At 39.9% G+C, this 43008-nt stretch carries 40 protein-coding genes, 1 tRNA gene and 4 pseudogenes; 36 read left to right on the plus strand and 9 right to left on the minus strand.

Going from position 1 to position 43008, the window contains the following annotated elements:
* The first annotated feature begins 276 nt into the window (after positions 1-276).
* The 3 genes from GJU40_RS15055 to GJU40_RS15065 all read left to right on the plus strand — a co-directional run bounded on the left by GJU40_RS15055 (position 277) and on the right by GJU40_RS15065 (position 2412).
* Entirely contained in the window at positions 277-663 is a 387-nt protein-coding gene (locus GJU40_RS15055; protein WP_154308896.1) for a hypothetical protein, read from the plus strand.
* 161 nt (positions 664-824) lie between these two features.
* Positions 825-1106: a hypothetical protein gene (locus tag GJU40_RS15060; RefSeq protein ID WP_154308897.1), complete on the plus strand. Its 282-nt coding sequence runs from the start codon at positions 825-827 to the stop codon at positions 1104-1106.
* Positions 1107-1476: 370 nt separating this feature from the next.
* Positions 1477-2412, plus strand: a complete 936-nt coding sequence (locus tag GJU40_RS15065) for a hypothetical protein (protein ID WP_154308898.1) — start codon at positions 1477-1479, stop codon at positions 2410-2412.
* Between the two features lie 144 nt (positions 2413-2556).
* Here the strand turns inward: GJU40_RS15065 and GJU40_RS15070 are convergent, their stop codons facing one another.
* A complete protein-coding gene (locus GJU40_RS15070; RefSeq protein ID WP_154308899.1) occupies positions 2557-3657 on the minus strand; it encodes a hypothetical protein in 1101 nt (366 codons plus the stop codon).
* A 341-nt stretch (positions 3658-3998) separates the two neighbouring features.
* Between GJU40_RS15070 and GJU40_RS15075 the strand changes: the two genes are divergently transcribed.
* The 11 genes from GJU40_RS15075 to GJU40_RS15115 all read left to right on the plus strand — a co-directional run bounded on the left by GJU40_RS15075 (position 3999) and on the right by GJU40_RS15115 (position 16552).
* A complete protein-coding gene (locus tag GJU40_RS15075; protein ID WP_246188384.1) occupies positions 3999-4496 on the plus strand; it encodes a response regulator transcription factor in 498 nt (165 codons plus the stop codon).
* Complete coding sequence (locus GJU40_RS21060; RefSeq protein ID WP_246188385.1) at positions 4484-4687, plus strand: winged helix-turn-helix domain-containing protein; 204 nt, start codon at positions 4484-4486, stop codon at positions 4685-4687. The genes GJU40_RS15075 and GJU40_RS21060 overlap by 13 nt, the downstream gene beginning before the upstream one ends.
* Complete coding sequence (locus tag GJU40_RS15080; RefSeq protein ID WP_154308900.1) at positions 4688-5953, plus strand: HAMP domain-containing sensor histidine kinase; 1266 nt, start codon at positions 4688-4690, stop codon at positions 5951-5953. It begins immediately after the preceding gene.
* A gap of 121 nt (positions 5954-6074) precedes the next feature.
* On the plus strand, positions 6075-6836 hold the full coding sequence (locus GJU40_RS15085) for an ABC transporter ATP-binding protein (RefSeq protein WP_154308901.1): 762 nt from the start codon (positions 6075-6077) through the stop codon (positions 6834-6836).
* A gap of 7 nt (positions 6837-6843) precedes the next feature.
* On the plus strand, positions 6844-9183 hold the full coding sequence (locus GJU40_RS15090; RefSeq protein ID WP_246188386.1) for an ABC transporter permease: 2340 nt from the start codon (positions 6844-6846) through the stop codon (positions 9181-9183).
* Between the two features lie 652 nt (positions 9184-9835).
* On the plus strand, positions 9836-11158 hold the full coding sequence (locus GJU40_RS15095) for a cytochrome ubiquinol oxidase subunit I (protein ID WP_154308903.1): 1323 nt from the start codon (positions 9836-9838) through the stop codon (positions 11156-11158).
* 4 nt (positions 11159-11162) lie between these two features.
* Positions 11163-12182: a cytochrome d ubiquinol oxidase subunit II gene (locus GJU40_RS15100; protein WP_154308933.1), complete on the plus strand. Its 1020-nt coding sequence runs from the start codon at positions 11163-11165 to the stop codon at positions 12180-12182.
* Positions 12183-12203: 21 nt separating this feature from the next.
* On the plus strand, positions 12204-12311 hold the full coding sequence (cydS, locus tag GJU40_RS21570; protein WP_425481230.1) for a cytochrome bd oxidase small subunit CydS family protein: 108 nt from the start codon (positions 12204-12206) through the stop codon (positions 12309-12311).
* Between the two features lie 16 nt (positions 12312-12327).
* Positions 12328-14058 (plus strand): thiol reductant ABC exporter subunit CydD, encoded by a 1731-nt coding sequence (gene cydD / locus GJU40_RS15105; protein ID WP_154308904.1) that lies wholly within the window; start codon positions 12328-12330, stop codon positions 14056-14058.
* Complete coding sequence (cydC, locus tag GJU40_RS15110) at positions 14055-15773, plus strand: thiol reductant ABC exporter subunit CydC (RefSeq protein WP_154308905.1); 1719 nt, start codon at positions 14055-14057, stop codon at positions 15771-15773. The genes cydD and cydC overlap by 4 nt, the downstream gene beginning before the upstream one ends.
* Before the next feature lie 83 nt (positions 15774-15856).
* Positions 15857-16552, plus strand: a complete 696-nt coding sequence (locus GJU40_RS15115; protein WP_154308906.1) for a class I SAM-dependent methyltransferase — start codon at positions 15857-15859, stop codon at positions 16550-16552.
* 188 nt (positions 16553-16740) lie between these two features.
* Here the strand turns inward: GJU40_RS15115 and GJU40_RS15120 are convergent, their stop codons facing one another.
* On the minus strand, positions 16741-17217 hold the full coding sequence (locus GJU40_RS15120; RefSeq protein ID WP_154308907.1) for a hypothetical protein: 477 nt from the start codon (positions 17215-17217) through the stop codon (positions 16741-16743).
* Between the two features lie 981 nt (positions 17218-18198).
* The gene (locus tag GJU40_RS15130) at positions 18199-18486 is read right to left on the minus strand and encodes an LSm family protein (protein ID WP_154308909.1); all 288 of its coding nucleotides are present in this window, start codon (positions 18484-18486) and stop codon (positions 18199-18201) included.
* 266 nt (positions 18487-18752) lie between these two features.
* Here GJU40_RS15130 and GJU40_RS15135 point away from each other — a divergent pair.
* The 11 genes and pseudogenes from GJU40_RS15135 (at position 18753) to GJU40_RS15185 (ending at position 27328) form a co-directional block, all read left to right on the plus strand.
* A tRNA-Val gene (locus GJU40_RS15135) sits at positions 18753-18825 on the plus strand.
* A 324-nt stretch (positions 18826-19149) separates the two neighbouring features.
* Positions 19150-19404: pseudogene (locus GJU40_RS21575) on the plus strand (phage integrase SAM-like domain-containing protein); the annotation flags it as partial.
* 15 nt (positions 19405-19419) lie between these two features.
* Complete coding sequence (locus tag GJU40_RS21580; protein ID WP_425481231.1) at positions 19420-19671, plus strand: tyrosine-type recombinase/integrase; 252 nt, start codon at positions 19420-19422, stop codon at positions 19669-19671.
* A 304-nt stretch (positions 19672-19975) separates the two neighbouring features.
* Positions 19976-20185: a hypothetical protein gene (locus GJU40_RS15145; protein WP_154308911.1), complete on the plus strand. Its 210-nt coding sequence runs from the start codon at positions 19976-19978 to the stop codon at positions 20183-20185.
* 553 nt (positions 20186-20738) lie between these two features.
* Entirely contained in the window at positions 20739-22379 is a 1641-nt protein-coding gene (locus tag GJU40_RS15155) for a DUF6119 family protein (protein ID WP_154308913.1), read from the plus strand.
* A gap of 180 nt (positions 22380-22559) precedes the next feature.
* The gene (locus GJU40_RS15160; protein ID WP_154308914.1) at positions 22560-22742 is read left to right on the plus strand and encodes a hypothetical protein; all 183 of its coding nucleotides are present in this window, start codon (positions 22560-22562) and stop codon (positions 22740-22742) included.
* Positions 22743-22788: 46 nt separating this feature from the next.
* A complete protein-coding gene (locus tag GJU40_RS15165; RefSeq protein WP_170289428.1) occupies positions 22789-23244 on the plus strand; it encodes a hypothetical protein in 456 nt (151 codons plus the stop codon).
* A 73-nt stretch (positions 23245-23317) separates the two neighbouring features.
* Positions 23318-23908: a hypothetical protein gene (locus GJU40_RS15170; RefSeq protein ID WP_154308916.1), complete on the plus strand. Its 591-nt coding sequence runs from the start codon at positions 23318-23320 to the stop codon at positions 23906-23908.
* Positions 23909-25056: 1148 nt separating this feature from the next.
* Positions 25057-25806 carry a methionine ABC transporter ATP-binding protein gene (locus GJU40_RS15175; protein ID WP_154308917.1) on the plus strand — a complete coding sequence of 250 codons (750 nt, stop codon included), beginning with the start codon at positions 25057-25059 and terminating at the stop codon, positions 25804-25806.
* The gene (locus GJU40_RS15180) at positions 25799-26461 is read left to right on the plus strand and encodes a methionine ABC transporter permease (RefSeq protein WP_154308918.1); all 663 of its coding nucleotides are present in this window, start codon (positions 25799-25801) and stop codon (positions 26459-26461) included. The genes GJU40_RS15175 and GJU40_RS15180 overlap by 8 nt, the downstream gene beginning before the upstream one ends.
* 18 nt (positions 26462-26479) lie before the next feature.
* The gene (locus GJU40_RS15185; RefSeq protein ID WP_154308934.1) at positions 26480-27328 is read left to right on the plus strand and encodes a MetQ/NlpA family ABC transporter substrate-binding protein; all 849 of its coding nucleotides are present in this window, start codon (positions 26480-26482) and stop codon (positions 27326-27328) included.
* A 310-nt stretch (positions 27329-27638) separates the two neighbouring features.
* Here the strand turns inward: GJU40_RS15185 and GJU40_RS15190 are convergent, their stop codons facing one another.
* Positions 27639-28343, minus strand: a complete 705-nt coding sequence (locus tag GJU40_RS15190; protein ID WP_154308935.1) for an alpha/beta fold hydrolase — start codon at positions 28341-28343, stop codon at positions 27639-27641.
* A gap of 1069 nt (positions 28344-29412) precedes the next feature.
* Between GJU40_RS15190 and GJU40_RS15195 the strand changes: the two genes are divergently transcribed.
* The 4 genes from GJU40_RS15195 to GJU40_RS15210 all read left to right on the plus strand — a co-directional run bounded on the left by GJU40_RS15195 (position 29413) and on the right by GJU40_RS15210 (position 32092).
* Positions 29413-29889 (plus strand): hypothetical protein, encoded by a 477-nt coding sequence (locus tag GJU40_RS15195; RefSeq protein WP_154308919.1) that lies wholly within the window; start codon positions 29413-29415, stop codon positions 29887-29889.
* The gene (locus GJU40_RS15200; RefSeq protein WP_154308920.1) at positions 29883-30377 is read left to right on the plus strand and encodes a hypothetical protein; all 495 of its coding nucleotides are present in this window, start codon (positions 29883-29885) and stop codon (positions 30375-30377) included. Before GJU40_RS15195 ends, GJU40_RS15200 begins: the two co-directional genes overlap by 7 nt.
* A gap of 141 nt (positions 30378-30518) precedes the next feature.
* Positions 30519-31535 (plus strand): S66 family peptidase, encoded by a 1017-nt coding sequence (locus GJU40_RS15205; RefSeq protein ID WP_154308921.1) that lies wholly within the window; start codon positions 30519-30521, stop codon positions 31533-31535.
* A gap of 110 nt (positions 31536-31645) precedes the next feature.
* Positions 31646-32092, plus strand: a complete 447-nt coding sequence (locus GJU40_RS15210) for an ASCH domain-containing protein (RefSeq protein ID WP_154308922.1) — start codon at positions 31646-31648, stop codon at positions 32090-32092.
* Between the two features lie 194 nt (positions 32093-32286).
* Here GJU40_RS15210 and GJU40_RS15215 read toward each other — a convergent pair whose 3' ends face one another.
* Complete coding sequence (locus GJU40_RS15215; RefSeq protein ID WP_154308923.1) at positions 32287-33336, minus strand: NAD(P)/FAD-dependent oxidoreductase; 1050 nt, start codon at positions 33334-33336, stop codon at positions 32287-32289.
* A 133-nt stretch (positions 33337-33469) separates the two neighbouring features.
* Between GJU40_RS15215 and GJU40_RS15220 the strand changes: the two genes are divergently transcribed.
* The 4 genes from GJU40_RS15220 (at position 33470) to GJU40_RS15235 (ending at position 37361) form a co-directional block, all read left to right on the plus strand.
* Positions 33470-34312 (plus strand): ABC transporter ATP-binding protein, encoded by an 843-nt coding sequence (locus tag GJU40_RS15220; RefSeq protein ID WP_154308924.1) that lies wholly within the window; start codon positions 33470-33472, stop codon positions 34310-34312.
* Positions 34266-35195, plus strand: a complete 930-nt coding sequence (locus GJU40_RS15225) for an iron-hydroxamate ABC transporter substrate-binding protein (protein WP_154308925.1) — start codon at positions 34266-34268, stop codon at positions 35193-35195. The genes GJU40_RS15220 and GJU40_RS15225 overlap by 47 nt, the downstream gene beginning before the upstream one ends.
* A gap of 148 nt (positions 35196-35343) precedes the next feature.
* Positions 35344-36354 carry a FecCD family ABC transporter permease gene (locus GJU40_RS15230; protein WP_154308926.1) on the plus strand — a complete coding sequence of 337 codons (1011 nt, stop codon included), beginning with the start codon at positions 35344-35346 and terminating at the stop codon, positions 36352-36354.
* Positions 36351-37361, plus strand: a complete 1011-nt coding sequence (locus tag GJU40_RS15235; RefSeq protein WP_154308927.1) for a FecCD family ABC transporter permease — start codon at positions 36351-36353, stop codon at positions 37359-37361. Before GJU40_RS15230 ends, GJU40_RS15235 begins: the two co-directional genes overlap by 4 nt.
* 668 nt (positions 37362-38029) lie before the next feature.
* Here GJU40_RS15235 and GJU40_RS15240 read toward each other — a convergent pair.
* Positions 38030-38329, minus strand: coding sequence for a hypothetical protein (locus tag GJU40_RS15240; RefSeq protein ID WP_154308928.1), 300 nt, complete (start codon positions 38327-38329; stop codon positions 38030-38032).
* 425 nt (positions 38330-38754) lie between these two features.
* On the opposite strand from GJU40_RS15240, the gene GJU40_RS15245 reads away from it, so the two are divergent.
* Positions 38755-39657: a glycerophosphodiester phosphodiesterase gene (locus GJU40_RS15245; protein WP_425481232.1), complete on the plus strand. Its 903-nt coding sequence runs from the start codon at positions 38755-38757 to the stop codon at positions 39655-39657.
* Between the two features lie 161 nt (positions 39658-39818).
* Here GJU40_RS15245 and GJU40_RS15250 read toward each other — a convergent pair.
* Positions 39819-40160: pseudogene (locus GJU40_RS15250) on the minus strand (transposase); the annotation flags it as partial.
* Positions 40161-40680: 520 nt separating this feature from the next.
* On the opposite strand from GJU40_RS15250, the gene GJU40_RS15255 reads away from it, so the two are divergent.
* Positions 40681-41679 carry a hypothetical protein gene (locus GJU40_RS15255; RefSeq protein WP_154308930.1) on the plus strand — a complete coding sequence of 333 codons (999 nt, stop codon included), beginning with the start codon at positions 40681-40683 and terminating at the stop codon, positions 41677-41679.
* A 102-nt stretch (positions 41680-41781) separates the two neighbouring features.
* Positions 41782-41997: pseudogene (locus GJU40_RS15260) on the plus strand (DUF2187 family protein); the annotation flags it as partial.
* 8 nt (positions 41998-42005) lie between these two features.
* Here GJU40_RS15260 and GJU40_RS15265 read toward each other — a convergent pair.
* Together GJU40_RS15265 and GJU40_RS15270 are read right to left on the minus strand one after the other, a co-directional pair.
* Positions 42006-42224: pseudogene (locus GJU40_RS15265) on the minus strand (Rok-like winged helix domain-containing protein); the annotation flags it as partial.
* 19 nt (positions 42225-42243) lie between these two features.
* Positions 42244-42429: a hypothetical protein gene (locus GJU40_RS15270; protein ID WP_154308932.1), complete on the minus strand. Its 186-nt coding sequence runs from the start codon at positions 42427-42429 to the stop codon at positions 42244-42246.
* Positions 42430-43008 lie beyond the last annotated feature (579 nt).

Genomic DNA, 43008 nt, shown 5'->3' on the forward strand with positions numbered 1-43008 from the left:
GTGGAGGAAGAGGCAGAAATAAATAAGGCTTTTGTACAAAAATCTCCAGAATTACTCTTGAAAATTCCAGAAAACCAGGAATTATTTACGAAGTCTGAACTGGATGAACTGTTGCCTATAGCTAAGCAAGCGCTCATGGAATTAGAAGATTAACTTCTTGATATATTGTAGTTTAATAGATGGGGAAAGGTTTAAGTATAAATGGAAATTCATTAGAACGTATAAGCCTTATAAACCATATGCCCTTTTCATAACTATTAATGATAAGGAGGTTCTATGAAAAACAACAAATTTGCAGTATATAATGGAAATGAATATTCAGCAGAAATGAAGAAAGATGGGCGTATTATTTTGCTTTCAGAAAATTCAAAAGAAGAATTAAATGGTTTTGAAAAAAAATCAATAAACAATCAAACCATATACGTTAAATATGTAACACTAAGTGAAATTGGGCAAATTTATCATAAAAGGAAGAAAGCACACTATCGAGGGTATGAATTTGAAGTAGTTGAACAGAAAGATAAAATGATATCCATTGTGACCATGATTGGTGATCATAAAGTATGGGAAAGTATTGGTATGAATTGTATAGACAAAGGTATTTACCAAAAATGGGTTAATAAAGATGATGTCATCCTAGAGGTTATAAAAGAAAAGATATAGGGACGAAGGGGCAGTCACATTGTACTGAGAACAATGATAAACATAAACCAAATGAAGCAGTTGTTGTCTTAATGATAAATCATGCAGCTGTTTTTTTTGCTCTTTTCTTAAACAATACTGCTCTATGATATGATATCTGCATAGTTATTAAGGAGGTTGTTATGAGCAAGCCACTTGAATTAGATGGTGCAAAGGTTTTAGTGTTCACTAAGAATGACACTACCAAACTATTAATGGTGTTTGAAGAAGAAGAAGGTTCACCTAGGGAAGTACCGATTACTGCGTTAGCTATTGCGGAATACGATAATGACGATAGATTTTATCTATTTTTATGCGACAAGGATTGGGAAGTGCAAGCTGATTATCTTTTCGACTCAGTTGAAGAATCTATGCATTTTGCAGCAAAAGAATTTGGCATTTTCGAAAAAGAGTGGTCAGTTTAAACTTATGTGAATTTGATAGCGAATGGGACTTAATCAATATCCCATGAGAAGGGAAGCTGCTTTGACGATATCTTAAATTGAATAAAACCTGTTTTAATGTAACATTAACGATTAAGAAATGCTACATAGATTTCCAAAACTACTGATCTTCTATAAAAAAATGTTAACCTCTTTTGATATATTTTTTCAAAAATTTCCTCCGTTTATTTTCCTGGAAAATTAAGTAAGTATGTAATGTCCTGATCTCCACTCCCCAACGACGAACCCGCCGTCTATTATAAATGTAGGTATTTATATACTTACAATACTTGAGACATTAAAGACATTGTTGAGTGCACAAAGTAAGATGTCACTTTTTAGGAGGAGTTATATGTTTGGAATGAGAGAGATAAGAAAACTTCAACCTTCTTTTCAAGTAAAATTATCAAGAAAGCATCGATTGTTATGCCATACAATGGCTAGCAAAACTATTGTATATGATACAAACTCATGGGAAAAAACATTTGAACTTTCTAAAAAAAATCCTGGATATATTAAATTCTCTAGAAATAACGGTTACTTTTATATAAAAAACACTACTGGCACTATATATATGTATAACACGGAAGAGTTTGATTTAATTAAAACAGTCAAATCAAATAAAGCATATAAAATGATTGAAGGGGATTTTGGTCTAACTAAAGATGAGTTTATTATCTTGGACACTGTACAAACCAAAAATGGAAAACAATTAGCTCTTATTAATGCCAAGGATAATAAATATCAAATTCTTACTTCCTTTGAGGATTTAAATACAATCCTTTATTACCACCATTATGTTTTGGATGAAAACTCTCACTATTTTACTATTAGTCAGGTTGATAAGGATTCTGATATGCGTGTAAACAAGCTGTTAAAGGTTAAAGAGGAAACTAATGGATCAGTCATAACAGTTTCTACCCATCCAGAACTTTCATATTGGAATTCATTAATTTACAATTCTATACATCAAGTATATATTGTAATAAAAGAAAGAAATCTTGTTATAGTAGATTCAAACTTTAAAATGATATTAAACAAAAAATCTATAGTTGAAAATGAGCAACAAATTGTTGGATATTTCCTTCATGTTCATCAATCAGCTAATGGTAAGTTCATAATTGTAACTTATAGTGAGCAGATCTTTATTATCCGCTTCCAAGGGTTACAGGTTATTGTTACAGAAAGGGTTCCATATCCTTGTTTTGCGGAATTTAGTGAAGATGATGATTATTTGCTTATAGGTACCTGGGAAAATGGATATGTTTTAGAAAATAATTTAGAGTAGTTACAAATAGCTTTTTAGGATACCAAAAAGTAAATTTGAAAAAAAATACACGCCTTTATTAGAAATAAAGGTGTGTATCGGGTAGAAAATAGTGTCTTCGATGTCAGCCGAATACAATCACAAATGTAATTCATTCGCTGGTGCTTACTTCATTACAACATCACGGCTGGTAAAGTCCTGTATATATAGGAGAAGTTCAGCATCAATGCGAACAGTGTCCTTAGGAAACGGTTCTTCAATCATTGCAGCCTTTAACTTACTTCCTGATTTGCCTGCAGGAAGATCAGGGTGAATTGAAATGTTCACAGAGTTGCTGCCATCATCTTCAGGCACGGCATCTAAATAGGCTTTCGTGAAAAATTGGAGAGTGAGATACTCCTCACATTCGTATTCAATGACTGGGTAGCACATTCCTTTTGGACATGTTTTTAAAAGGCTCTTTTCAAGAGCTGCTTTCATTGAAGTCAGCCGCTTTGGATTCAACGGAACATGAGACTCCTGTTTAGCGAGGTCTTTTTCCATCTCTGCCCAAACATCCATTAAGTAGACCCGGTTTATGTGTGCCCAATGCTCTTGACCGGTTACTCCATTTTGAAACTTTATTTTGTTGAGACTGTGATTACCTACTATCAATGTAATAGGTTGTTCTACTGGAAAAGATTTGTTTTCGGGTCCTATTATAAACTGAAGTGTTGGATTTTCGCCGAACAATGGAATGGCGGAATATTCACCATCTAACTCCATACTTACTAAAAAAAGACTTTCTATACTCTGTAAATCAATACCGTCTGGCTGCCAGCCCCTATGCAGAAACTCGTAAATTAACAGTATTGACTTCCATTCGTGACTACTAAGCTGGTGACTGCTCCAAGAATTCACTTCAAATTCACTTTCCCCAAGGGATATCTTCCTTACTCCCTGAAAAGGATTTGCCGCTTCAATTGAGTTTGAACACAGCAATCTCATCCTGTTAGTCTCGGATACTTCAGGAAGGCAGGACAAGCAATCCTCACCGTTCTCGTCCATATATTGCAGAAAATCCTGTTGATCTGCCGCAGCTTCTGCCTCCTGAAGCCTTCTACAAAAGTCTTCATCATATTGCAATACTAAAAGCCGCATGGTTGTCCCCTCACGCACAATGCCCATCACATGACAAATTACTCCGTCCATTTCAGCAGTTTTTCCAATCACCATCATTTCCTCGGTCTCATCTAAGAGTTCCTTTAAGTATCTTATGTTCATCATTTTCTCTACCCCATTTTAATTTAACTTTCTATTTTTCTATTATATGAAAAATGGTGTTATAACTCTATTCATTTACAGACTAAATGCTTATACCCCTATTCATCTCGGCAAATTATGATAAATGATCCTTTCATTACAGTACTCGAACAAGATGATTTCCATAAATGGTTCTGCGTGCCGAGATTAATATACTGTTCCATATAAACAAAAAACAATAATGTCGTTATAGTTGAATAAATAGCACTTATTTCCAAAAAAACATTCCTGCTAGTTTTGAATATCATGTATACTTTAAATAGTTGAAACGAAAGTAAGTAAGTCTTTTTACTAGGAGAAACATTATGAAGGTAGAATGTTTAATTGTTGATGATGAGATTGCTTTAGCTGAGACAACATGTGAATATTTCAATATGTTTGAAGTTACAACGGCATTTGTGACAACTGCAGATGAGTGCGAACGTTTTGTTGATGCTCATGAACCTTCATTGATTCTTCTTGATATTAACTTGGGAAATGCCTCTGGCTTTGATTTATGTAAAAAATTGCGCTTATCAACGCAGATTCCCATTCTATTCATCAGTGCACGTTCCAGTGATGATGATGTGCTGATTGCTCTAAACATAGGTGGAGACGATTACATTCAAAAACCTTACACTTTAAGTATCTTACTGGCAAAAGTAAAAGCTGTCCTTAAAAGAGTTGGCAGTAGTTCCGGCAAACAGGAGGAAGTGTTAGAATTTGGACAAATTCAAATCGACACGCAGCTGCATCGAGTACGAGTAAATGGTGCTGATATTCAGCTTACAACAATGGAATATAAACTCTTTTGTCATATTTAACGAAGAATAAAAACCGGATCATCACAAAAGCTGAATTGTTTCAAAATGTATGGGGAGATTCTTTTGTTGGAGATGGAACCCTGAATGTACATATTCGGCATCTGCGGGAAAAAGTTGAGAGCAATGCGAAGGACCCGCAATTCATCAAAACCGTTTGGGGAACAGGTTATGTTCTTGAGGATGTTACTTAAATGAAAGTGAAATTCATAATTTTTACTATTACAGTAGTTTTTATTACTGGTATTCTTCTGTCTGTTATAGTGATAAGGAATAATAGTATGGAAGAAGTAGATCTTGCAGCTATAAATGATGTAATAAAAACTGCCGAAAATAATTGGGGACAAATTAGTGAAGAAACCTTCCGTACCATAGACCTGAAACAACCCTTCACGATTATAGATGTCATGGAAAACGAAATATATCAAACACCAGAAAATCCTTATATTGATAATCACGAATCCATTAAAAATAGAGATATATTTATTGATTTAAAGAATCATAATGAGGTTGCAGGGAAATTAATTATCCGCAATCAAGAACAGGAAAACGTGGAGAAATTGAAAAGTGAATTGATTCTATCCATCAGTTTCATCTTGGGTTTGTTATTGATTATGAGTGTGTTCTATATGATTTATCTTCACAGGACGTTATTAAAACCCTTTGAGCAACTTCAAGGTATCGCCGCAAATGTGGCCAGGGGCAATTTTAATATACCTTTGAACATGAAAAAAAACAATTATTTTGGTGCGTTTACGGAAAGTTTCGATTTATTGCGTGAAGAGCTTGATGCTGCACGCAAAAGGGAGTATGAATCTAACCGGAGTAAAAAAGAGCTTGTAGCGGCAATTAGTCATGATATCAAGACGCCTGTCGCTTCAATTAAAGCGGTTAGTGAATTAATGCTTTTACAGACAAAAGATGATAAGGTGATTAGGCAAGTGAACACGATATACTCGAAAGCAGAGCAGATTGACTTACTTATCACAGATATGTTTCACGCCACGTTGAAAGAACTGGAGCAGTTAAAGATCACGGTCACCGAAGAATCGAGCGAGGTCCTTGTTAACATGATCGAACATGTCAATTATGATCAGCAAATCCTCTGCGCCCCCATTCCACAATGCATGATTGAAATGGATACCCTGCGGATGCAGCAGGTCATCGACAATATTATCAGTAATTCATATAAATATGCAGGAACAAAAGTTACCATTCAGTCTGAGATTCATCAGGGGTTTCTTGAACTCCACATAATCGACTACGGACCTGGAATGAGCGAAGAAGAATTACCTTTGGTGTTCAACAAATATTATCGTGGTAAAAATGTCAGCGGAAAGAATGGTTCAGGCCTTGGTTTATATATATCAAAGTATTTAATTGAAAAAATGTGTGGGCAGATTCACTGTTACGACCGAAAAGATGGGTTTACAGTAGTGTTAAAAATTAAACTTGCTTGATAATTAAGAATCCCTTAAGAATTGCACAAAGATTCTATAAGAATTCATTTAGTATGATAAGACTGTAAACTTCTTACAGTCTTTTTTCTATACAGTGAAGTAACAAAAGGGAGATGGGTACATGACAAAAACAATTATTAAAACGGAAAAGCTCTGCAAAACCTTTTCAAGTGGCGGAATACAGCAGCATGTATTAAAAAATTTAGATATGAACCTAATTCAAGGGGATTTTACCATCATAATGGGCAGTTCAGGATCCGGAAAATCCACACTGCTCTATGCAATAAGCGGCATGGATAAACCAACGTTGGGTATCGTTGATTTTGCAGGGGAAAATATTGCAGCATTAAACAATGATCAACTCGCAATATTTAGAAGGAAAAATTGCGGTTTCGTGTTTCAGCAAATTTATTTATTAGACAATATGAGCGTACTTGATAATATTCTTACAAGTGGTCTGTTAGTAAACAATAATAAGCGGGAACTGGTCAAGCTGGCAAAGGATTTATTAATACAAATAGGGATCGATGAGAATGCTTGGTCTAAATTTCCCACTCAGCTTTCAGGCGGTGAGGCTCAGCGGGTTGGAATTGTGAGAGCAATCATTAACAATCCAAAAGTAATATTTGCAGATGAACCAACAGGTGCCTTAAACTCCTTAGCTAGTGATAATGTTTTAGATGTATTCACACATGTTAACCGCGATGGACAGAGTATTGTCTTGGTTACTCATGATATGAAAACTGCATTGCGAGGAAATAGAATTATCTATCTGAAAGATGGCGTCATTTGCGGTGACTTGCAGCTGGGTGCTTACACTGAGAATGATCCAATCGAGCGCCATGAAAAGCTTAGAATTTTCCTTGCAGAAATGGGGTGGTAAAGTGATTATGAAGTTGGTTATGGCGAACATTAGAAAAAATAAATCAGCTGCTGTTTCTTTATTTTTATTCATAATGGTTGCTGCGTTACTTCTCAATACCGGTTTGATGGTCATAAATGGAATGAATACTTTCTTTGATCACAAAGTTGAAGAATTGAGAGATCCCCATGTCGCCATTATGATGAATCAAGCTAGTTATCAATCCGAATTTGATGAATTTCTCATAAACTACTCTGGGGTTAAAGAGACAGAATCAGAAGAAATGATCACAATGAACATTGCTAAATTTCATTTTGGCGACAGTGAATTGACGACTAGCGTTAACATTTTTAATGCAGAGAAGGCTCGTAGTATAGGACCGCTACACTTGATTGAAACGCTGGGTACAACAAGTCCGGATGATATTATTTATGTGCCTTACAGTTTTCATGCAAATGGGGGATACGAATTAGGTGATAATTTTACGATTACGTATCTTGAAAAAGATTATAGTTATATAATTGCCGGGTTCTTGGAAACGACGATCATGGGTACAACATCTAATGGAGTTATGAAGTTTATGCTGCCGGAGTCTTCCTACAAGAAATTAGCTGATACTGTAGACAATCGATCATATGGGCTGATTTTATCTGCCATAATGGAGGACAGCACTCAATCTTCGGAGCTGTTGAATGATTTTACAAAGGAATTTCCACAGTCTATGGAAGGTGAAACAGCTTCAGAGATGTGGGGATTGGATATTGAAACGGTAAAAAGTGTGAATATTTTAACGGTGAATCTTGTGGCAACTATATTAGTAGCTTTTTCTGCCATCATCGTCCTCGTATCACTCATTGTTATTAGATACCGTATTTCAAATAGCATTGAAGATGGTATGGAAAACATTGGGACTTTAAAAGCGATCGGCTATACAAGCAAGCAAATTCTTTCATCAATTCTACTGCAGTTTCTCTTAATTGGCCTGATTGCAGGTATCCTTGGGATTGCTTTGTCATATGGTCTGATGCCTTACATCGGAGGTATCATATCTTCTTTATCTGGGTTGATTTGGAATACAAATCTAGATATAAGTACAAATCTGGTTAGTGTTTTCCTTGTTGTTATATGTATTGTAATTGTTACATTTCTATCTGCTTTTCGTGTACAGAGAATCCTTCCTGTTTGGGCTCTTCGCGGAGGAATTCAAACTCACAGTTTTAAAAAAAATTACTTCCCGCTAGAAAATACAAAAGGGAGTGTTCACTTTCTGCTTGCTATAAAATCGATGGTGGCAAATGCAAGACAAAATGTAATGATTCTTTTCATCATCCTTTCGTTAACGTTTGCTTCTGTCTTTTCCATGGTGCTTTATTACAACATCGCCTCGGATAAAACCGCATTTGTTAACTTGTTTGGCGCAGAGCCCGCCAATGTGATGCTCGCCATTAAGTCTGATAGCAATACACAAGAATTTATGAGCGAGATTAAACAAATGGACCATGTTAGGGAAGTGAATATATTTGATTTAATTACAGCAAAATTAGATGGTCAGACTGTTTATACTCATGTGACTGAAAATTATAACGAATTGAAAAATAATATAGTTTATGAAGGTCGCCAGCCCAAGCATGAAAATGAAATATCCATTTCCTGGGTAGTGTCCAGCCGAATTCATAAAGGAATTGGAGATATGGTGGAAGTAGAATATGGGAGTGAAACAAAAAAATATTTGGTAACGGGACTCAGTCAATCATTGGGTAACCTAGGCCAGGTCGCATCATTAACAATGGAAGGAGTTCAGCAATTACATTCAGGATATAAAGGAACGTCACTTTATATTTATCTGGATGGTATTTCAAACAAGGACTTTATCAAGAATCTTCAAAGTAAGTACGGAAATCATTTAGTTGATACATTAGATTTAGATGAAACGATAGTGAGTCAAACAGGTATGTACACAGCAGCAGTGTTTGCCGTTATGTTGATGATATTGTTCATTACTGTTCTGGTCGTTGTAATGACATTGTATCTCGTTATCAAAACGATGATTATTAAGCGTAAGAAAGAGTTAGGCGTCATGAAAGCAATAGGCTATTCAACGTTTCAACTCATGAATCAAATCTCTATCAGTTTCCTGCCTGTCATTTTGACTGGAGTGGCCATTGGGGGTGTGCTCGGCTATTATTTCACCAATCCTATGCTCTCCATCTTACTATCAAGTGCCGGAGTAAAGCGTTTGAACTTTATCATTCATTTGCCAGGTATTATGTTGCTCAGTGGAGGCCTCATATTGTTATCATACGTCGTCTCAATGGTCGTTTCTAGAAGAATTAAGGATATCTCTGTATATGGCTTAATTACGGAATAGACGTTCAGCGTACAGCATGAATTTGCAGCTGATTACCAATGTAATCTGTTAAATCATCAGCATCGCGCCTGCAGCAAGTTGAGAGCCTTTCTAACCGAAAGGCTTCTTTGTTGTGAAGAAACAAAGGAGTTGAAGTGGAAATTTTAAAGATAAATATGCAAAAGAAACAACTGATGGAAAAACAGAGGGAAGGGTGAGACTAATAGCAATGATGATGCAGTCACCAACAAATCAGTATCACATGCGAGATAGTGCTCTGGAGAGAGAAGGCAAGCAGTGCCCCATTCACATGGCGTTTTCACTTCCAATCCTATGTAAATTGTTCCGATAACGTTATAAATGCCCCTTATCACTCACTTCATATGCAGCTTCACGTGTAAAACCAGTTTCTCGCAAATCATACAAATCCTGGATTGATCTGCCAAATTTATTTCAAATTTGTGATAAATATTTGGACAAATTGTCACAGCTTTTTGTCTTCTTTTTGAAGTTCATATGAACTCGAAATAAGAAAACCGCTAAAACCATTGGTATATAAGGGTTTGTTGGCGTTTATGAGAGTAAATGATCTTCTTTGACATTGAATATGAAGATTTCATACACTCACTATAGATACATTTTCTACAGTGTTTTTATGATTGGAGGAAGTTTCATGGTGGAATATGATCCCGTCTTGTACAGCCGGTTGTTAACAGGCCTGACCTTGGGGTTTCATGTGATTTTCGCAACGCTTGGGGTCGGCATTCCCTTGATGATAGCCCTTGCACACTGGCTTGGCATCAGGCGCAATGATGATCACTATATCCTGATGGCAAGAAGGTGGGCGAAAGGCTTTATTGTGATTGTGGCAGTTGGTGTCGTGACAGGGACGGCGATTGCGCTTCAGTTGAGTCTGCTGTGGCCGAACTTTATGAGAGTCGCCGGGCATACAATCGGCCTGCCTATGTTTATGGAAGTATTTGCGTTTTTCTTTGAAGCGATTTTTCTAGGTTTGTACTTGTATACCTGGGACCGTTTTAAAAGCAGGTACACACATTTTCTGCTTCTGATTCCAGTTGTTATTGGGAGTACAGCAAGTGCTTTCTTCATCTCTACCGTTAATGCGTTTATGAATGCCCCTTACGGATTTTCAATGGTGGAAGGTGTATTGACAGATGTGAACCCTCTTGCAGCCATGTTCAATCCTGCTACGGCAACCAAGATTTCACATGTCATCATTTCAAGCTACCTCACATCCGCATTTGTGCTTGCTGCCATTGCAGCTTTTCATCTGCTGAAGGGCAGAACATCTGTATACCATAAAAAGGCTCTTCACCTTACCATGACGGCTGGTGTTATTTTTGCAATTGGCACTATTTTGATCGGTGACTTTTCCGGAAAGTACCTGCACTACTATCAGCCCGAAAAGCTTGCTGCTGCTGAGTGGCATTTTGAAACAGAATCTGAAGCACCACTGATTGTAGGCGGTATATTGAACAGTGACGGAGAAGTGAAATATGCGATTGAAATTCCTTATGCTTTAAGCATTTTGGCTGGAGGAACCATTGATACGGAAGTAAAGGGCCTCAATGAGTTTCCAACTGAAAATCTCCCTCCGCTCTGGATCCATTACTTGTTTGATGGCATGGTATTCATTGGAATGTTTCTGGCAGCAGTGTCACTTCTTTATTTGCTGGCTCAGAGAATGAAATGGACAGCGTTTAAGAAGCCTCTGCTGATGGCAATTTTAGCTGGCGGACCTCTGGCACTTCTCGCAGTTGAATCCGGTTGGATCTTTTCCGAAGTGGGAAGACAGCCATGGATCATTTATGGCGTGATGACGACGGAGGAAGCAGCAACCGTTTCTCAGCATGTTGACTTGATGCTGGTGCTGTTCCTGATTTTATACATTGTGCTTGGTTTTACGTGTATAAGGGTACTCCGGGGCATGTTTCAACATGATGATATTGAGCAGATTTTAAAGCAAAGGAAGTGAGATGTTGAGCTTTGAACAGACCGGAATCACCTTTCTGTGGGTGTTCCTCTACGTATATATCATTGCAGCTTCCATAGATTTTGGAGCAGGTTTTTTCAGCTATTACACGAAAAGATATCAGTCAGATCATACCATTCACAAAATCATTCAGCGGTATCTCTCACCGGTATGGGAAATCACCAATGTGTTTTTGGTCTTTTTCATTGTCGGTCTTGTTTCCTTCTTTCCTGAAGCGGCATTTTATTACGGAACTGCGCTGCTTGTTCCAGGGAGCATCGCCATTATCCTGCTGGCAATCCGCGGATCTTATTATGCTTTTGCAGCTTATGGAGGAAGAGAGAGCAAATTTTACACATTTCTATACGGTGCAACGGGTCTGCTGATTCCAGCGTCCTTAAGTACGGTGCTGACAATCGCACTGGGAGGGTTTATTACTGTTGAAGGGGAATTAGTTGTGCTTAACTATGTGAAGTTATTCACGAGCCCTCTCGCATGGAGCATTGTTCTTCTGGCAATTTTCAGTGTGCTGTTTATTTCCGGAAGCTTTCTTGCCTATTATGCTGTAAGGGCGGAAGATAGTGATTCTGCAAGCATTTTAAGAAGATACGCCTTAAGATCGGCTTTGCCGACAATTGCAATGGGTGTGATAGTCTTTTTGCTGCTGAGAGATCATAACCCCGAACATTACAGCAAGCTCGTTGACATTTGGTGGGTATTTGCACTTTCAGTTTTGCTGTTTATCGCAGCACTAGCACTCATGATGACCGGCAGAAATGATGGTACAGCCTTTTTATTGATTTCTCTTCAGTTCGCAACAGCGTTCTTTGGATATGGAGCGGCACATCTGCCATATTTGCTGTATCCTTACCTGTCTATTTATGACGGCTTTACAAATGAAACGATGGCTTTTGCCTTGATCAGTGTATTTGCAGCCGGGCTGGCTATGTTGATTCCATCTCTGTATCTTGTGCTGAAGCTGTTTTTATTCGATGCAGACTATATTAGGGCTTTAAAAAACAGATGAAGAGGGAAAGAGGGTAATGCGATGAATTGGTTTCTGATTATGATTGCGCCGGCGGTTGTGCTGGCTGGCTCAGTACTGCTGCTGTTTTTATGGACGGGCTTTGGCAATTTTGATATAGAAAATGACTGATGAGGGAGAGTGAAAGATGGAACTGTTGAAGAATGCAGTGAAACAGCAGAAAAATGAATATTATGCAATGTGGGGATATTCTGTCCTGATTGCAGGGTCAATCATTGCACAGGCTTTTCTGATTGTTTCCATTGTTGAAGCTGTGTTTTTGAACAGTGCCTCTTTTTCCTCCGTTCTGCAGCCTTTGGGCTGGCTTTTGGCTGTGATGCTTGTTCGGGTACTGACGAATGATCTGCTTGGACGGACGGGGATGAGAGTTGCTGCAAAAGCAAAGAAGGGTTTTCGGCAGTCACTTCTCAGCACATATTTGAGGAAACCTGCTTATGCTGCGGAAAGCTCTGTCACGGGGAAAGAAATTAGTGTGATGATGGATGCTGTAGATGAGACAGACGCTTACTTCAGCCAGTATGTACCGCAAAGAATTGCTACCTCTGCGATCAGCGTGATTGTGCTTTGCAGCATATTTGCAGTCAACTGGGTGTCAGGCTTGCTGGTGCTGCTGACGGCGCCATTTATACCGGTATTTATGATTATTATAGGAAAAAACACTCAGAAAAAGTCAGAAGAACAGCTGGAGAAGCTTTCAAACTTTTCCGGAAGCTTTCTTGATATTCTTCAAGGGCTGAAAACGATCATGCTGTATAAAAAAACAGAAGAAAAAAAGGAGGATCTTCGCAGCAGCAGCCTTCATTACAGAGATTCGACGATGGAAGTCCTGAAAGTGGCATTCCTGACCACACTTATGCTTGAATTTGTATCAATGCTGAGCATTGCAACGGTAGCACTGGAAGTGGGATTAAGACTCGTCATCTATGAAAATATCACTTTTTTCAGTGCTTTTTTTGTACTGATTCTGGTTCCTGAATTTTATGCTGTTCTGAAGCAGCTTGGAAGCTCCTTTCATAACGGACGATCAAGCTTGGGAGCAGCTGGAAAAATAGAAGAAGTGCTGCAGAAGGAAGGAGCAGCTGAGATTTGGGGGAGCTCTGAACTGGATGCTTCCCGGCCGCCGCTGATTACGCTGAATGGTATCTCTTACAGCTACAATGGAAAAGAACAAGCAGTCAGAGATGTATCAGCAAGTATAAATCCTGCCAGCAAGGTAGCAATTGTCGGGAGAAGCGGTGCAGGAAAATCAACTCTTCTTCATCTATTATCAGGCTTGATTTCTCCTCAGGAAGGAAGCATCCTGATCAATGGGAAGCATCAGAAAGAATACAGTGAAGAAAGCTGGTTCAATGCTGTTGGCTATCTGTCGCAGGATCCTTATCTTTTCTCCGGCACTTTAAAGGACAATATTGCCTTGGGCATGAAAGGAAGAGCCAGTGATGCGGACATTGAGCTAGCAGCTGTAAAGGCAGGTCTTCAGGAGCTGATTGCAGAGCTGCCGAACGGATTGTCAACATCAGTCGGAGAAGCAGGGAGGGGTCTTTCAGGGGGCGAAAAGCAGAGACTTGCTCTGGCAAGAATACTTCTGAAAAAGCCCGCTGTGATTCTTTTTGATGAACCGACCACAGGCCTTGATTTAAAAACGGAAGAAATTCTCCAAAAATCGATTGCAGAGCTTGCTGCTTCCTCAACCATCATTACGGTTGCGCACCGGCTGCACACAATTATAGATGCTGATGAGATTCTGCTGTTGGACGAGAGCAAATTGGTGGCTGCCGGCACACATGAAATGCTTACCGCAAATGTGCCTCAATATGCGAAAATGGTTGAATTACGAAGAGGAGGTGTACCGGGATGAAGGAGTTATTGATTATCACCAGGCTGCTGCTGCAGGAAAAAAGGGATGTCCTGCTGTCCGTGCTGTTTGGTGTGCTTGCAGGGCTTGCGACAGTCAGCTTGTTTGCCAACAGCGGCTATTTGATAGCAAAAGCTGCAATTACTCCGCCTCTTTATATCCTCACGATCAGTATTGCGCTGCTGAAATTTTTCAGTATCCTGAAAGCTGCAGCTCTTTATATGGAAAGGTTGATTTCCCACAGGGCAACATTTACGATGCTGAGCAATGCGAGAGTTCATTTTTTTCAGCAGCTTGAAGGGAAGGGATTTTCCATTCTGCAAAAATACAACAGCGGAGATCTTTTAGCGAGAATTGTCGGTGATGTGGAAAGCTTGCAAAACTTCTTTCTTCGTATCTTTTATCCGCCTCTTGTCATGCTGATTGTGTTTTTGAGCACCATTGCTTTTACACTTTACTTTTCGGTATATATCGCACTGCTGCTGTTAGGAGGTTTTCTGCTTACAGGGCTGCTGATTCCGCTTTTATTTTCATGGCGTCAGAAAATGGGGAGCAGAAACATGCGTCAAATTAGAGGAAAACTCTCCGGAGAGCTGGCAGAACTGTTTTACGGATATCGAGACTTAAAAATTCACCAGCAGCTTCAAGGAACAGGAGAAGAGATAGAATCAGCGTCACGTTCTTATATTCAACAGCAGGAGAAAGAGCGCATCCAGGTGCTGTCCAGTCAGTCTGTCAATACCATGGCGGCAGCCGTCATCACCTGGCTGGTGCTGCTGACAGGGGCTTTTTTAACAGCAGCCGGCGAGCTTAACGGTGTTTATCTCGCCATGCTTGTTATGATATCTTTAACGGTATTTGAAACAACCGGACCCATGGCAGCTTTTCCCGCCCACTACGAAGATAACAGGGTGGCTTCGCAAAGATTGTTCCGGCTGCAGGGTCAAGCGGAGAAACGTACAGAGGAAAGTGTCAAGCAGCTGGAAAGTCACTCAGCTCCATCGATTACCTTTCACAACGTATCCTTCACCCATGATGGTGAAGCAAGACCTGCAGCTCAAAATATTTCATTTCGTATACCAGCAGGTTCCAAAACGGCGATTGTCGGGCCGAGCGGGTCTGGAAAGTCAACACTGCTGCAGCTGATTTTGAAGATGTATGATGAGTACGATGGCAGCATTTCTATGAACGAGGAGCTTCTGTCCGATATTGATCGGGAAAGCATCTGGACATTAACCAATCCGCTGCTGCAGGAAAGGCATTTCTTTTCCGGAACCATCCGGGATAATCTGCTCCTAGCCAAAGAAAACATCAGTGACAGGGAGCTGATGTCCGCTCTTGAAAAAGCCGAGCTTTCATATGTGTCACTGAATACAATATTGGAGGAAAAAGGTGATAACCTGTCAGGCGGAGAAAAGCAGCGGCTCGATCTTGCCCGGGCGTTTTTAAAGGGAGGCAGATTGTGGCTGCTGGATGAGCCAACTTCCTCGCTCGACAGCGTAACTGAAGGAGCGGTGTTTGAACATATTTTTCAAGAAGCAGAAGAAGATACTGTGATTCTCGTCAGCCACAGGCTTCAAGGTTTGGAAAAAATGGATCATATCCTGGTCATGGAGAATGGCAAATTGATTGAAGAAGGCAGCTATCAAGAACTCATGCAGCGAAGAAGCTACTTTTATGAAATGAAGAAAATTGAAGACAGCTTGTTTATGGTCTAAACACACTTTCTCCATGGGGCACGCATGAGTTCCCGTCTCAGCTCATAGAATTTCCATAGAAGAAACACAAATGGAGGAAGAATATGAGCTATTTGGCGTTTTTAGCGAGTTTTGGAGTGAGCGGAGCCCATCCCGGAGGTTTTCGTTTAACAAAGAAAATGCTGGCTACACTTGGGCTGCGGGAGGATATGAATATACTTGATGCAGGCTGCGGAACAGGTGAGACCGCTGCCTATATCGCTGAAACCTGGGGTGCAAAAGTCAGCTGTATTGAACTCAATCCGCTGATGGCCGATAAGGCGGAAAAAAGAATGGCTGACAGAGGGCTGCAGATGAACATACACAGGGGCTCTGTTGAAGACATGCCCTACGAAGATAATCAGTTTGATCTTGTTCTGTCGGAATCAGTGCTTGCCTTTGTGAAAAAGCCTGCTGCTTTGAGAGAGATGCACAGGGTGCTTAAAAAGAATGGAGTGCTGATTGCCAATGAACTGACCCTGCTGAATCGGCTGCCAGCTCATAGTGAACGGGAAATTGCGGATACCTATGGGTTGGATACTGTCCTGCAGCAAGAGGATTGGATACAGCTCTTATTCAACAGCGGATTCTCACACCTTCATACATTTCGCGAGGAGCCGATGTGGCAGCAGGCACAGCATGACTATCAGCCTTCTGTGAACCTGCCTCCTGAATTGATTGAAAACTACAAGCAGCATTTGCTCATCATGGGAAAATATCAGGAGCATCTTTCCTATAAAATTTTTCAGGGCAGAAAATAAGAGAGACTTGCGGTTCTCTTTAGGTGGGTGAGAGTTAAAGGCTCTTTTCGCATAGATTGTTGCTAATTTGATCATCCTCAGCTAAAGGTTAATTGAATACTGGAACAAAAGAAGTCCGAAAACGTGGCATAGATGTCTTCAATCATTGAGAAACTGCCTCCTGAAAAAGTATTTTAACAGATAGATTACTACCAATAAGGTTGTTTCATCTCAGTAACCACACCAGAACGAGGATGCACTAAAAAGTACCTTCCGTCGCCTTCAAAGTGGTAATCCCGATAACTTATAAAGCACCGCGAATCTTCCGTATATATAGGAACAGTATCTCTGTACCTTCTTTCTTCATTATGTACAACAATGTGAGACACGTCATACGCACTTTCATAAACCAATTGTCTAGCCTGTTCAAAAGTGTAGGTCGGTTTGAAAAAAATAAAGAGTAATAGAGGAATAGTAAACAATATGACTAAAGTTGGCTTTGCCCTTTTATTCCTCATTTCTTGTTTGGAATAATAGTAAGAGGCTAAAACCCTAAACATCATAAATGGGATTAATAGACCTAAATTGAACACTCCCCTATAAAGAGTAGAATTTATAAATAAAAAGATGCATAATTCCAAAATTGTTGCACTTAAAATGTAATAGAAATACTTTTTTGGTCTCATTAATTACCTCCTCAGTAAACTGTGTTTTAAGCTATTCTCAGTCTCATTAAGATAGGACCTTGCAATCTATATTACCACAAAAAGTAAATTATTCCTTGCGTTTCCGATAGCAAGAATCTTAACGAAAAAAGCCAAATTAAAAACAACAGTCAACAAGGTAACGGTTCTTGCCCCGTTGCCTCTTTACCATTACTGTCAGGAAATCATTTTCATTCTTTGCTCATTGTTTTAGACTAAGTATACAGGTATGCGTGTCATTAACAGTCATAATTGAGCCTTATTGCTTCGTCAGACCTGGCAGGACAAAGGCAATAAGATTTCTTCTGATTTTAACTACTCTGTGTTCATCAATGCTCTTTTTAAAGACAGAGCATTATCCTCCTCTAATGTACCGTATCCTTGTGTTGAGTTATCACTAATCATTGCAGCGGTATCATCGGGATTGAACCATATTCTATAGTTATAAAGTCTCTCAGGCATATTCTGATCATACAAATGGAAAAGCGTAACCGTGAAATCCTCTTTTCTTGCCATTTCTGGTTCTACGTCTGGTCTCCACTTCACATGATCAAGTGAGTTTTTAATTGTATGAATTGTTTCTAAGTCTGTTATGATTTTTTCTTTGTTTTCATTTGGATTTTGAACGTCTATTCTCTTTATTCTTCTAATTTTATGATCCCTTCTTGTTCACTACAAGCTGAGACGAACAACAGTAATATCAAAATGGAAGTAAAATTAAATATCCCTTTCATCAAATTCCCCCTCAATATATACTGACGTAAAAAGCATAAAAAAGTTCCTTTAGGTTATAAAATCGCACTTAAGCTAGTTTTAATGAAATTTTTAATTTTATTTTAAACAGCTCTATATCAATGAAAAATGACCTATCAGGAAATTACTGATAGGTCTGCGATTTTGTATACTATTTGTCTTCTTATCCCTATAAAGAGAACCCGTTACGAAATCCCGCAAGTCTTCTTCTCAGATAAAGAAAGGGAAAAACGGGCCAAAGCGTCTTACACCGAAGAATGGAAATCCGAACAAGCCAAAAGGTCCGAAGAACGGAAAGAAGAAGCGGTCATCTTCCCGGCTGGCTTGCTGATTTGCACTCATGTTCGGCATAAGCATATACATCTTTTCATTATCATAGCTGTGAAGAATTCCCTGATAAACGGATCCGTCCGTTAATTCAAGCTGAATCGGCTGATACATATGTTTTTTACAATTCTCCATCATAGAATAAGTGTCTCTGTTTTCAATTTCATGCATGTTGATGATCTCCTCCTGTTATGGGCTTCGCTTTACGATATGCCCAGGGGGCTTTTTTGGTGAATGGTGAGGAAGGGAGAGGTTTGCAAGGGGAAAACTGAGTGGGATTGCTCGCGATGACAGTTTGTCAGGAATGCTGCATACGGGGTTACTTACTTTAAGCTCAATGCGGGCGAGGCTAATATTGCATGAATAAAAAATATCTTTTTTATTGACGCGGAATACCTTTCTGACTATAATAGAGAAAGTCAGTAACTTCATATTACGATTCCGTAGCTCAGCCGGGAGAGCGCTACCTTGACAGGGTAGAGGTCGCTGGTTCGATCCCAGTCGGAATCATCACGAAGAGCGAAAGCGTTGGTATTACTGCGTTTTCGCTCTTTTTCGTTTCGTTGTATTGTTGCGTTGACTTGTCGTTGACTTGACGCAGATAACAGCTATTCGAAAAAGCAGATAACACGTCCGTTCATTACGATAAAAATTCGTATTGAAATGGCGTGTTTTTTTGTTGTCCGAAAAACATTCGGAAAGGCGAAAGGGAAAGCGGGTGAAAGCCGCAAGAAGCGGCGTCACTACGTCTTCAATCTATGATTTAGACGTTTTATTCCAAAACTACTATGAAGCAAAACTTGCCGAAGGTGAGCAAAACTAACGCTTGAAAAGTACCGACTTATTTACGAAAACGTATGCAAATATTTGGACGTTCACGGCATAGGACGAGATATCCGAAATATCGACGTTGACCTAGTTCGAAAATATATTTCGTGGTTGCTTAAAGATTACGTTCAGTTCAAAGAGCATAAATTCAAGCCCGATTATTCGAAGAAAAAAGGATTATCGCCGACAACGACAAACGATTACTTGAAGACGTTGCGGACATTTTTCCGATTCCTTTTTGAAGAAAATAAGATTGACGAGAATCCATATGAAGTCGTGAACAGTGTCAAACACACGGATACTGAAATAGTTGTATTATCCGTCGAAGAATTAAAAGCGTTACTTGATGCCCCAGACAAACGATCTTACACAGGTTTTCGGGACTATGTGCTAATGACGCTTTTAATCGATACAATGACCCGAATTAACGAAGCATTGTCATTGAAGATTTCGGACATAAACTTTTCGAATTACACGGTTACGGTTCGGGCATCAATTGCAAAGAATCGAAAAGCGCAACCGCTATAAATACATGAGCGAAGACGACATTGACCGAGAAATTGCGGAACTTGACCGAGAAAGTCCTTGAAGGCGGTGCAAAATGACCGCCCTTCGTGACGACGTTCCCCAAACTGTAAATTCGATAGACTTCGAAGTTCATTCGAATCGTGGGCAACGTTGGTTCAAAAGTGAAAAGGAAGAATTCAACCGCCGCATATTACACGCAGAAACGTTGCTTCGGAATGATGAACCGAACAACGTTTTTGTTATTGCGAAAGTATGCAAATTGTCGGTTTTAACAGTCCGAGACCTTAAAAGGGGGTTGAAGTAAATGCCGAAACAACGCGAATACTGGACGAATATTTGTCAAACGAACGGGGTCAATATTGACGGACTTGGACGCCAGGACATTGAGGTCAAAGCCCTTCGTTCGCTTGGATATGTCGGCACGTTGAACGATATGCGGCGGACATTCTATTTCGAACGGACTGGTGATTCATTTCTTGCCGACGCAATAGCAAAAAACAATCCAAATATATAAAACTTTGATTCGGGCGGCGGCTTCGTCCAATCGTAAAATATAAAATAAAACAGAGTTGTTTTTATTATTGCTTAAATGTTAGAAGTATATTCAAAAATCGAATCCAACGGTTCTTTCGTTGTTGCGAATTCTATGCCGCTTCATTCGGGGGCTTATGGAATCCCCGTCAAAGGAAGTATTGAAGTTTCGAATCTTACGGCGGGCGAATCCGTTGCAATCACGGCGGACGGCGTTCAAGTCGTAAACGTTGCTGAAAACGGGGTTCATTCCTTCAAATTTAGGACAAAACGAAATATGGACTCCAACATTGTTGAAGTTGGATATTCCGTTTCGGGCGTTGGGGTTGCCGACGTGAAGATTGTTCTTGACGTTCCCAATCCGTAAATAATCACTGGGGCGCCTTCGGGCGTTTCATGCATTCTACGATAAAGGGGGGATTCAAAGAGCCTTCATCTGATAGTTCAAAATAACTGGAATTATGTGAAAATATGAAAAAATATGGTATAATTTAGTTAGTTGGTAGATAGGTGTTTTAGCAAATAGGGGGATCGAAATGAGAGAAATAAAACACAAATTTGCAATATATAAAATTAAAGATGATGTAGCCTGTAATAAAAGTTTGGAGGATAAAGGTTTTGAACAGATAAAATGTAAAGATGTCAGTTATAAACTTTATATGAATAAAAAATCAAAACCACCCAAATGGGAAAATATGCTCTCACAAGTTGCTCAAAACCCTAATGATATAAAAAGGAAAAATGAAAATTCTTCTTTCGTTTTGTTAAAAACTATTGATAAACAAGTTTACGCCTTTACAGGAGGTAGTGGCTTTTTTGCAATACAAAAATCAATAGATAACGATTTTGGAATGGATTTGATAAGTAAAATTATTGAACCAGACCGAATAAAATATATTCGGCAAAAACCGTTGGCGGGAAAAACGGTTCAAGAGGAAAGTGTATATAAAGAATACTATAACTACAATTTTGATCCAAAAAACTGGGGCAAAATTTCTAAAGAAATACTCGGGGAAATTAACGGTTCCGATATTGAAAAGGCATTTGGAATTGAGATTAGTTCTAAATTTAAGATTCGTTTACAAGGAAAGTCTTCTTTTACAATAAATAGGAGTCTTACATTGGAGCAACTTGATACCGTGCTTCAAAAATTAAAAGAACTTTCAAGTAAAAAGGATAAATTCCTTTTATATAAGGGGTTTTCTGAAATAAGTAACAGTACTAAGAAAAAGGAGCTTACTTCTAAATTAATTGAAAAATTGAAAGTATTATATGAATCTTATATAAAGCAAGCTACCAACGACGTCGAAACGGAAATTATAATTTCATATTCAGATGTTAGAGATTTTATTCTTTCAGATTACTATTCGATTTCATACAAGGTATCAAAAGAGGATGTAGAAGTACTTAGTCTTGAAGTTATTTTTGAGTTCATGAAAAATAAAGGGATAGAAGAGTTCGAAGAGTATCACCTATCTCAAATAAATATTGCAGGTTTTAGTGAAGAAGAAGAAGAAAAAATTTCAGACAAACTGAAGTCTTTCTTGGTTGCGGATTTTTTAGACGGTGATAAAAATTATTGTTTTGTTGACCAAAAATGGTACCAAGTAAGCCAAGACTTGATTGATATCGCCAATAAAGAAGTGAAAAATATACTGGTAAATTTCTCCATTAAGGATTTCGAGTTACCTAATTGGAAGAAAAAAGGAAAAGGACTTGAAACTGAAGATGATTATATAATGGATGCATGTAAAAAAGACCTAATACAAATGCATAGAGACCATATTAAAATAAAAGGTCATGATAAAGCAGAAGCTTGTGACATTGTTGATCTTCGAAAGGATGAAGCGGTATTCGTTTTTGTTAAAAGAGGATTAGGTACCTCATTACGTGAATTGTTTGCACAAGTAAGAAATTCGATTGAACTATATTCAAAAGATAAAAAATTTCAAGATGATGCAATTACTAAGATAAAAGGAAAACATTCGAAAACATTTGATGTTAATAAAATTGGGGTAGTTCTTGCATTTACGGATCATAGCATTTCAAGAAAAAGGAAAACACCCTTAGAAAAAAGAATTAGCACTGTAGTCAAGTTAGATTTAATACAAACATGTAGTTTTTTAGAAGAAGTGGGTATCAATAATATTATGTTTTACGAAATACCCCATAAATGATTAGGCGATTCCCTCGGGGGGCTTTTTTTGTGTCAATAGAAAACCGCAAATTATAAGACCTCATTCAATTCGTAAAGGGTTGGAGATTTTTTATTTAAATTAATTTCGGGTTATCCCTTAAAATACCAATCTATGTATGTTACCGTTATATTACGAATATTTCGAAAGGCGGGAAACATTTTGTTGAAATTTATAATTGTTGCGGGTGCATTGACGATAGGACTTGCGGCGTCCATTATGAACTTTAACGAAGACAAAGTGGAAGCACAACCGAAGGATCACAAAATCGAATCACAAATCAAAGTTAAGGCGAAGGAGGAGGAGAAGAAAGTTTACCCGAAGGCGTGGAAAGACGTTTGTTGAACACCCCGATTTCGAAACAAAAGCGAAGGGCTGGATTGCACAAACGTTGTCCGACTTACAATCCGACACACCGCAAAAACATTTCGAAGCTGGATACGACGTCGCATATGACGAATATTTGAAAGCACAATCAATTACGAACGTATTGGGAACGTATATCAAAGTTGAAGGTGGAGACCTCGAAAAAGATTTCAATAATATTTATACATTGGCGACAATCGTTCAAGAAGAACAAGAAATGCGGGCGGCACATTTGGATATTGACGAACTTGAAGCGAAATACGGTACCGACAAGCAAGCGGGCATTCAAGAATGGAAGCCTGCAACCGAACGTCAAGGAATTGCGTTTGATTGTTTGAGGAAATTACTGAACGACGTTGACATTGCTATTAATAAGGAAGGAAACGGAGAAACATTCGGCGTTTCTTATTTCTTGGACGGCGACAAGGTTGAACAAATGGAAAATGACTTGAACGTGGGTGATGATGTAAACATGAGGTAATTCCAGAAAAGGTGGAAAATGTGGACCTAAATGCGCCTCTTTAAACGAGAGAAATGTTGAAAGGTTGTATGAAATGAAAACAACTAATTGGAAACGAATTATTGTTTGGTCTCTTGTTGGGTTAAGTTCAATTTTTATGATTGGTTTTGGTTTTTTGGTAATTGCGTTCATTATGATTGATGATACACAACCGAAAATTGAGAAAGATGAAGCGCGAGAAGCCTATGATATATATAATCAACCTCCAACCGTAGAAGAAATGATTGTTAACCCAAAAGAAACAACAAAAGGGGAGTTTGGTCACCAAACAGTCACGCACTATGAGGGGGAAGGAATTGATTCAGTTGTGGTTGATAAATCTGAATATATGAATGCCAAAGCATTTGTTGACGATCTATACAACTTGTTGAACGGAGATACGGAAAATAGAGTTCCTTGGGATTCAAAATTCGAAAAACAAAAATATTATGCGGGTTCAATTATTGTTTATGTCAATCATTTTGTTAATAACCAAAGCGTCGGGGACTACGAAGCGATACAATTGAGAGAACTTAAAGCTGTTGCGGTAAAAGTTCACAACGCCACAAACGAAGCAGAACAAATAAAACCAATCGAACAATTGAAAATTAAACTTTCGAAAGTTTATTCCTCTTTTGGAAATTAAGTTTGTCCAGTATTAATTATGGAGGGAATAAAAATTGAACGCAGCGGTATATTTCCCTTTACTATTGTCGGAGATCGCAATTTTAAGCGATTTAGTTTTTATTTCGTTGATAGGTGGTCAATTTGTTGCAGATAACTGCCCTTAATCGTTGCAGATAAGAACGCCTATTGATATAATTTGCTATATCGTAATTGAATTGACGTGTTGACTTGTCGGTGACTTCCGTTGATATGATTGAGTTTCGGAAGATTTTCGACGACTTAACGCTTTGTTTCGTGATGAAGCGCTACCTTGACAGGGTAGAGGTCGCTGGTTCGATCCCAGTCGGAATCATACTAGTAAACAAGTCATTTCTTTATTATAAGAGGTGGCTTTTTTATTTTTTAAATCTAGTAATCTCTCAGAAAGAAATGCAAAAGAGTTGAAAGTAAAGGAGAGACGGAGACGGGAATTCTATAAGAAAAGATGTCCCTGCCATTTGTTGCGGAGAGGTTGCAGCACCTCCAGAACTCTAAATAGCCGTAAAAATTCCGCTTAAGCAGCAGATAGCATCCAAACTAGCTTCTAATAGAAGGAGGAATTCCAGCTATGCTCTCAAAAAACCTTAAAATGAAGTCATTTTTTCATCATAAGCGGAATATCTCCTTTTAAATCCCTGAAAATAAGCCGAATTTTACACTTAACGGAAAATTTTCCGCTTATTCTCCACGAGCAAGAATGGAGGTAAACTTCCCTTCGAAAAATAGCTGTAAAAATTCCGCTTAAGCAGCAAATAGCATCCAAACTAGCTTCTAATAGAAGGAGAAATTCCAGTTATGCTCTCAAAAACCTTAAAATGAAGTCATTTTTTCATCATAAGCGGAATATCTCCTTTTATATCCCTGAAAATAAGCCGAATTTTACACTTAACGGAAAATTTTCCGCTTATTCTCCTCATCCAATGTACTGGCGAACGACCCATTTCTTGCGCCTCCTGACTAAACAGACCACACCTCACAAATAGTGCTCTTTAACCCATGATATCCCTGCATCCCCAATAGTGAAAAAGTCCCCGTCACCCAAATCTCTCCAAGTGACAAAAGCAGAGCAGGTAGGCTATAATGAGGGTCGTTGCCATCACCTTTTCAGCTGGAGGAGGGTGTTTTTTTATGATTGAGCTGCGGAGAGTCTCTAAGACATTTGGCCATTTTCAAGCGATTAAGAATATATCGCTGAGTATACCCAAGGGTGAAATTTATGGAATTATCGGGGCGAGCGGTGCAGGTAAATCGACTCTGTTGCGCCTGATGAATATATTGGAGGTTCCTGATTCTGGTGAGGTTGAGGTGAACGGACAGGTTTTGACAAGCCTAAGTGCGAAGGAGCTTCGGCAGGCGCGCAAGTCAATCGGCATGATTTTTCAGCATTTTCATCTTGTGCTGAATAAAACCGTATTTGACAATGTGGCTGTGTCCCTGGAACTAGCTGGCGTACATAAGCAGAATCGGAGAAAAAGAGTGGAAGAGTGCCTGGATTTTGTCGGCCTCAAACATTTGGAGAGCAGCTTTCCAAGCCAGTTAAGCGGAGGGCAGAAACAGCGCGTGGCGATTGCCCGTGCGCTGGCAAACAGTCCTCAAGTGCTGCTTTGCGACGAGCCTACTTCTTCACTTGACCCCAACACAACAGCGGAAATTCTTGGTGTGCTGCAGGATGTTCAGCAGCGGCTTGGTGTGACGGTTGTTCTTGTTACACACGAAATGGAAGCAATCAAAAGCATTTGTACGAAAGTCACCGTACTGCATAATGGAGAGGTGTATGACACCATTTCGACAATCCCAAAAGGGGTAGAGCAAAGGGACAATACACCGGATTATTTTGTAAAGCAGCTTGCAGGAAACGGAGAGAAAGACAATGCCTGAGATTCTACTTCAATATCAAGGAGCTATCTGGCAGGCGATAGGCGAAACTTTTATCATGGTGGGCGTTTCTATCCTGGCGGCCATATTGGCGGGTTTGCCCCTTGGCACATTGCTGTTTCTTTGCCGAAAAGGGCAGCAGCTGGAAAATCAACTGATTTTCTCCACTCTGAATCTGCTCGTAAATATTACCCGTTCATTTCCATTCCTGCTGCTGGTTGTGTTCCTGATTCCCTTTACGAGACTGATTATCGGAACCGCCATCGGGACTGCAGCAGCTACGGTTCCGCTTGCGATTATAGCGATTGCCCATTACTCCCGGCTTGTTGAGCAGTCACTGCTTGATGTTCCCAAGGGTGTATTGGAGGCTGCTGTTTCCATGGGGGCTTCCGTGAGAGAAGTTGTATTTAAATTTTTGTATGTAGAGGCAAGGTCGGGACTGGTGCTGGGGTTAACAACATCCATTATTAGTTTTATTTCGTATTCGACCATAATGGGTGTGGTTGGCGGCGGAGGAATTGGAGATTTTGCCATCCGCTATGGCTATCAGCAATTTAAAACAGATTTAATGATGTACATGATTTTTATCATGATCGTTCTGGTGCAGCTCATCCAGTTTACTGGCATGACAGTCGCCAGGCTGATCGACAAAAGGTAACAACAGGAGGAATTTATGATGAAAAAGAAATTATCTTTTCTGCTCATGATGATGAGCTTAGCAGTATTAGTGCTGGCTGCATGCGGCGGAAATAACAGCAATACCGGAGAAATAGAGGATGAAACAGCGGAGAAAACGGAACAGGAAAATGTTACTTTAAAGGTGGCATCACTCATTCCGCCAATGACAGAAATTCTTGAGCTGGTTCAGCCGATATTGGAAGAGGATGGCGTCACTCTTGATATTCAAGTACTGGGTGATAATGTCCAGCCAAATCAGGCACTTGCGAGCAATGAAGTGGACGCAAATTTCTTCCAGCACGTTCCGTATATGGAACAGTTCAATGCATCCAATGAAGCGAACCTGGTTCCTGTCAAAGCGATCTACTATGCCAACTACGGGGTATACGCTAAAAACTTTGATAACATCGATGAACTGCCGGAAGGGTCTGTCATTGCGATTGCAAACGACGTCTCAAATATTGACCGTTCCCTCAAGCTGCTGAATCAGCATGGAGTTATTACGCTTGGCGAAAAAACAGATACTTACTATACGCAGGCTGATATTATTGAAAACCCTAAAAATTATCAGCTGAAAGAAGTGGACTTACTTATGCTGGCGAGAATGTATGATGACGCAGATGCTGTTGTCATGACGCCTGCTTATGCCTCACCGCTTGGCTTGACGCCTAAGAGCGACGCCCTTCTGACAGAAGGAACAGACAATGACTTTGCGATTACACTTGTAGCACGCGAAGACAACAAAGAATCAGAAGCCATTCAAAAATTGGCAGAGGCGATGACAAGTGAAGCTGTCCGCCAATTCCTTGAAGAAGAATATGATGAAACGGCCATTCCTGCTTTTTAAGGCTGTATGAAGAAAGCCCTCATTTCTAACAAGAAATGGGGGTTTTTTATAGAACTGATCCACTGATTATGTGCGAAAAATTGCGCTGAAGTGATGGAGGCGAGTTTTAATAGAAGGCTCTATTCTTATAAATTGTTGTTATTTTGACCAACCTTTTGCTAGGTGCTACAATCCTGCCATGGGAGGGGGGTATATGTGTAAAAAATGGTGACCAAGGAACGAGTTAACCAAATGCTTTTAAAAAACAGCCAGCTCCATTGAGAAGTGACTGTATATGATGATAAAACAGATTAAGTTTTCAATATTTGTTTTACTCGCTTATAATCCACTCTTCCAACGTGGTGTTAAAAAGTCTAGGGTCAGCTAAAGAAAAACCATGACCAATTTTAGGGATTATAAGACCTTTACAGTTAGGATTTTTCTCAATCATTTCCTTCATTGAGTCCTTCATGATTTTTCTCTCTTTCTCTCCTACAGTCACTAATATTTTGCTATTAGAGCTCTCAAAACTACTTGGTATCTTAAATGACATGTTTTCATTCATAATCCTTACGAACGCATCCTTGTTTATTTGACAACTCTCTTGAAAATAAATGCCTTGGTAATCTTTATCTATGTACATTGATTTTGCTTGAATTTTGGAAAATGCTTTATATCTTACAAGCGGAAATGCAAACATCATTGATTTGATTAGTGTATTAGCAAAAGGAACCGACTGAACTAAAGCACTGTTAATCATAGCGAAATCAATCAGGTTGGGCTTCTTACTGAGCATTGCAATTAAAACTTGAGCACCTAACGAGAAACCTATGACGATAACACGTTTTCCTTTGCCTTTTTCTTCGATTAACTCATTAAGTTCATCAGCAACATCATTTATCTTAAATTGTATTCCCTTTTTACTTCGTCCGTGTTCAGGCATATCTGGAACCAAGCAGTGAAAATTCGAGCAAAAGTGTTCAATTTGCTTATCCCACATCCAACCACTTACTCCGCCGCCATGCACAAATACCATCAGTGCAGAATTTTCAACTCCATATTCATTATAGTGCAATTCAAATTCACCTCCGAATTCACAGATTCTACAACTTTATTCATACAACAAGAAAAATAAGTATACCTTTTCTTATGATAAAGCAAAAAACATAAAGAAAACAGCCTCATAGAAAGGAGCACGGATAATTGACGCAACATCCAAAATGGATAACGTCCAGCAGGGATTGTAGGAGAGCAAGTAGAATTATAATAGTTTGCAATCTTCCAACCTGGTTGGTTATTTGCAGAAAAAAAACCATCCATATAATGAGTTGAATAGCATACAAAGCGAAAGCGATGAAGTGCTCTAATGGAATGAATGAAAGAAGATAGGAGATATTCTTGTGTTAGTATTTTTGCTTCATATTTCGATCAGTTTCATGGTGTTAGGAATTTCATTGATTCCAGCACAAATAGTAGAAGTGAAGAAGAGTTCAGTCCTGAAAAACACCGTTGGGTTGTCTGGGCTATTAGGAATTATGTTAGTAGGTACAGGTATTTATATTGGAGGAGGAGAGTCTTTACAGCCATATTTTTATATAACATTTATAGTGCAATTGTTGATTCTTTGTTTCTTCATTATTCTCTATTCTCTTTATAAAAAGTCGGGGTATTCAACATTTATCAATATCTTTTGTATTTTCTTAGCAGCACTCAGTCACTTCATGTATGGTTACTATATTGTCGCGAGTTTTCTTTATTGATTTGGTGTTTTTGAGGTTGCATCGTATGTAATTTCAGAAATGGTATCTAAAATAAGGAGAGGACTGCATAATGCTATTGATACTTTTACTTGTCGTACCGTTATTAGGTGTACTATGGTTTATAAATTTTACTGCTTTTTTAACGAATTTGAAAAATGATAAAAGCACTCATAATCAAATACTGTTGGGAAGTGCTCTCACTTTTATTTTTATCTTCGCTGTCATTTATTTTTATGTTGGCACTGTACATTGACCCAAGAAAAGCAGGTTATATAGTTCAGCAAGTTTGAAGAATACTTTTCCATCCTGGGGAGAATCTAATAAAAAATAACTAGGGTGGTCCTGATGGGATTTGAAGTATTCTTTTTTGCGAGCTGGCTGGCTGTGTCATATTTTTTGCTGATGAAAAAGCGTCTTTCCTTCCAGGAAAATGCCTTTGTACTGATGCTGTGCCTGATTGTTAACATCCAATACACCTGGATCGTCTTTGAGGAATTTGAAAGAATCCAAAGTTCCCAAGATCCCTTTCAATATATTGCCTTCCTTATGAATCGGAGTGTAATTTTCCCACTCGTCATAACGATCTTGATGAATGCGGCATTCTCGATGAAAAGCCTGAACAAGAGAATCCTGATTCTAGCTCTGTCAGTTGCTGTATTAACAGCTCTTTCTGCACTATCCTTACTGTTTGAAATCATCTCATTCTCTCATTGGAACCTCTTGTATGATGCCATTTATTTTACTTTGCTTAACATTGCTGTTTACTTCGGGCTGCGCGGCTTTCATTCTCTAGAGAAGAAGGGTGTGAGAAGTACATGGTAATGTGGGAACAATTTGATCATAATGAAGTGTGGCTTCTGGTGATGAATGGCATTGCCTATTTTATCCTTTACTTGATCCGCAATCGTTTTTCACATAGCACCCTGATTTTGAGCCTGCTTTGGGGACTAAGCATAGGAACCATTTTTGACTTTACCCTGGGCGGGGGCCTGATGGACTTTTATAGAGTGAACGACCTGGACCGATATGAAGGTGGAGATGTTCTGTATTACCTTTTATTTGCACCTTTCGGATATTTTTATCTTTATTTTTCCGAAGTGCTGAAAGTGCGGGGCAAAGGAGTCATACTCTACATCTTGAGCTGGGCACTGATTGGTCTTTTCATGCAATGGCTGTTCACTTTGACCGATATTCTGACATTGCAAAGAGGATATAAGCTGACTTATTCTTTTCCGGTGTTTCTGGTCACACAATCCCTCACAGCCCTGTTTATTCAATCCTTGAAAAGCAAGAAACGAAAAAATAACTGATGCTTGGGAGATACCATTTAAGATAGAAGAAAGGAGGGCGCCTGTATATTGTGTATAGGCACTTTCTTTTTATTATGGAAAATTATTCTTATCCCACTGCATTCCTGCTACACTGTTAGAAAAGCAATGGGGGAGAGCCCAATGATACAGTATCCGGTATTAGCAGCAGACGCAGTTGTCGGAGTAACCGCACCTTCTTCCGGGGTACCTGAGGAACTGCATGACTTGCTGAAAACAGCGAGCATGCGGCTCAGACGGCAAGGACATGAAGTGATCATTCAAGAAACTGCCTGGACGCAGGAAAGTGTAAGGTCAGCGCCAGCAGCGAAAAGAGCGGAAGAATTTCATGAACTCATGAAGAATGACAAAGTTGGATTAATTTTACCTCCGTGGGGAGGAGAGCTGCTGATAGAAGCTCTGGAGTTTATCAACTTCGCGGACTTGAAGAACAAATGGGTACTCGGTTACTCTGATACCAGCACTCTTTTGCTTGCGATTACGCTTCAGACGGGGATAGCTACTGCGCACGGAACCAATCTGATTGATTTAAGAGGGGAATATACCGACCTCACTACAGGTATGTGGAAAAAAGTACTGTCTACCCAACGGGGAAGTTTCATCCTCCAAACATCTTCATCACACTATCAGAAGCAATGGAAGCATGATGAGCCTTCACCGTGTGTGTTTCATTTAACAGAGCTTACAGAATGGAAAACAGTTTCTGGAAAGCCTGCTGTTATGAAGGGCAGGCTGCTGGGTGGCTGTGTAGATACTATTAGACACTTAATCGGGACTCCCTACGGAGATGTAAAGTCCTTTCGGAACACATATTTGCCGGGAAAACCCCTTCTTTGGTATATGGAGAACTGTGAGCTTTCTCCCACTGATCTGCGGCGTTCGCTTGTTCAAATGAAATATGCAGGCTGGTTCGAAAATTGTGGGGGAGTGCTGTTCGGTAGAAGTGCCGTCAACGCTTCTGTTGACGGATATTCAGCAGAGAATGTGTACAGGGAGCTGGCAGAGGAGCTGGGAGTTCCTGTCGTTTATGATATTGACTGCGGACATCAGCCGCCGCAGATTACGTTTATCAATGGTGCCTGGGCTGAAGCGGAAGTGGATCCTGCCGGAAAAGGGACGATCTTGCAGCACTTTATTTAACAGCAAAGCTATGTTAATGACTGTTTTTAATATTTTCGAATATATGTTTTTATTTAACTAAAGGTGCAGGATAGAGAAAAATAACTAATAAATTAAAGGACTAATTTAATATGAATAATAAGGTAAATCAATTTTGGGATAAGTTTTGTTTAACGAATAATAAAAAAGGCATTGAATATAAAGAGGCTTTTCAATTTGGAATTTCTGCTGATTGGTTAGCCAGTTTAGTTGTTGAAGGAAAGAAGACAGCGACAACTTCAGGTTACTTGTTTTATGAGTTAGTTAATGAAGCCCTACCTAAAGTGGGTGAATATAATATTGTTTTAGATGGTCAGGAAGAACCTGTTGCAGTTATTCAAATTCAATCTGTTGAAGTTGTCCCTATGAATGAGGTAACAGAGGAATTTGCTTTAGCAGAAGGTGAAGGTGATTATCGTTTTTGGTGGGAAGCACACGAAAAGTTCTTTACCGAATTATTAAAAGAGTACAAAATGGAATTTTCACCAGATATGTTAGTTGTATGTGAACGATTTGAGAATGTATATTCAAAAAAGTAGATAAATAAGATTAAAGTAAAGTATTCGGGTAGATTTAATTTTGGTTAGCAAGGGCTCTTTCGCTGACGGGTAAGCGTTAGTTGTACGAGACATCTATAAAAACGAAAAATACTTCAAAAAATCGGAAGTCTTTTCATAATAAAAAATACACAAAAAGCTGTCCACATGGATTTTCCAATGGACAGCTTTCTATTTTAACTAAACATTTTCTTTACAAGTTCTTTGTTGCGTTTTTTAAAGACTTCATTATGGGAAGAAACCATCGCCACTTCACTTGCCTGCGGTTCAATATACTGTTTTGCTTTATTAACTGCATTTGCCGCGTCCTGAAATGTACCTGTAATCAAGTTCAGCTTTCCATCGTATTTGGCAATGTCACCTGCCGCATATAATCCAGGTATGGAAGATTCGCAGAACGAGGTGCTTTTGATATAAAAGTTGTCTATCATCTCAATGTCTAGCTCACTGTTGTTCAAGAGAGAAGCGTCATGTTCGAAACCATGGTTGATAATGACGTCATCAACAGGGATTACTTTGCATTCTCCGCTCTCACAGTGGGTCAGCTGTACTTTGTCTATTGCTTCATGAGAATCTGCGGCTACAAGCTTTGTAATGCTGCAGTGAAAAAAGCATTTTGCAGTGCTGTTCATCAGCTGGGAAACCTGGGCTTCATGACCGGAGAATTCCGGTTTCCGGTGCGTGATGTACACTTCTTCAGCAATCGGCTCTAATTCGTTTGCCCAGTCGATGGCTGTATTTCCGCCGCCGGAGATTAACACTTTTTTACCTTTAAAATGTTGAAGTGATTTTACGGTATAATGAAGGTTGCTTACTTCAAATCTGTCGGCACCTTCTATATTCAGCTTTTGAGGATTCAGAATGCCGCTTCCTACAGCAACGATCACGGTTTTGGAAAGGTGCTCTGCGCCTGAAGCTGCCTTCAGCAGAAACAAGCCTTCTTCATTTTTTGAGATGGACGTAATTTTCTCGTTCAGCACGACAGAAGGTTGAAAAGTAAGCCCCTGCTGGGTCAGCTGCTCAATAAGCTTCGCGCCTGTTATCGGTGTTTGGCCTCCAAGATCCCAGATCATTTTTTCAGGATAAATATGAATTTTTCCTCCGAGCTGAGTTTGATATTCTATAATTTTTGTCTTCATTCCCCGAAGTCCGCTGTAAAAAGCCGAGTATAATCCCGCTGGACCGCCCCCGATAATGGTTACGTCAAACAGATCCATTTCGCTCATGATCGCCACCCTGCCATTCATTTATATGATTTTTCCATTGACAATCATTATCAATAGATTTATAGTTACATTGTATAATAACTGATAATGATTTTCAATATTGTTTACATATTAAAATTTGGAGGCTGATGATATGGCTCGCCTGAATACGGAACAACTGAATATCAGCTACGGTGAACGTCCCATTGTGAAGAACTTGTCCATTGAGATTCCCGATAAGAAAATCACAACAATCATCGGTTCTAACGGATGCGGTAAATCGACTCTTCTTAAAGCGATGACACGTATTATTCCGCAGCAGTCAGGGTCGATAGTTCTGGATGGCGAGAGCATCTCCAAGCAAAGTACAAAAGAGCTTGCAAAAAAAATGGCAATCCTGCCGCAAAATCCGGAAAGTACCAGCGGATTGACTGTGGGAGAGCTTGTTTCATACGGCCGTTTTCCTTATCAAAAGGGATTTGGCAGGCTGTCAAAGAGAGATATTGAGGTTATTAATTGGGCGATGGATGTTACAGGAACTGCCTTTTTCAAACACCATCCCATTGATGCGCTGTCAGGCGGACAGCGTCAGCGTGTATGGATTGCAATGGCGCTGGCACAGGAAACGCCGATGATCTTCCTTGATGAGCCTACAACCTACCTGGATATGGCGCATCAGCTCGAAATCCTTGAGCTTTTACAGAAACTGAACAGAGAGCAGCAAACGACCATTGTAATGGTACTGCATGATCTTAATCAGGCAGCCCGCTTTGCTGATTACATTATTGCATTAAAATTTGGAGAAATTATGAAGGCAGGTTCTCCAGATGAGGTAATCACCAATGAGGTACTTAAAAAGGTATTTCATATTGATGCCGTAATCGGGAAAGATCCGATTACCCTTAAACCTATGTGCATGACTTACAACTTGATTAAAGGAGAAAAACAACATGAAAAAAATTTATATGCCGCTGCTATTAATCGCGCTACTTCTTAGTCTGGCAGCCTGCGGCTCCAATGCCGGGAATGAAGGCTCTGAAAACGGTGAAAATAATCAGGGAAATGATGCAGCTGAAACAATCACATATGAATCTGAAAACGGCGCTGTAGAAGTGCCGGCAGATCCCAAGCGGGTGGTTGTTCTTTCCACTTACACAGGCAGTGTTCTTGCCCTTGATGTTCCGCTTGTCGGTGTTGATGCCTGGTCCAAAATGAATCCGCGCTATGACCTTGAAGGCGTAGAGGAAGTAACAGATGAGAATCTTGAGAAGATTATTGAATTGGACCCTGACTTGATCATCGGCTTGTCTACGATGAAAAATATTGATAAATTAAATGAAATAGCCCCTGTTGTGACATACACTTATGGCAAGCTGGGATACCTCGAGCAGCATGCTGAAATTGGAAAGCTGCTGAATAAGGAAGAAGAAGCACAGGGATGGATTGATGATTTCAAGTCACGCGCTGCTGAAGCAGGTGAAGAAATCAAAGCGAAAATCGGTGAGGATGCTACGGTGTCTGTGATCGAGAATTTTGATAAAGAGTTGTATGTGTTTGGTGACAACTGGGCGCGCGGAACTGAAATTCTTTATCAGGAAATGAAGCTGAACATGCCTGAAAAAGTAAAAGAAACAGCATTGGAGCCTGGCTATTATACACTCTCGCTTGAAGTGCTCCCGGAGTATGCAGGAGATTATATGATTGTCAGCAGAAACGAAGATACAGAAACTTCTTTTATGGAGTCTGAAACGTATAAAAACATTCCGGCAGTCAAAAATGGAAATGCCTTTGTTGCAAATGCGAAAGAGTTCTACTTTAACGATCCGATCTCACTGGATCATCAGCTGGAATTCTTTAAGGAACATTTTCTGGGCAGCTAAACAATAAATGGTGGAGAATGTACACAGAACAAAAGTTGTGTATGTTCCGGGTTATGGCAGAGAAAAAGGAAGGCACGATGCTGCCTGCAGCCTGAGGGGAATTCTTCATAAGAATTCCTCTTTTACTATGTAAAGGACACGATACTTCATGCACAATTATGATCAAAGACATATACCTTTTTCAATTCAGCTGTTGCTGAGCTTCATCCTGCTAGCGGCATTTTTTTTCGCTGCTATAATCTTTGGTGCAGCCGAAACAACCATCAGGGAAGTCTGGCTTGCAGTATCTTCTCAGGTGAAAACAGATAAAATTGTGATGATCCGCGAAATCAGGGTACCCCGTGTACTGGCGGCCATGCTTGTTGGGGCAGGGCTGTCTGTTGCAGGGGCCGTCATGCAGGGTGTGACCAGAAATCCTTTGGCAGATCCAAGTCTTCTCGGACTGACAGCTGGGGCGAATGCAGCACTGGCACTTACCATCGCGCTTATTCCCGGAGCCAACTACTTTTCCATTATGATTGCCTGCTTCATTGGTTCAGGTATTGGCACGCTGCTGGTAGTCGGCATTGGTTCAGCGAAAAGAGGCGGTTTTTCCCCGCTGCGGATTGTTCTTGCAGGAGCGGCGGTGTCGGCATTTCTTTATGCTGTTGCAGATGGAATCGGGCTGTATTTCAGAATCTCCAAGGACGTTTCCATGTGGAGTGCGGGTGGAATTATCGGCACAACCTGGAGTCAGCTTCAGGTCATCGCGCCTTTTATCATTGGCGGCATTGTGATTGCACTCTTATTGTCAAGGCAGCTTACGATACTAAGTTTGGATGAAGAAGTGGCGATTGGCCTCGGACAAAACATAAATAGAATAAAGGGCGTACTGTTTGCCATCGTGGTCATGCTGGCAGGGGCATCTGTAGCCCTGGTCGGAAATTTGGCTTTTCTTGGTCTAATGGTTCCGCACATTGTCAGGGCCATTGTTGGAAAGGACTACCGGCACGTTTTGCCAATGTCAGCTGTAGTCGGTGCCATGTTCATGGTGTTTGCCGATACGCTGGGCAGGAACTTAAATGCACCATTTGAAACTAGTGTAACAGCGATTGTTGCCATTATGGGGCTTCCTTTCTTCCTGTTTATCGTCAGAAAAGGAGGTAAGGCGTTCTCATGATTCAAAACAGCTTGGTTCAAAAACAAAGGCTGCTGGCGGCCGTTTTGTCGGGTCTGATTCTCATAACAGCAGTCGTGAGTCTAGGGCTGGGCTATTCATCGGTCACATACAGCAGAATACTGCCTACTTTAATGGGGGAAGGGACTTTCAAAGAGGAGTTCGTGCTTTTTTCCATTCGATTGCCCAGAATTCTGATTACCTTACTGGCCGGCATGGCATTAGCCGTCTCAGGTGCCATCCTGCAGGGAATTACCAGAAATGATCTCGCCGACCCCGGCATTATCGGCATCAATGCAGGAGCAGGAATTGGAATTGCCGTATTCTTTTTATATTTTCCAATAGATGCAGGATCATTTATCTACCTGATTCCCGTCATTGGTTTTATCGGAGCATTTATCACAGCGTGCCTGATCTTTTTCTTTTCCTATTCAAGAAATGCAGGTATCCAGCCCATTAAGCTGATATTAATCGGTGTCGGATTTGCGATGGCCCTGTCAGGTTTGATGATTGTAATGATTTCATCGGCAGAACGGGAAAAAGTGGACTTTATCGCAAGGTGGCTTGCCGGCAACATCTGGGGAACTGACTGGCCTTTTATTCTGGCGCTGCTTCCATGGCTGCTGGTGCTGATTCCATTCACTTTGTTTCATGCCAATAAGCTCAATATCCTGTCCCTCAACGAACATACTGCAGTCGGAGTAGGCATCTCTCTTAACCGGGATCGGCTGATTCTTTTGCTGGCAGCTGTAGCTCTCGCAGCTGCAGCCGTATCAGTGACAGGGGGAATAGCCTTTATCGGCCTGATGGCACCGCATATCGCTAAAGCACTGGTTGGTCCCAGGCACCAGCTCTACCTGCCGATAGCTGTGCTGCTGGGAGGATGGCTGCTGCTGTTTGCAGATACCATCGGCAGAAACCTGGCAGAGCCGGACGGAATAGCTGCGGGTATTATGACCGCCTTAATTGGGGCACCATATTTTATCTATTTATTGCTGAAAAGAGTATAGACTGGGGCATGCTGCGGCATGTCTTTTTTTGTTGAGGTTAATTTGAAGATAATTGAATGGGGCGTATTCCTTTTTTGGAGCTTGAAGTTGGTTAAGGTTGATTTGCTATCGACGGATTCTATGGGGAAAGTGCTGTTCCAAGGTTAAGAAGCTGACACTGGGAGAAGGGCTATCCCCGGGTTAAGAAGCGGTTTCATGGGGAAAGTGCTGTTCCGGGGTTAAGAAGCTGACACTGGGAGAAGGGCTATCCCCGGGGTTAAGAAGCTGTTTCATGGGGAAAGTGCTGTTTCGGGGTTAAGAAGCTGACACTTGGGGAAAGAGCTGTCCCTAGGCCAAGAGCTGTCTCTGGGACAAAGTGACTGTCCCCCTGTCCCTATTCAATTGGCTTGCCGCAGGATGGACATAGATTTTTCGTATATCCTTTGGGAACTCTCTGACTGCATCTTAGACATGTTTTTAGGAGAACGGGTTTGTCAAAGAGGTCGTTGGAGTAACCGTAGCCACCTGTGAATGCTTTTAGTCCGAATCTCACCAGTAAACCGAGAAAGAGCCCAGTTATCAAAATCATGAAAAACATAGAAACCCCCCCGTTGTTTTATTATATGTAAGCAGTTGAGCATGCCATATTGATATCATTATATAACAAAAGGACCCAACAGGGCCCAATTTTAATTTTTTTGCTGCTCTAGTCTTTCTAGTTCCTCAGGATCCAAATGTGTTTGAGGAAAGCCGTTGGCAATCCATTCTGATCGAAGTGTGGAGTCGTATTGTGTGAGTCCTTGTTCTTCACGTTCTTTATCTGCATCCACGCTTTCCATCTTATCTATTTTCTCACTGTTCCTTATGTCTGTGTCATCCAGTACTTTGTGTGAATTCTGGACTTTTCTTCGGTACGCAGCAACAGCAAGAGCTGCACTTCCTGCAGAAAGCAAAGTTCCCGCCAATATGTTTACCGTCATTCTTTTCATGAGGCAACCCTCCGTTATAAGTATTTGGATATACTTACTGTTATACCCAATTTAGCACTTTATAGTGCCTGCTTTGTCGCGGGAATGTTTCAGGCATCCTTGAAACAGGACTTTTGAATTGGTATGAGAGTAGGAGCTAAAGACGTGTTTTTTCTAATGTTAAGCAGTGTAATAGTTTGTTTACCAAACTTTAACAGTAATTTAATGGAAATTTGGTTCTTTCTATAGTGGTGCACAAAGCAGCTATGATAACAGTGTCGCAAAATAGTCAGATCGTAATAAAAATAGATTAGCAATTTCATTTAGTATTCTATAAAAAGGAATCTATTTACCTGTTTTTCTATTATTTACAAATTTTAAGGTAAAAATTCATATTTTTCCTTTAAGGTGTACTTGTACATTATTTTAAAGGAGATGAAAGAATGATGAAAAGTTGGTTGAAAAAAACAGCGTTTTCCATGTTAAGTGCAGGTTTTCTGTTATCATCCGGTATCCAGACTGCAGGTGCAGCAGGTGCCTCTCTTTCCCCGCAGCCTGACGCCAAGTTGATTAATGTAGCCCACCGTGGTGCTTCCGGTTATGCTCCTGAGCATACCATTGCTTCCTATGAACTAGGTCGCCAAATGAAAGCAGACTACATAGAGCTTGATTTGCAAATGACAAAAGACGGTGTTCTGATTGCCATGCATGATACAACAGTTAATAGAACTACAAATGGTACCGGAAATGTAAAAGATATGACTATTGCAGAAATCAAGCAGCTTGATGCGGGTACATGGTTTAATGTCCGCAATCCTGAAAAAGCTAAAGCTGAATATGAAGGCCTAAAAGTTCCGACTCTTGAAGAAGTGTTTCAGCATTTTGGACACAGTACACACTATTATATTGAAACAAAATCCCCGAATGTTTATCCTGGAATGGAAAAAGAGCTGCTAAGATTAATTGAGAAATACAAATTGGGTGGACCTAATGCCCGTGCAAGCAAAGTGCTGATTCAGTCTTTTTCTCCTGAGAGCTTGATCATGATACACAACATGAATCCTAAGCTTCCGCTCGTTCAGCTGCTCAGTACGCCTTCCCTTGGTACAGCTGCTGCTGCAGAGCTGGCTGCAATTAAGCAATATGCTGTAGGAGTGGGGCCAAGCTTTGCAAGAATTAACCAAGATTATGTGCAGCAGGTCAGAGCATCAGGTCTGCAAATTCACCCTTATACAGTTAATACTCCGGAAAATATGAGACTGGCTCTTGAGTGGGGCGTGAATGGCGTTTTTACGGATTATCCTGACGTGTTTCACGGTGTAATGAAAGAGTACAAAAGAGGAAAGTAAATGGTGTTGTTGGGCCTCGGCGGATGCTGGGGTTTTTTTGTTTGGATGGGGAAGGGGAACAGTGCCACGGGGCGAACAGTGCCAGGCACCACCCGAAAAATCTCGTTTCACAGCTTGTTCCACGGTGGGGAAAGGGGAACAGTGCCAGGCACCACCCGGAAAATGAAGAACGCTTCATCATCAATATGCTTTTCCTTAACGAGATGGCAGCGAAATTGAACAAAGCATTCACGAAGAAGCGCTTTTACTTCTGGGCAGACACGAAACCGGTTAATTGCGCGGTAGCTCGGTTCATGGCCTTGGGCAAGCCACATCATCCTGACACTGTCGCCGAGGAGAGCTTCAATTTTCCTTCCTGAGAAAACGGATTGGGTATAAGTACATAAAATAATCTTCATCATCATACGTGGATGATAAGCAGGGCAGCCTGTACTTCGTATGAACGAGGCGAGGGCTTCGTGTGGAATTTGCTCAACGAGGTCGTGCACGGAGAAGGCAATATTAACATAAGAACCCTTCTTTCAGATGGAATTTGTGTGGTAACTTTCAGAAGAGGTCCTTATTTTAATCAAAAAATAAATTAAAGCCGTTGAAATTTTACTCCTCGTAAAAATTCACCGGCTTCTTCATCTTATGGGGGGTTTTGTCCCAGCCTCTTTTAGCTTTCATTCTAATCTTTACCATTGCCAAAAGTAAGTGTTATATAAATTAAAACTGCAATACTACTTCTATTAGTTTTTGGATTTTCTAAAAATATACTCACTTGAGATTAGAGCTAATATTATTGCAACAAAAATTAAAATATATTCCAATATTGTATATTCTAATTTTAAATACGGAACTAGAAAAGCTAGAATATTCAAATAAAAAATAGCCAAAATAATGGTAACTAAAACTTTTATTAGGTATTTTGTTATATTTTTCAAGAAATAATAACTCCTTTTAGAATTTTAATAGTATAATTACATTGTATATATTGCAATATATAACATCTTTACGAAAATTCATAGGGGGTATTTTATTTTGTTTAAGAAAAAGACCGTTTCAATCCTTTGTTCTATTGTAATTTTAACAACTCTAGTTTTCTCTGTTCCAAAAGTAGACGCCGCAAATCCTGCAGCAAGTACAATTTTTAAAGGGCTTTGGTATGTGATTCAAGCACTAGATAATAAATATTATAGCGTTCCAAAGAGTGTAACTACTACACAATATGCAGTTACAACTACTCCAGGATCTGTAGCGTTCAACGAAGGGAAAAATGGTGGAATTGCACAAATTGATTTTAATGTAACTTCTACAGGTCATTCTGTTAATCTTTATGCTTCTACGTCCCCGACAGGTCTAGTTACTTTGAGAAAAATAAACCTGTCAGTTTCCAAAGGTAGTAGTCTATTGGCTAGTAAATCTGCACACCACACTCAGTATTTATTCTATAGACCAAACTCTACTGGTAATCATTATGCTCGTTTTACTACTACCGAAAAACGAACATGGACTCCATATGTATCTTATAGATTTGATGCCGGCGGTTTACCCGTTGGAGGATCTTCCATAGTTGCAAACGCAGTTCCTGTCACTGTTTCTGATGAAGATTTAATTAACGCTCCAAGTGGTACATATTTGAAGCCTTCAGAGGAACACATGAATATAGTTCCAGAAAAGCCAACAAAATCTTTAAACTTAAGTGAACTAAACATGCAATTTTTTGATGAAACCTTAGAGATGCCAGTTTTAAAAATGAAAGACTATGAAACAGGTGATACAGTTTTATTCAGTGATACTCTATCTAAAGTAGAATACGAGAGTGAAACAGATCAAAGTAATTTATATTTTATATCTAATGAAGAGCCTATCCAATTTAAAGGGGATTTAACAAACTCATATTTCAAAGGAGATAAAATAAATTTATCCTTTAAGGTTGTATCCTTAGATGAAGAATTCGGATTAAATACTGTAGACTACCTAAAGAATTACTTAGATAGCGATTTAGTCCCCCATATTGAGGAATATATTGTAGATTAATATTCTTTTGAATTACTAAATTAAGGAAGAACCTCACCTGCTTTTATGGTGAGGTTTTTTGTATGAAAGGATTGATTTTATGGGAATGTAAACGTTGGAGATGAAGTTCTATTTAAAGGATCTATTCAAGGTACAGTGATTGATATCAGGCCCAATTCAGTCAACGTTGATTTATCAAAAATGAAAAACGCTGATGAATTGGGTTATGAGAATAACGTAACGGTGATTAACCATAAAAATTATGAAATCATCCAGAAAGCTGAAGCTGTTTCACCCTCAACAGGAAAACATCTTAATCTTTCCTGGAGAAAAATCTAAATTGCAGTTTACGGATAGCTGGTAACCGTTGGAACTACTTCTTCATTTTGATTCTGAATTCCCTCTGTTTCCAGCTCATCTCCTGGTGAGTAAAAATAGTGACCTCGGTATGGTTTGGAAACACGATGGTCATAATCAACCAGACCCTTTAAATAATTTCCCAAGTTAGAAATAGAAATACCCTCATTTTCTAACACCTTTTTAATTTCTACTCCTTTTACAGCTACGGTTTGCTTGCGGCTTTAATTATTTCCCTTTCCCAGGTCCAGCTCTGTGAGTGATGCTTGCTTTTAGGCTGGTATTCGTTTCAGAGACAGCCGTGAAAGTCAGTTCCGTCGGCTTTGGTCCTTCTTTACCGTTTGGAATTTTTATATAGACAGGTACGTCAATTGTTTTGCCGGCTTCCACTTCGATAACATTGTGTTCCAGCATAAGCTCCCAGCCTGCTTTTGTGTTTGCAGAGAGTCGGATGAGATCGGCTACTTCTCCGGCGAACAGTGCCAGGCACCACCCGAAAAATCTCGTTTCACAGCTTGTTTCACGGAGGAATAGGCGAACAGTGCCAGGCACCACCCGAAAAATCTTGTTTCACAGCTTGTTTCACGGAGGAATAGGCGAACAGTGCCAGGCACCACCCGAAAAATCTCGTTTCACAGCTTGTTTCACGGGAGAAAGAAGCGAACAGTGCCAGGCACCACCCGAAAAATCTTGTTTCACGACCCGCTTTATCGTAAAAACAGGATGAAGAAGAAAGATATTGTTGCCACTATGGCACTTACGATATATCTTTTTATTTCAACTTCTTCATTTTTAGTGTCTTTTGATATTTTAGTAATTAAAGTTTTTATGCCAATCCCCACTACGAGGGAGAGCAAAAGCATTCCAAAAAACTGAAACGAAAAGGTACCAAGAGGAAAAGAGCCAGGGGTACTTGTGTAAACGAGCACATTATTTCAGATTGGATTATTCATATTAATCCGGCAGAATATCTGGAACACTGTGCTCATTTTT

The organism is Metabacillus lacus, from assembly GCF_009674805.1.
GTDB classification, from domain to species: domain Bacteria; phylum Bacillota; class Bacilli; order Bacillales; family Bacillaceae; genus Metabacillus_C; species Metabacillus_C lacus.

Coding starts and splice junctions, on each gene's coding strand:
- GJU40_RS15055 (WP_154308896.1), top strand. CDS start 277: ATGAAAAACAACAAATTTGCAGTATATAATGGAAATGAATATTCAGCA.
- GJU40_RS15060 (WP_154308897.1), top strand. CDS start 825: ATGAGCAAGCCACTTGAATTAGATGGTGCAAAGGTTTTAGTGTTCACT.
- GJU40_RS15065 (WP_154308898.1), top strand. CDS start 1,477: ATGTTTGGAATGAGAGAGATAAGAAAACTTCAACCTTCTTTTCAAGTA.
- GJU40_RS15070 (WP_154308899.1), bottom strand. CDS start 3,657: ATGATGAACATAAGATACTTAAAGGAACTCTTAGATGAGACCGAGGAA.
- GJU40_RS15075 (WP_246188384.1), top strand. CDS start 3,999: ATGAAGGTAGAATGTTTAATTGTTGATGATGAGATTGCTTTAGCTGAG.
- GJU40_RS15080 (WP_154308900.1), top strand. CDS start 4,688: ATGAAAGTGAAATTCATAATTTTTACTATTACAGTAGTTTTTATTACT.
- GJU40_RS15085 (WP_154308901.1), top strand. CDS start 6,075: ATGACAAAAACAATTATTAAAACGGAAAAGCTCTGCAAAACCTTTTCA.
- GJU40_RS15090 (WP_246188386.1), top strand. CDS start 6,844: ATGAAGTTGGTTATGGCGAACATTAGAAAAAATAAATCAGCTGCTGTT.
- GJU40_RS15095 (WP_154308903.1), top strand. CDS start 9,836: ATGGTGGAATATGATCCCGTCTTGTACAGCCGGTTGTTAACAGGCCTG.
- cydS (WP_425481230.1), top strand. CDS start 12,204: ATGAATTGGTTTCTGATTATGATTGCGCCGGCGGTTGTGCTGGCTGGC.
- cydD (WP_154308904.1), top strand. CDS start 12,328: ATGGAACTGTTGAAGAATGCAGTGAAACAGCAGAAAAATGAATATTAT.
- cydC (WP_154308905.1), top strand. CDS start 14,055: ATGAAGGAGTTATTGATTATCACCAGGCTGCTGCTGCAGGAAAAAAGG.
- GJU40_RS15115 (WP_154308906.1), top strand. CDS start 15,857: ATGAGCTATTTGGCGTTTTTAGCGAGTTTTGGAGTGAGCGGAGCCCAT.
- GJU40_RS15120 (WP_154308907.1), bottom strand. CDS start 17,217: ATGAGACCAAAAAAGTATTTCTATTACATTTTAAGTGCAACAATTTTG.
- GJU40_RS15130 (WP_154308909.1), bottom strand. CDS start 18,486: ATGCATGAAATTGAAAACAGAGACACTTATTCTATGATGGAGAATTGT.
- GJU40_RS15145 (WP_154308911.1), top strand. CDS start 19,976: ATGCCGAAACAACGCGAATACTGGACGAATATTTGTCAAACGAACGGG.
- GJU40_RS15155 (WP_154308913.1), top strand. CDS start 20,739: ATGAGAGAAATAAAACACAAATTTGCAATATATAAAATTAAAGATGAT.
- GJU40_RS15170 (WP_154308916.1), top strand. CDS start 23,318: ATGAAAACAACTAATTGGAAACGAATTATTGTTTGGTCTCTTGTTGGG.
- GJU40_RS15175 (WP_154308917.1), top strand. CDS start 25,057: ATGATTGAGCTGCGGAGAGTCTCTAAGACATTTGGCCATTTTCAAGCG.
- GJU40_RS15180 (WP_154308918.1), top strand. CDS start 25,799: ATGCCTGAGATTCTACTTCAATATCAAGGAGCTATCTGGCAGGCGATA.
- GJU40_RS15185 (WP_154308934.1), top strand. CDS start 26,480: ATGAAAAAGAAATTATCTTTTCTGCTCATGATGATGAGCTTAGCAGTA.
- GJU40_RS15190 (WP_154308935.1), bottom strand. CDS start 28,343: ATGGTATTTGTGCATGGCGGCGGAGTAAGTGGTTGGATGTGGGATAAG.
- GJU40_RS15195 (WP_154308919.1), top strand. CDS start 29,413: ATGGGATTTGAAGTATTCTTTTTTGCGAGCTGGCTGGCTGTGTCATAT.
- GJU40_RS15200 (WP_154308920.1), top strand. CDS start 29,883: ATGGTAATGTGGGAACAATTTGATCATAATGAAGTGTGGCTTCTGGTG.
- GJU40_RS15205 (WP_154308921.1), top strand. CDS start 30,519: ATGATACAGTATCCGGTATTAGCAGCAGACGCAGTTGTCGGAGTAACC.
- GJU40_RS15210 (WP_154308922.1), top strand. CDS start 31,646: ATGAATAATAAGGTAAATCAATTTTGGGATAAGTTTTGTTTAACGAAT.
- GJU40_RS15215 (WP_154308923.1), bottom strand. CDS start 33,336: ATGAGCGAAATGGATCTGTTTGACGTAACCATTATCGGGGGCGGTCCA.
- GJU40_RS15220 (WP_154308924.1), top strand. CDS start 33,470: ATGGCTCGCCTGAATACGGAACAACTGAATATCAGCTACGGTGAACGT.
- GJU40_RS15225 (WP_154308925.1), top strand. CDS start 34,266: ATGAAAAAAATTTATATGCCGCTGCTATTAATCGCGCTACTTCTTAGT.
- GJU40_RS15230 (WP_154308926.1), top strand. CDS start 35,344: ATGCACAATTATGATCAAAGACATATACCTTTTTCAATTCAGCTGTTG.
- GJU40_RS15235 (WP_154308927.1), top strand. CDS start 36,351: ATGATTCAAAACAGCTTGGTTCAAAAACAAAGGCTGCTGGCGGCCGTT.
- GJU40_RS15240 (WP_154308928.1), bottom strand. CDS start 38,329: ATGAAAAGAATGACGGTAAACATATTGGCGGGAACTTTGCTTTCTGCA.
- GJU40_RS15245 (WP_425481232.1), top strand. CDS start 38,755: ATGAAAAGTTGGTTGAAAAAAACAGCGTTTTCCATGTTAAGTGCAGGT.
- GJU40_RS15270 (WP_154308932.1), bottom strand. CDS start 42,429: ATGCTGGAACACAATGTTATCGAAGTGGAAGCCGGCAAAACAATTGAC.